This is a genomic window from Streptomyces griseosporeus (genome assembly GCF_014656055.1).
GTDB classification, from domain to species: Bacteria; Actinomycetota; Actinomycetes; order Streptomycetales; family Streptomycetaceae; genus Streptomyces; species Streptomyces griseosporeus.
Window position 1 is genome coordinate 509,835 of sequence record NZ_BNBR01000006.1, and the last position, 53,678, is coordinate 563,512.

The 53,678-nt window shown below is 72.0% G+C and carries 48 protein-coding genes (1 of these 48 only partly in view); 32 read left to right on the plus strand and 16 right to left on the minus strand.

All coding sequences use genetic code 11. From position 1 onward, the window contains the following. Positions 1–402, plus strand: partial view of a HAMP domain-containing sensor histidine kinase gene (locus IE308_RS28955; RefSeq protein ID WP_110628969.1) — the 3' portion only. The gene continues 1,056 nt to the left of window position 1, outside the view; 402 of the gene's 1,458 nt are visible here — the last part of the coding sequence; its start codon lies off the left edge, out of view; it ends in the stop codon at positions 400–402. A gap of 127 nt (positions 403–529) precedes the next feature. Beyond that, entirely contained in the window at positions 530–2,593 is a 2,064-nt protein-coding gene (locus IE308_RS28960) for a pectinesterase family protein (RefSeq protein ID WP_190220162.1), read from the plus strand. A gap of 173 nt (positions 2,594–2,766) precedes the next feature. Here IE308_RS28960 and IE308_RS28965 read toward each other — a convergent pair whose 3' ends face one another. Both IE308_RS28965 and IE308_RS28970 read right to left on the minus strand, forming a co-directional pair. Then, positions 2,767–3,543 carry a CpaE/TadZ family protein gene (locus tag IE308_RS28965; protein ID WP_229909216.1) on the minus strand — a complete coding sequence of 259 codons (777 nt, stop codon included), beginning with the start codon at positions 3,541–3,543 and terminating at the stop codon, positions 2,767–2,769. A gap of 495 nt (positions 3,544–4,038) precedes the next feature. Next, complete coding sequence (locus IE308_RS28970; RefSeq protein WP_190220163.1) at positions 4,039–5,853, minus strand: bifunctional metallophosphatase/5'-nucleotidase; 1,815 nt, start codon at positions 5,851–5,853, stop codon at positions 4,039–4,041. A 190-nt stretch (positions 5,854–6,043) separates the two neighbouring features. On the opposite strand from IE308_RS28970, the gene mshD reads away from it, so the two are divergent. Next, positions 6,044–6,982: a mycothiol synthase gene (mshD, locus tag IE308_RS28975; protein ID WP_190220164.1), complete on the plus strand. Its 939-nt coding sequence runs from the start codon at positions 6,044–6,046 to the stop codon at positions 6,980–6,982. Between the two features lie 153 nt (positions 6,983–7,135). Here mshD and IE308_RS28980 read toward each other — a convergent pair whose 3' ends face one another. The 5 genes from IE308_RS28980 to IE308_RS29000 are packed head-to-tail and all read right to left on the minus strand — an operon-like array spanning position 7,136 to position 11,603. Further along, the gene (locus tag IE308_RS28980; protein WP_229909218.1) at positions 7,136–7,831 is read right to left on the minus strand and encodes an ABC transporter; all 696 of its coding nucleotides are present in this window, start codon (positions 7,829–7,831) and stop codon (positions 7,136–7,138) included. Beyond that, positions 7,809–9,362, minus strand: a complete 1,554-nt coding sequence (locus tag IE308_RS28985) for an ABC transporter permease (protein WP_190220165.1) — start codon at positions 9,360–9,362, stop codon at positions 7,809–7,811. Before IE308_RS28985 ends, IE308_RS28980 begins: the two co-directional genes overlap by 23 nt. Next, complete coding sequence (locus IE308_RS28990) at positions 9,359–10,219, minus strand: ABC transporter ATP-binding protein (RefSeq protein WP_190220166.1); 861 nt, start codon at positions 10,217–10,219, stop codon at positions 9,359–9,361. Before IE308_RS28990 ends, IE308_RS28985 begins: the two co-directional genes overlap by 4 nt. Beyond that, a complete protein-coding gene (locus IE308_RS28995; RefSeq protein WP_190220167.1) occupies positions 10,216–11,064 on the minus strand; it encodes an anti-sigma factor in 849 nt (282 codons plus the stop codon). Before IE308_RS28995 ends, IE308_RS28990 begins: the two co-directional genes overlap by 4 nt. After that, complete coding sequence (locus IE308_RS29000) at positions 11,061–11,603, minus strand: RNA polymerase sigma factor (protein ID WP_190220168.1); 543 nt, start codon at positions 11,601–11,603, stop codon at positions 11,061–11,063. Before IE308_RS29000 ends, IE308_RS28995 begins: the two co-directional genes overlap by 4 nt. 142 nt (positions 11,604–11,745) lie before the next feature. Here IE308_RS29000 and IE308_RS29005 point away from each other — a divergent pair, with 142 nt between their 5' ends. The 11 genes from IE308_RS29005 (at position 11,746) to pstB (ending at position 23,983) form a co-directional block, all read left to right on the plus strand. Beyond that, positions 11,746–12,132: a GntR family transcriptional regulator gene (locus IE308_RS29005; protein ID WP_110628977.1), complete on the plus strand. Its 387-nt coding sequence runs from the start codon at positions 11,746–11,748 to the stop codon at positions 12,130–12,132. Further along, a complete protein-coding gene (locus tag IE308_RS29010) occupies positions 12,129–13,013 on the plus strand; it encodes an ABC transporter ATP-binding protein (RefSeq protein ID WP_190220169.1) in 885 nt (294 codons plus the stop codon). Before IE308_RS29005 ends, IE308_RS29010 begins: the two co-directional genes overlap by 4 nt. Further along, positions 13,010–14,014, plus strand: coding sequence for an ABC-2 membrane transporter-related protein (locus tag IE308_RS29015; protein WP_190220170.1), 1,005 nt, complete (start codon positions 13,010–13,012; stop codon positions 14,012–14,014). The genes IE308_RS29010 and IE308_RS29015 overlap by 4 nt, the downstream gene beginning before the upstream one ends. Continuing rightward, a complete protein-coding gene (locus tag IE308_RS29020) occupies positions 14,011–14,835 on the plus strand; it encodes an ABC-2 membrane transporter-related protein (protein ID WP_190220171.1) in 825 nt (274 codons plus the stop codon). The genes IE308_RS29015 and IE308_RS29020 overlap by 4 nt, the downstream gene beginning before the upstream one ends. A gap of 656 nt (positions 14,836–15,491) precedes the next feature. Continuing rightward, the gene (locus IE308_RS29025) at positions 15,492–17,825 is read left to right on the plus strand and encodes an RNA degradosome polyphosphate kinase (RefSeq protein ID WP_110628981.1); all 2,334 of its coding nucleotides are present in this window, start codon (positions 15,492–15,494) and stop codon (positions 17,823–17,825) included. Continuing rightward, positions 17,806–19,005, plus strand: a complete 1,200-nt coding sequence (locus tag IE308_RS29030; RefSeq protein ID WP_190220172.1) for a CHAD domain-containing protein — start codon at positions 17,806–17,808, stop codon at positions 19,003–19,005. Before IE308_RS29025 ends, IE308_RS29030 begins: the two co-directional genes overlap by 20 nt. Before the next feature lie 117 nt (positions 19,006–19,122). Beyond that, complete coding sequence (locus tag IE308_RS29035) at positions 19,123–19,542, plus strand: NUDIX hydrolase (protein WP_190220173.1); 420 nt, start codon at positions 19,123–19,125, stop codon at positions 19,540–19,542. 278 nt (positions 19,543–19,820) lie between these two features. Further along, complete coding sequence (gene pstS / locus IE308_RS29040) at positions 19,821–20,951, plus strand: phosphate ABC transporter substrate-binding protein PstS (protein WP_110628983.1); 1,131 nt, start codon at positions 19,821–19,823, stop codon at positions 20,949–20,951. Positions 20,952–21,090: 139 nt separating this feature from the next. Continuing rightward, entirely contained in the window at positions 21,091–22,104 is a 1,014-nt protein-coding gene (pstC, locus tag IE308_RS29045) for a phosphate ABC transporter permease subunit PstC (protein ID WP_110628984.1), read from the plus strand. Next, the gene (gene pstA / locus IE308_RS29050) at positions 22,101–23,162 is read left to right on the plus strand and encodes a phosphate ABC transporter permease PstA (protein ID WP_190220174.1); all 1,062 of its coding nucleotides are present in this window, start codon (positions 22,101–22,103) and stop codon (positions 23,160–23,162) included. The genes pstC and pstA overlap by 4 nt, the downstream gene beginning before the upstream one ends. Before the next feature lie 44 nt (positions 23,163–23,206). After that, positions 23,207–23,983, plus strand: a complete 777-nt coding sequence (gene pstB, locus IE308_RS29055; protein WP_110628986.1) for a phosphate ABC transporter ATP-binding protein PstB — start codon at positions 23,207–23,209, stop codon at positions 23,981–23,983. Positions 23,984–24,166: 183 nt separating this feature from the next. On the opposite strand, the gene IE308_RS29060 is transcribed toward pstB, so the two are convergent. Together IE308_RS29060 and IE308_RS29065 are read right to left on the minus strand one after the other, a co-directional pair. Further along, complete coding sequence (locus IE308_RS29060) at positions 24,167–25,165, minus strand: inorganic phosphate transporter (protein ID WP_110628987.1); 999 nt, start codon at positions 25,163–25,165, stop codon at positions 24,167–24,169. Positions 25,166–25,174: 9 nt separating this feature from the next. Continuing rightward, the gene (locus IE308_RS29065) at positions 25,175–25,795 is read right to left on the minus strand and encodes a DUF47 domain-containing protein (protein WP_110628988.1); all 621 of its coding nucleotides are present in this window, start codon (positions 25,793–25,795) and stop codon (positions 25,175–25,177) included. 200 nt (positions 25,796–25,995) lie between these two features. Between IE308_RS29065 and IE308_RS29070 the strand changes: the two genes are divergently transcribed. Further along, a complete protein-coding gene (locus IE308_RS29070) occupies positions 25,996–26,403 on the plus strand; it encodes a metal-sensitive transcriptional regulator (RefSeq protein ID WP_190220175.1) in 408 nt (135 codons plus the stop codon). A gap of 10 nt (positions 26,404–26,413) precedes the next feature. On the opposite strand, the gene IE308_RS29075 is transcribed toward IE308_RS29070, so the two are convergent. Further along, positions 26,414–26,596: a hypothetical protein gene (locus tag IE308_RS29075; RefSeq protein ID WP_110628990.1), complete on the minus strand. Its 183-nt coding sequence runs from the start codon at positions 26,594–26,596 to the stop codon at positions 26,414–26,416. A 124-nt stretch (positions 26,597–26,720) separates the two neighbouring features. Continuing rightward, entirely contained in the window at positions 26,721–27,590 is an 870-nt protein-coding gene (locus tag IE308_RS29080; RefSeq protein WP_229909220.1) for an SCO4651 family lipoprotein, read from the minus strand. Positions 27,591–27,694: 104 nt separating this feature from the next. On the opposite strand from IE308_RS29080, the gene IE308_RS29085 reads away from it, so the two are divergent. Next, positions 27,695–27,850 (plus strand): hypothetical protein, encoded by a 156-nt coding sequence (locus tag IE308_RS29085; RefSeq protein ID WP_190220176.1) that lies wholly within the window; start codon positions 27,695–27,697, stop codon positions 27,848–27,850. A 642-nt stretch (positions 27,851–28,492) separates the two neighbouring features. Beyond that, on the plus strand, positions 28,493–30,043 hold the full coding sequence (locus tag IE308_RS29090) for an FAD-binding oxidoreductase (RefSeq protein ID WP_190220177.1): 1,551 nt from the start codon (positions 28,493–28,495) through the stop codon (positions 30,041–30,043). Positions 30,044–30,061: 18 nt separating this feature from the next. On the opposite strand, the gene IE308_RS29095 is transcribed toward IE308_RS29090, so the two are convergent. Both IE308_RS29095 and IE308_RS29100 read right to left on the minus strand, forming a co-directional pair. Next, the gene (locus IE308_RS29095; RefSeq protein ID WP_110628993.1) at positions 30,062–30,769 is read right to left on the minus strand and encodes a phosphatase PAP2 family protein; all 708 of its coding nucleotides are present in this window, start codon (positions 30,767–30,769) and stop codon (positions 30,062–30,064) included. Between the two features lie 205 nt (positions 30,770–30,974). Continuing rightward, a complete protein-coding gene (locus IE308_RS29100) occupies positions 30,975–31,982 on the minus strand; it encodes a C40 family peptidase (RefSeq protein WP_190220178.1) in 1,008 nt (335 codons plus the stop codon). A gap of 101 nt (positions 31,983–32,083) precedes the next feature. Here IE308_RS29100 and IE308_RS29105 point away from each other — a divergent pair, with 101 nt between their 5' ends. Next, complete coding sequence (locus IE308_RS29105; protein WP_190220179.1) at positions 32,084–32,656, plus strand: hypothetical protein; 573 nt, start codon at positions 32,084–32,086, stop codon at positions 32,654–32,656. On the opposite strand, the gene IE308_RS29110 is transcribed toward IE308_RS29105, so the two are convergent. After that, positions 32,653–33,429, minus strand: coding sequence for a trypsin-like peptidase domain-containing protein (locus IE308_RS29110; protein WP_190220180.1), 777 nt, complete (start codon positions 33,427–33,429; stop codon positions 32,653–32,655). The genes IE308_RS29105 and IE308_RS29110 overlap by 4 nt on opposite strands. Before the next feature lie 214 nt (positions 33,430–33,643). On the opposite strand from IE308_RS29110, the gene IE308_RS29115 reads away from it, so the two are divergent. The 3 genes from IE308_RS29115 to IE308_RS29125 all read left to right on the plus strand — a co-directional run bounded on the left by IE308_RS29115 (position 33,644) and on the right by IE308_RS29125 (position 40,018). Further along, positions 33,644–38,401 (plus strand): DUF6531 domain-containing protein, encoded by a 4,758-nt coding sequence (locus IE308_RS29115; protein ID WP_190220181.1) that lies wholly within the window; start codon positions 33,644–33,646, stop codon positions 38,399–38,401. A gap of 77 nt (positions 38,402–38,478) precedes the next feature. Beyond that, positions 38,479–39,522 (plus strand): hypothetical protein, encoded by a 1,044-nt coding sequence (locus IE308_RS29120; protein WP_190220182.1) that lies wholly within the window; start codon positions 38,479–38,481, stop codon positions 39,520–39,522. Positions 39,523–39,562: 40 nt separating this feature from the next. After that, positions 39,563–40,018 (plus strand): hypothetical protein, encoded by a 456-nt coding sequence (locus IE308_RS29125; RefSeq protein ID WP_190220183.1) that lies wholly within the window; start codon positions 39,563–39,565, stop codon positions 40,016–40,018. Positions 40,019–40,108: 90 nt separating this feature from the next. Here IE308_RS29125 and IE308_RS29130 read toward each other — a convergent pair whose 3' ends face one another. Then, positions 40,109–41,056 (minus strand): oxidoreductase, encoded by a 948-nt coding sequence (locus IE308_RS29130; protein WP_190220184.1) that lies wholly within the window; start codon positions 41,054–41,056, stop codon positions 40,109–40,111. Between the two features lie 71 nt (positions 41,057–41,127). Here IE308_RS29130 and IE308_RS29135 point away from each other — a divergent pair, with 71 nt between their 5' ends. From IE308_RS29135 to IE308_RS29165, 7 genes are all read left to right on the plus strand, one after another. Beyond that, positions 41,128–41,730, plus strand: coding sequence for a TetR/AcrR family transcriptional regulator (locus tag IE308_RS29135; RefSeq protein ID WP_190220185.1), 603 nt, complete (start codon positions 41,128–41,130; stop codon positions 41,728–41,730). Between the two features lie 328 nt (positions 41,731–42,058). Then, positions 42,059–42,367 carry a DUF8827 family protein gene (locus tag IE308_RS29140; protein ID WP_014673544.1) on the plus strand — a complete coding sequence of 103 codons (309 nt, stop codon included), beginning with the start codon at positions 42,059–42,061 and terminating at the stop codon, positions 42,365–42,367. A 212-nt stretch (positions 42,368–42,579) separates the two neighbouring features. Continuing rightward, on the plus strand, positions 42,580–43,404 hold the full coding sequence (locus IE308_RS29145; RefSeq protein ID WP_190220186.1) for a hypothetical protein: 825 nt from the start codon (positions 42,580–42,582) through the stop codon (positions 43,402–43,404). Then, the gene (locus IE308_RS29150; RefSeq protein WP_190220187.1) at positions 43,394–44,731 is read left to right on the plus strand and encodes a hypothetical protein; all 1,338 of its coding nucleotides are present in this window, start codon (positions 43,394–43,396) and stop codon (positions 44,729–44,731) included. Before IE308_RS29145 ends, IE308_RS29150 begins: the two co-directional genes overlap by 11 nt. After that, the gene (locus tag IE308_RS29155; protein ID WP_110629006.1) at positions 44,728–46,290 is read left to right on the plus strand and encodes an SCO6880 family protein; all 1,563 of its coding nucleotides are present in this window, start codon (positions 44,728–44,730) and stop codon (positions 46,288–46,290) included. The genes IE308_RS29150 and IE308_RS29155 overlap by 4 nt, the downstream gene beginning before the upstream one ends. 14 nt (positions 46,291–46,304) lie before the next feature. After that, positions 46,305–47,714: an ATP-binding protein gene (locus tag IE308_RS29160; RefSeq protein WP_110629007.1), complete on the plus strand. Its 1,410-nt coding sequence runs from the start codon at positions 46,305–46,307 to the stop codon at positions 47,712–47,714. A 15-nt stretch (positions 47,715–47,729) separates the two neighbouring features. Next, entirely contained in the window at positions 47,730–49,232 is a 1,503-nt protein-coding gene (locus tag IE308_RS29165) for a type IV secretory system conjugative DNA transfer family protein (protein WP_190220188.1), read from the plus strand. A gap of 11 nt (positions 49,233–49,243) precedes the next feature. On the opposite strand, the gene IE308_RS29170 is transcribed toward IE308_RS29165, so the two are convergent. Continuing rightward, the gene (locus tag IE308_RS29170; RefSeq protein ID WP_190220189.1) at positions 49,244–49,807 is read right to left on the minus strand and encodes a GNAT family N-acetyltransferase; all 564 of its coding nucleotides are present in this window, start codon (positions 49,805–49,807) and stop codon (positions 49,244–49,246) included. Between the two features lie 93 nt (positions 49,808–49,900). Between IE308_RS29170 and IE308_RS29175 the strand changes: the two genes are divergently transcribed. From IE308_RS29175 to IE308_RS29190, 4 genes are read left to right on the plus strand one after another with little or no spacing between them, the layout of a single operon-like run. Continuing rightward, positions 49,901–50,818: an ABC transporter ATP-binding protein gene (locus IE308_RS29175; protein WP_110629010.1), complete on the plus strand. Its 918-nt coding sequence runs from the start codon at positions 49,901–49,903 to the stop codon at positions 50,816–50,818. Continuing rightward, positions 50,815–51,585 (plus strand): ABC transporter permease, encoded by a 771-nt coding sequence (locus tag IE308_RS29180; protein ID WP_190220190.1) that lies wholly within the window; start codon positions 50,815–50,817, stop codon positions 51,583–51,585. Before IE308_RS29175 ends, IE308_RS29180 begins: the two co-directional genes overlap by 4 nt. Positions 51,586–51,623: 38 nt before the next feature. Then, positions 51,624–52,874 carry a sensor histidine kinase gene (locus IE308_RS29185; RefSeq protein WP_190220191.1) on the plus strand — a complete coding sequence of 417 codons (1,251 nt, stop codon included), beginning with the start codon at positions 51,624–51,626 and terminating at the stop codon, positions 52,872–52,874. After that, the gene (locus IE308_RS29190; protein WP_190220192.1) at positions 52,871–53,536 is read left to right on the plus strand and encodes a response regulator; all 666 of its coding nucleotides are present in this window, start codon (positions 52,871–52,873) and stop codon (positions 53,534–53,536) included. The genes IE308_RS29185 and IE308_RS29190 overlap by 4 nt, the downstream gene beginning before the upstream one ends. The last annotated feature ends 142 nt before the right edge of the window (positions 53,537–53,678 follow it).

A 53,678-nucleotide genomic window follows, 5' to 3' on the forward strand; every position in this document is an offset into this window, starting at 1 on the left:
CTGCGCGGCCCCGAGCTGACCATCACGGCGTCCCTGGAACCGTGGTACGTGCGCGCAGAACCGGCGGCGCTGGAGCGGGCGGTGGTCAACATCCTCGACAACGCGGTCAAGTTCAGCCCCCGGGACGCCACGATCGACGTGCAGCTCACCGGCGGTGTCCTCACGGTCCGCGACCACGGCCCCGGCATCCCCGCCGACGAACTCCCGCACGTCTTCGACCGCTTCTGGCGCTCCCCCAGCGCCCGGGCCCTGCCCGGCTCCGGCCTGGGCCTGTCCATCGTCGCCCGCACGGTCCGGCAGTCGGGCGGCACGGTGGCCCTCGCCCCGGCGGACGGCGGCGGGACGGTGGCGACGGTACGGCTGCCGGGGGCGCCGACTCCGCCGCCGGAGCAGCCGGCGTAGGAGAACCCGGTTTCTTCCGGTCCGGCTTCTTCCGGTCCGCCTTCTTCCGGCCCGGCGGCAACCCCGCGCCCCACCCGCGGCGACTCCCTCTCGACCCGCACGGCACCTACCCGAGAGGGAGCCACGTATGACCACCCCCCGCGCCCGCGTCCCCGCACGCGCCCGGCACCGCAGAAGCCGTACCGCGCTCGCCACCGGCATCCCGCTGGCCGTCGTCGCGGCCGGCGTGCTCGGGTACGGCACGTTCTACGGCGGTCAGCAGCAGGCGTCCGCCGCGACCGCGCCCGCCTGGGCGACGGCCGCCGCCGACGGCTTCGCCTCCGTCAACGCGCTCGGCCAGAACGGCACGTACGGCGGCCGGGACGGACAGACGGTCACCGTCAGGACGCAGGCCGACCTGGAGAAGTACGCGACGGCGAGCGAGCCGTACGTCATCGTCGTCGCCGGGACGATCACCATGAGCCCCGTCGGCAAGGAGATCAAGGTCCGGTCGGACAAGACCATCGTCGGCTCCGGCACCTCCGGCCACATCGTCGGCGGCGGTTTCTTCCTCGGCCAGGGCGTCCACAACGTCATCCTGCGGAACCTGACCATCCGGGACGCGTACCAGGGCGTGTGGAACGACAAGGAGCACGACTACGACGCCGTCCAGATGGACGGCGCCCACCACGTGTGGATCGACCACAACGACCTGCGGCACATGGCCGACGGCCTCATCGACAGCCGCAAGGACACCACGTACCTCACCGTCTCCTGGAACAAGCTCAGCCAGGACAACAAGGCGTTCGGCATCGGCTGGACGGAGAACACCACCGCCGACATCACGATCCACCACAACTGGATCCGCGAGACCGAGCAGCGCAACCCGTCCACGGACAACGTCGCCCACGCCCACCTCTACAACAACTACCTGGAGGACGAGCCGGGGACGACGATCACCTCCTCCTACGGCAACTACGCCCGCGGCGCCACCAGCATGCTGCTGGAGAACAGCTGGTTCCAGGGCATGAACAACCCCGTCATCCGCGACACGACGGCCACCCTGCGCCAGCGCGGCAACGTCTTCTCCGGCACGAGCGGCCGCAACGAGAGCGGCGGCAGCGGCACGGCGTGGGACCCGAGGATGTACTACCCGTACACGGCGGACCCGGCGGCGAACGTGCCCTCGCTGGTCAAGTCGGGGGCCGGGCCCCGCAGTTCGATCGGTGTGACTGCCACCCCGCTGACGGCAGCGGCGACGACCCTCACCGTCGCCAAGGACGGCACCGGCCAGTACAAGACCGTCCAGGCGGCCGTGAACGCGGTCCCCGCGAACAACGCCGCCCGCGTCGTCATCGCCGTGAAGCCGGGCACGTACCGCGAGACGGTCAAGGTGCCCGCCAACAAGCCGCACGTCACCATCCAGGGCACCGGCGCCGGCCGCAAGGACACGGTGATCGTCTACAACAACGCCTCCGGCACCCGGAAGCCCGACGGCTCCGGCACGTACGGCACCGGCGGCAGCGCGACCGTCGCCGTCGAGGCCGACGACTTCCAGGCCCGCAACCTCACCATCGGCAACGACTTCGACGAGGCCGCCCACCAGGACATCGCCCAGCAGGCGGTGGCGCTGCGCACCGCGGCCGACAAGGTGTTCCTGGACTCGGTGATCGTGGAAGGCGACCAGGACACGCTCCTGCTGGACACCGCCTCGAAGGACAAGCTGGGCCGCGTCTACATGACCAACTCCTATGTGATCGGCAACGTCGACTTCATCTTCGGCCGGGCGACGGCCGTCATCGACCGCTCGGTGATCACGCTGAAGAAGCGCTGGAACGGCACCTCCGCCGGCTATGTCACGGCCCCGTCGACGGCGGCGGGCCGCCGCGGCATCCTCATCGCCAACTCCACCGTCACCGGGGACGTCTCCGACCGCAGCTTCTACCTCGGCCGCCCGTGGCACGCGGGCGGCGACGCGACCCTCGACCCGCAGACCACGGTCCGCAACACCAGTCTGAGCGCGGCGATCAGGACGGCGCCGTGGACGGACATGAGCGGCTTCTCCTGGAAGGACGACCGCTTCGCCGAGTACAGGAACACGGGCGCGGGCTCGGGGTCGGCGAGCGGCGACCGTCCGCAGCTGACCGACGCGCAGGCCGCCGACCAGGAGGTCGCGGACTGGCTGGCGGGCTGGACGCCGAGCGCGTCGTAGGGGGTGTCTCGTCGATCAGGCCGGATCAGCGAGCGGCGGCTGGTGCCGTGCATCGCAAGGCGGAGGAGGGCGTCGATGCGGAGCATCGACAACCGACGACAACGCGGCGAGGCGCGGCACCAGGCGCCGGGAGCCCGGCATGAGCGGCGAGACACCCCCTAGGGCCGTAGGGCCTACCGGGTGCTCGCGTGGACCGCCCGCTGCAGGGACTCGGCGGCCAGCCGCACCGCCGCGTCCCGGGTGTTCTGCCCGAGCATCTCGGTGTGGATGGGCCCGCCCTGGGCGAGATGCCGGTCGTACGGGATCGGTACGACCGGCACGCCCGGCTCGCGCAGGTGCGCGGCGGCGGTCTTCGCGTCGAGCGTGGCGTCCGGGGAGCCGGCGATCAGCGCGACGACGGTGGTGGCGAGCGCCGAGTGCGGCAACTGGCCGAGCCAGTCCAGCACTTGCCGCGTGCCGTGAATGCCTTCGGCGGTCATGGGCGCCACGACCACCCGCGCGTGGGCGGTGTCCATGGCCGTCCGAGCCACCTCGCCCGGCAGCGTCTCGCAGTCCACGACAGTGACGGCGAAGTGCCGCTGGAGGTTCAGCGTCACGGTCCGGTACGTCCGCACGTCCAGCGGCGCCCCGACCCGCCCCTGCCCGGCGGGCAGCAGCCAGCCGCCGTCGGTGACGGGCACCAGGTAGCCGATGATGTCGGTGAGCTGCATCCGCGGCTTGAGGATCCGGGCCAGGTCGGCGCAGCTCCAGCGCACGGTCTGGGCCCCCATCCGCACGGGCAGCGTGCCGAGCGCGCCGTCCGCCTCCAGGGTGAGCACCGGGTCGTGCCGGTAGTGGTTGAAGGTACGGCCGAGCAGCGCGGCGACGGTCGACTTCCCGACGCCACCCCGGATGGAGGTCACGGCGACGACCCGCCCGACGCCCACCGGCTGCCGCACCTCGTGCGCCAAGCGCGCCTCTTCGGCGGCCCCTTGCCCCCCGACGGCCGCGAGCCGCCGCAGGGACCGCCCCGCCCGCTGGGGCAACGTGTCCCCGTGCTGGGGCCGCCCGAGAGCGACGGCTAGCCGCGGGTCGATGGTGGGAAGCGACTGGGGAGCCGGAGCGAGAGAGCCGGGCACCGGAACCGAAGCCGGCTTGTGCGCACCGCTGCCGGGGGGTGCCATCGGGACCGGCGGCACCGCGGCGACGGGCGGCGTGGTGGCCACAGGCGGCACAGCCGCGACGGGCGGCGCGTCACCGGAACCAGTCACCTGAGGCAGCGCCTCCGGCTGCCGTTCCGCACCCCCGGTCATGAGCCCGTTCCCATCACGCGCTCGAACTTATCACCGGCGCCAGGCGCCGAAGGAGGGGCGATTCGGGTGCTGATACGGGGGCGGTGTGGAGGTTGGGTGCGCAGCGGGGCCCGGGACAGCGGTTGCCGGCCCGGGCCCCTCGTTGCTCTGCTGTTACTGCACGACCGTGATCCGGTTCGTCGCCGGCGGTGCGATCGGCGCCGTCGGGGAGGAGTTGGCCGTCAGGTACTGCTCCAGGGCCGTCAGGTCGTCCGTGCCGACGAGGTCGTTCGTGCCCTGGCCCAGCGTCGTGAAGCCGTCGCCGCCGCCCGCGAGGAAGCTGTTCGTCGCGACGCGGTAGGTGGCCGCCGGATCGATCGGAGCGCCGTCGAGCCTGATGGTGTCCGTGACCACGCGGTCGGCGCCGGTCTTCGTCAGGTCCAGGGTGTACGTCAGACCCGACGACGGCTGCAGGATCTTCGGGGCCGCCGTGTTGCCGCCGCTGACCTGCTCCTTGAGGGCCTGGATCAGCTGCGCGCCGGTAAAGTCCTGCAGGTTGACGGTGTTGGCGAACGGCTGGACCGTGAAGCCCTCCGCGTACGTCACCACGCCGTCGCCCTCACTGCCCTTGGCCGCGTAGGTGAGGCCCGCACGCACGCCGCCCGGGTTCATCAGGGCCAGGTCGGCCGACGGGTCGAGCGTCCTGGCGTACGCCAGTTGCGCGTCGGCGATGAGGTCGCCCATCGGGGACTCGGTGCCCGTGTTGGGGATGTCGGCGGAGATGTAGCCGATGGGGCGGTTGCCGATCGGGGCGGCGAGAGTGTTCCACCTCGTGATCAGGTCGGTCATGTCCGCCGCCTTGGGGACTGTCCGCGTGACCACGTGGTTCGCCGACTTCACCGCCGTACGGGAGATGTCGCCCGTCCAGCGGTCGTACGTCAGCGTGGTGTCCGTGTAGAGCCGGCCGAAGGACGCGGCCGAGGTGACCATGCGGGGCCTGCCCGCCGGGTCGGGGATCGTGCACACGTACGCCGTGTGGGTGTGGCCGGTGACCAGCGCGTCCACGGCGGGCGTGACGTTCTTGGCGATGTCGACGATCGGGCCGGAGATGCCGTCGCCCGCGCCCGGCGCGTCACAGTTGTAGTTGTACGAGGAGGACGCCGGGAAGCCGCCCTCGTGGATGAGCGCGACGATCGACTGCACGCCCTGCGCCTGGAGCACCTTGGCGTACTTGTTGATGGTCTCGACCTCGTCCTTGAAGACCAGGCCCTTGACGCCGTCCGCGGAGACGATGCCCGGGGTGCCCTCCAGCGTGACGCCGATGAAGCCGATCTTGACGTCGTCCTTCCGCCACACCCAGTACGGCTTGAGGATCGGCTTGCCCGTCTTCTCGTTCTGCACGTTGGCCGCGAGATAGGGGAAGTCGGCGCCCTCGAACTCCTGGTCCGTGTGGCAGCCGGCCGTCGGGTGGCAGCCGCCGTTCTGCAGGCGGGCCAGCTCGGCCGCGCCCTCGTCGAACTCGTGGTTGCCGACCGAGGTGACGTCCAGGTCCAGCTTGTTCAGCGCCTCGATGGTGGGCTCGTCGTGGAACAGGCCCGAGATCAGCGGAGAGGCGCCGACCATGTCACCGCCGGCCGCGGTGATGGAGTACCGCTTGCCCTGGCGGGCCTCGCGCAGATGCGTGGCCAGGTACTCCACGCCGCCCGCGTCGATCGTCTTCGTCGTGCCGTCGGCCTGCAGCTCGGTGACCCGGCCGGAGGAACCGGACGGCGGTTCGAGGTTGCCGTGCAGGTCGTTGAAGGACAGCAGCTGCACGTCCTGGTATCGGCTCGGCCAGTGGCCGCCCGGCTCGCCCTGGCTCTCACCGGCGGCGGCCGTGCCCGGCAGCGCCGCGGCCAGCGCACCGGCGGTGGCGAGCCCGGCGGCGGCCGCGAGCAGCCGGTACGTACGGCGTCTGCGCGGCGGATACGGCTGTGATGTGGCTGGCAATTCGCCCCCCTGTGGGTGTTGTGCGCCCTTCGGGTCCTTCTGTGCCCTGCGGGTCCGGGGTGTGCTCCCGTCCGGCGCAGCCTAGGGTCAACGCGCGTAGCGCGACAGGGGGTTCGTGGTTACATCCTGGTTTCCCTTTGCCGTCCCCCGTACCGCCACTTTGGCGCCCCCTCCCCTTACCCTCGTACGCATGACCAGCGACGACATCGCACGGCTCCCCGGCGCCCGATCCATCGAGACCTACTCCGCGCTCTCCCCGGACCAGATCGAGGCCGTGCTCGGCCTGCTCGCCGAAGCCTCCGCCGCCGACGGCCAGCAGGCGGTGTCCGAGCAGGGGCGGCTCCAGCTGCGGGGCGGCGCCCGCGAGGGCGTCTCCCACCTGCTGCTGACCGTGGGCGACGAACTCGCCGGTTATGCCCAGCTGGAGGACACCGACCCCGTCGAGGCACCCGCCGCCGAACTGGTCGTCCACCCCGCCCACCGCGGCCACGGCCACGGCCGCGCGCTCGGCTCGGCGCTGCTCGCCGCCTCCGGCAAGCGGCTGCGGGTGTGGGCCCACGGCGGGCACGCCGCCGCCCGGCATCTCGCCCAGGTCCTCGGCCTGACGCTGTTCCGCGAACTGCGGCAGATGCGCCGCTCCTTGACCGACCTGGACCTGTCCGAGCCGGTGCTGCCCGAGGGCGTCACCGTCCGCACCTTCGTCCCCGGCCAGGACGACGCGGCCTGGCTCGCCGTCAACGCCGCCGCCTTCGCCCACCATCCCGAGCAGGGCTCCCTGACCCAGCGCGACCTCGACGACCGCAAGGCCGAGCCCTGGTTCGACCCCGCCGGCTTCTTCCTCGCCGAGCGGGAGACGGACACCGGCCGCGACCTGGTCGGATTCCACTGGACCAAGGTCCACGCCGAGGAGCAGCTCGGCGAGGTCTACGTCCTCGGCGTCGCCCCCGGCACCCAGGGCGGCGGCCTCGGCAAGGCCCTCACCACGATCGGCCTGCGGCATCTGGCGGCCCAGGGACTGCCGACGGCGATGCTGTACGTCGACGCCGACAACAAGGCGGCCGTGTCGGTCTACGAGCGGATGGGGTTCACCACGTACGAGGCGGACCTGATGTACCGGACGGAGACCTGACCCTTCGGGGCGGGGCGGGGCGGGGTGCGGGGGCCGGTGGTCTTCTCGGGCACTTCGGCCACCCGTCGTGGTCAGCAGCCCGTGCGGTCAGCCGCCCGTCGCGGTCAGCTGCCGGTGCGGTCAGCCACCCGTCGCGGTCAGCAGCCCGTGCGGTCAGCAGCCCGCGGAGGCCCGTATCCCCCCGGTCCTCGGGCCGCCGCGCCGCAGCGGCTCCGGCACACTGACCGCCCATACGATCACCGCCGCCGCCAGCACGGCGGCCCATCTGCCGTGCGCCGCGGCCCACTGAGGGCTGCCCGGGGCGACGAACAGACCCCAGCGGTCCGGCAGCAGCATCCCCGCGACCACCAGGGCCAGCAGTCCCACCGCCGCGGCGCGGCCCGGCTCGGGCTCGGCGGAGGTGCGGACGGTCGCTGCCGCGAGGGCGAGGGCGGTCGCCGTCAGCGTCACGGCCTCCAGGGTCACGTCGGCCAGCGGGGGCCGCGCGTCCCGCGGGATCAGCAGCAGCGCGCCAGACCAGGCGAGGGCCGCGAGCGGGGCGAGGAGGGCGGCGCGGAGATGGACCCTGAGCGGCCGCCCGGCCGGCGTGGTCTCCGTCATGACGCGGGACGGGTCGTCCAGGAGGAACGCCAGGCCCAGCGCCATGGCCAGCGCGCTCACCCTGAGCAGGACGGCACCGGTCTCGGGGGTCCCCAGGTCCGGCAGCACTCTCGGCAGGGCCGCCACCAGCAGACCCGTGACGGCACCCGCGAGGAGGGGGCCCCGGGGCAGGGCCCGGACGGTGGGGCGGATCAGGGCGCCGAACACCGGGAGGCCCGGCCGCCGCTCACGCCGCGCACGGATCGTCACGGTTCTCCTCCTTCTCGGGTGCCCGCACGCCCAGCAGGTGGGCGACGCGGGTCAGCGATGTCTCGGGTGAGGTGAGTTCCGTCCAGCCGGCGCGCACCGCCGACGTGACGTCCTCGCTCGGCCGGTGCAGCAACTCCCGCACCATCCGCGTCTGTTCGGCACTCATGGCCAGCGGCTCCGTGGGGGCCAGCACGGCGCCCGGGCCCTCGGTGCCGTCGTCGAGGCGGACATGGGCGAACGCGCTCATCGGGTCCGGCTGGGCGGCCAGCGCCAGCCACATGACGGTCACCGCGCGGGCGTCGCAGATCCCGCTCGCCTCCTTCTCACTGCCGGCCACCAGGACGGAGGCCACGCCGACGGCGAACTCGGGGACGCGGTTGCCGCCCCACTCGGTGCCGACGGTGATCTGGCCGGGGCCGGCCAGCGGGACGAGCGCGGCGTCGCCGGTGAGGCCGTACCGCGCCTCCACCCGCTGACGCACCGTCAGCCGGTCGTGGTGGCCGCCCGCCAGCCGCTCGACGCGTTCGACCACCGCCGCCCAGTCGGCCGTACGGCCGGTCCACTCCGGGAAGGCGCAGTACCGCACCCCGGCACGAAGCGCGCAGGACTGGTCCTTCTCCGGGCTGACCGAGGCCACGGTTCTCGCCTCCGTCAGCTGCCGTGAGTCGCCCGGGGACTGTCCGGCGACGCCGGCGGCCGTGGCGGCGAGCGCGACGGCGGTCACCACCGCGACCGGGCGGGTCCGCCGGCCGCTCACCAGGAGCGCGGCGCCCAGCAGCGTCACCGTCAGGCCCGCCAGATACAGCGCGTGCCAGGCGGCGGGGCGGCCCAGCAGAGCGGAGGGGAGCGGGGCGCCGCCCGTCTCGGGGACGACCGGGGAGAGCCAGGTCAGCCAGTGCGGGCTCGTGCCGTCCGAAGCGACCGAGATCACCACGAGCAGCACGTACAGGCCGACGACGAAGAGCGGGGCCGCGAACGCGGAGTGGATCAGGCGGGCCAGCAGGACGCCGACGACGCCGGCCAGCAGTACCGTCAGCGGGGCCACCGCCAGCTCGGCGACCGAGCCGTGCCCGACCGCGCCCGGCTTGAGGGCCGCCCAGGCGAACTCGGCGGTCACGACGACGGCGACGACCGCCGCGAACGGCACCACCGACAGCACGTGCGCGAGGGTGCGCCGCCACGGCCGCACCGGCAGCACGCCGAAGTGCCGTTCGGTGCCGTGGCGCCGGGAGCGCAGCACGGCGTGGTTGACGCACAGCAGCACCGCGAGCGCCACGAGCTGGGGCGCGGACTGGGGGGCGCGGTCGGCGTCCTGGAGCACCGGGTAGTCCGCCATGCCGTCCCGCTCGGCCGCCACCAGGGAGTAGACGGAGTAGCCGAGGTAGAGCAGGAGGAAGACGAAGACCGGGACGTGCAGCAGCAGTTCGCGCGCCTCGAAGCGGGCGAGGGCGAGCACGGCGGCCCAGGGCCGGTCCTTCGCGGCCGGCGGCCGGGTGACCTCGACGGCGGGCGGCGTCACCGTGGTGCTCATGCGACCGCCTCCCGCTCCCCGTCGCCCAGGGTGAGCAGATAGCCGTCCTCCAGGGTGGGCTCCAGCAGGTCGGCGCCCTCCGGCGGGTCGCCGACATTGCGGAAAGTGCCGGTGCCGGTGCGCCAGCCTGCGCGGGCGCCCGGGGCGCGCTCGGCGCTGCTCCAGACCCGGCCGGCCGCCCGCGCGGTCAGCTCGGCCGGGGTGCCCTCGAAGCGGACTTGGCCACCGGCCAGGACGACGACGCGGTGGCACAGCATCGCCACGTCCTCGGTCTGGTGGGTGGACAGCAGGACCGTGCGGCCCTCGCCGGCCTGGGCGATCAGCTCCCGGAACCGCACCCGCTGCTCGGGGTCGAGACCGACGGTGGGCTCGTCCAGGACGAGGAAGCCGGGGTCGCCGACGAGCGCGGCGGCCAGGGCGACGCGCTGCCGCATCCCGCCGGACAGCCGCTTCATCCGGCGGCCCCGCACCTCGGACAGGTCCACGGCGTCCAGGACCCGCCGCACCTCCCGGTGGCGGGCGGTGCGGTCGGTCAGCTCCTTGAGGATCGCGACGTAGTCGACGAACTCGAAGGCGGAGAAGTCCGGGTGGAAGCCGGGGTTCTGCGGCAGGTAGCCCAGGGTGCGCCGCAGGTCCTGGCGGCCGGCCGCGCTGCCCGGGTCGTGCCCGAGGACGGTGAAGGAGCCCTGGTCGGCGGGGACTGCGGTGGCGAGGACCCGCAGCAGGGTGGTCTTCCCGGCGCCGTTGGGCCCGAGCAGTCCGGTGACGCCCGCGCCGAGGCGCAGGGAGACGTCGTCGAGGGCACGGGTGCCGCCGTAGCGGAGGGTCAGCCCGGAGGCGGAGACGGTGACGGTCATACGGCGCTCCCGTGGGTGAAGCCGGTGAAGGGTGCGTGGGCGGGGGTGGCGTCGAAGCGGTCCCTGAGCCGGACCAGCAGCCAGCCGGCCACGGCGGCGACGACGGCGGCGGCGACCTGGCCGGGCGCGGTGAACGGCGCGGGCGTGCCCGCCGTCGTGGTCTGGGCGATCACCAGCAGCGCGGTCCAGGCCGCGCCCACCAGGGCCGGGGCGAGGACCGGACCGAGCCGGGGGGTCAGGGCGAGGCCCGTCGCGGTGAGGGCCAGCGCGGGCAGCAGCCAGGCCAGCGCCCGCAGCCCGTACCCGGGCAGGGCGAGCGTGGCCAGGCCGTTGAGGACGAGGCCGGCGGTGAGCACCGCGCAGGTGCGCAGCATCAGCAGCCGGAAGCCGTGCATCGGGGCGACGACCGCCATCTCGTACGTCGGGTCCAGGACCGGGCCGTACGACAGGGCCACCCCGGCCAGCGGCAGCAGCGGGGCGAGGCCGAGGAACAGCCCCGGGCTGTCGGCGACGCGGACCATGAGCACGGTCATCGTCAGCACGAACGCCACCGCCAGCAGCCACGACCGGCGCAGCACCGGGGTGGCCGCGAGCAGTCGCGCGGAGTGGTCGGCGACCCCGCACCGCACCAGCAGCCCCTCGAACACCCCGCGCCGCGGCGCGTCCAGCTCGGCGTCCAGCCGCTCCCAGCCGTCCGTCAGGACGACCGGGTCGCTCACCTCGGCGAGCCGGGCGCGGCAGTCCGCGCAGGCCGTCAGGTGGGTGTCCGCCGACCACAGCAGTGGCGGCGCGAGGTCACCCCGCACATAGGCGCGCAGGTCCTCTTCTGCCACGTGCCACGTCATGCCAGCGCCTCCCGCAGTTGCTTGCGGGCTCTGAGCGCCCGCGTCTTGACCGTGCCGGGCGGAATGCCGAGGACGACCGCGGCCTCCCGGGTGGTGAGCCCGTCGATGACGGTCGCCTGGAGGACGGCGCGCAGTTCGGGCGAGAGCCTTATCAGCGCGCCGGCGAGGTCCCCGTGCTCCACCCCCGCGAGCACGCGCTCCTCCGCCGACGCCTCGTCCCGGTGCCGCAGCCGCGCGAGCGCCTGCCGCAGCCGGCCCCGCGCGCCGTCGCCGCGCAGCGCGTCGACCAGCCGGCGTGACCCGATGCGCCACAGCCAGCCGGCGACGTCGCCCTCCTCGCGATAGCGGGCGCTGCCCCGCCACACCTGGAGGAACGTCTCCTGCACGACGTCGTCGACTATCCCGGCGTCGGCGCAGCGGCTGCGCATGCGCGCGGTCAGCCACGGCGCGTACCGCCGGTACAGCTCCTCGAAGGCGTGACGGTCCCCGTCTGCCGCGATGGCCCGCAGCAGCTCCCCGTCGCTTCTCGTTTCGCTCACATCTCCTCATCGGACCAGCCCCGCCGATCGGTTCACGGATCGACGGACGACTTTCTCACCCCGCTCCGGCCGGGAGTTGACGAACCGAGCCCCCTTCCACCACCCTTTCACTACTTAATTAGTGAAAGGGTGGTGGAAGCGAGTGGTCGAGTACCGGATCGACCGGCACAGCGGCGTGGCCACCTACGTCCAGCTCGTCCAGCAGACCAAACAGGCCCTCCGCCTCGGCCTGCTGCGGCCCGGCGACAAGCTGCCCACGGCCCGCGAGGTCGTCGAGGCGACCGCCATCAACCCCAACACCGTCCTGAAGGCCTACCGCGAGCTGGAGCGCGAGGGCCTGGTCGAGGCGCGCCGCGGTCTCGGCACGTTCGTCCGGCGCGGCCTCGGCTCCGCCCCCGCCGACTCCCCCCTCCGCACCGAGCTGGAGCAGTGGGCGGCAAGGGCCCGCGAGGCCGGCCTCGACCGGGACGACGTGGCCGCCCTCTTCACCGACGTACTCGACAAGCACTTCCAGGGAGATCCCTCATGACCGACACGGCCTTCGAGGCCGCCGGCCTCGGCAAACGCTTCGGCCGCCGCGGCGGCTGGGCCCTGCGCGACTGCGCCCTGCGGCTGCCGGCCGGCCGGGTCTGCGCCCTCGTCGGCCCGAACGGCGCCGGCAAGTCCACCCTGCTCGCCCTCGCCGCGGGCCTCCTCGCCCCCACCGAGGGCCGGGTCACCGTCCTCGGCACCGCCCCGGCGGCGGCACGCGCGCGTGTCGGGTACGTCGCCCAGGACAAGCCGCTGCACCCCCAGCTCACCATCGCGGACACCCTGCGCATGGGCGCCGGCCTCAACCCCGGCCACTGGGACGCGGACACCGCCGAACGCGTCGTCGCCGCCGGCGACCTCGACCCCAAGGCGAAGGTCCGCTCCCTCTCCGGCGGCCAGCGCACCCGCGTCGCCCTCGCGCTCGCGCTCGGCAAACGGCCCGGACTGCTGCTGCTCGACGAGCCCATGGCCGACCTCGACCCGCTCGCCCGGCACGACCTGATGGGCACGCTGATGGCCCAGGCCGCGCAGTACGGCACCACGATCGTGATGTCCTCGCACGTCGTCGCCGAACTGGAGGACTCCTGCGACCACCTGCTGCTGCTCGGCGGCGGCCGGGTCCGCCTCGCCGGCGAGATCGACGACCTGCTCGCCGCGCACGCGCGCGTGGCCGTGCCCGCCGGAACGGATCTCGCCCCGCACACGGTCGTCGAGTCCCGCACCACGGGCCGCCAGCTCACCGCGCTGCTCCGACCGGCGTCCCCGCTCCCCTCCGACTGGCGCGCCACGACCCCGTCCCTTGAGGAGCTGGTCCTCTCCCACCTGCGCAACCCCGACGCCCTGGCCCTCACACCCGCGCACGAGGAGGCCGCCGCGTGAGCGCCGTACCCCTCCCCGCGCCCGCCGCGGCCCGCCCCCGCCTGGCCCCCTGGCTGCTGCGCCTGCACCGCCCCGCGCTGTACGTCTGGACAGCACTCGTCCTCCTCACCGCGGCGGCACTCCTCTGGCTGGGCGGCCCGCTCACGGACGCCGCGGCGTCCGCCTGGGACCAGTACGGCGCCTGTGATTGGAGCGCCCACTGCTCCTACGACCAGCCGGCGATCCTGCGCTACAAGGACGTCGCGAACTACACCACGCTCGCCGTGACGGCGGTGCCGTTCCTCGTCGCCGCGTGGGCCGGAGCGGCCCTGTTCGGCCGCGAAATGGAGTCCGGCACCGCACAACTCACCTGGACCCAGGGCGTCACCCCGACCCGCTGGCTCACCACCCGCCTCGCGCTCCCGGCGGCCCTGATCACCACGGGAACAAGCCTCCTGGTCCTGCTCCACCACCTGGCCTGGACAGCAGGCGAGGGCCGGATCGACACGGCGAAGCCCTGGTACGACACCCTCACCCTGCACGCCAACGGCCCCACCACCGTCGCCCTCGCCCTGACCGGCCTGGCCGCCGGCGCCCTCGCGGGCCTCACCCTGCGCCGTACGCTGCCCGCGCTCTGCGTCTCCCTGCTCGCCGTCGCCTGCACGCGCGGCCTCGCCGACCTGGCCATGCCGCACCTGTGGCCGGCGGTCACCCGCGTCACCGACCTGCGCCAGGACCCCGCCGGCACGGGCCTCACCGTCGACCAGGGCCTGGTCACCGCCACCGGCCGGCACATCGCCGACCCGGGCTGCGGGTCGACGCTCGCACCGGAGTGCCGCGCCCTCTACGAGAGGCTGGACGCGACGGCCTTCTACACGGACTACCACCCCGCCTCCCACTACTGGCCCCTGCAACTGACCACCACGCTCGCCCTGCTGACCCTGACGGCACTGCTCACGACGATCGGCTACGTCACCCTGCGCCGCACCACCGGGGGCCGCCGCCGGGGAGCCGCCGTATGACCACCGCCGTACTGCGCCTGCACCGCACCGCGCTGCTCGTCTGGACGGCCTTCGTCGCCGCCCTCCTGCTCTGGCAGGTCTGGCTCACCACGGCGGGCGCGGACGAGACCCGCCGCCTGGCGGCGCGCTGCCGCGGGATGCTGGACTACTGCGACGCCTTCTCCTACGGCGAGCAGATGGCCTGGCCCGGCATCCTGCTGAGCCACACCTGCCTCGCCGTCGCCGCGTACGCCGGCGGCGCGCTGATCGGCCGCGAGCTGGAGTCCGGCACGGCCCACCTGGCCTGGACCCAGGGCGTCACCCCCGCCCGCTGGCTGGCCGCCAAGCTGGCCGTGCCCGCGGTGGCGGTCACGCTCGGAGGTACGGCGCTGATGCTCGCCTTCCGGGCGGGGTGGGCGGCCAACCGGGACCTGATGTGGGACGACTGGTGGACGTCGTACGTCTTCGTGGACCGCGGCCCCGCCCTCGTCGCCTACGGCCTGTGCGCCCTCGCCGTCGGCACACTGCTTGCCCTCCTGCTACGACGGACGCTGGCGGCGCTGGGGGCGGGTCTCGCGGTGATGCTCCTGCTGACGGTGACGCTGGACCGTTTCCGCAGCGAGCTGTGGCCCACGGTGACGCGGCGCTCGGCCCGGGCGTTCGATCCACCGGAGGGGGCGTGGCAGCTGGACGGGGGCCACCGGGGCGGGCGGTACGTCCTGACGTACCACCCGGAGTCCCACTTCTGGGCCCTGCACCTGATGGAGACGGGGGTGCTGCTGGCCGTGGCGGCCCTGGCCACGGTGGCCGCGTTCCTGCTGCTACGACGACGCACCGGGTGAAAACAGGTCCCCGGCGTCGATGCTGGCGGGGGGTGGGTCGCGCAGCCCGGCGCTACGGGGTGCCGCTGCGCCCACCCGTGCCGCCCCAGCGGCACGACTGCCCGCAGCTACGTCGGCGGGGCGGCCCGCTGCTGGGTGGGCGCCGGCTCAGCGGTGCGGCTGCCCGCAGCTAAGTCGCGCGGCGGCGCCGGCTGTCCGCTACCCCAGCGGGCGGGCCTGCCGCAGTCACGGCGGCCGGTGGACGCGTACGGCGAGAAGGGGACGTGTCGGGGGGTGTCCGCCCGCAGCGGGCGCCGTAAAGAAGCGGCACGAATTTGACCGTACCCAGCGGCGCACCGAGGACGGATACCCCCCGGCGCGGCCCCGACCCACCCACCAGCACAACGCGCTACACCAGCCACCCACACACCCGCACGGGCCGCCGCAGGCATTCAGGGGCGCGGGGAACTGCGCGAGCAACCACCCACCCACCCGCACCAGCCGCCGCAGGCACACCGCGGGGAACTGCGCGAGCAACCACCCACGCACCCGCACCGGCCGCCGCAGGCACACCGCGAGCAACCACCACCCACCCGCACAAGCCGCCGCAGGCACCCCGCACCCGCACGTCATGTCACCGTAACCATCGATTCAGACAGGCTTGCGACGCTCGGCCAATGACGCCCGCCGTGCCAGAGCCCTCGCCACCCCCAAAGAGGTGGTCGCTTTCCGACGCGCCTGTATCGCCGCAGGCGCGGAAGAATGGGTTCATGAGCCAGCCAGAAGCCAAGGCACAGGTCCAGCACGCGCAGCCTTCCGTGGGCTCCATAGCCGCGCACCGCCCCCACACCGTCGCCGCGACCGTCTCCGACCTGGAACCCGACATCGACGCCGACCTCGACGGGTACGAGGAGTCACCGGAGTCGCAGGGCGACGGCATCGCGCTGCCGCAGGGTCGTTTCCTCGACCGCGAACGCAGCTGGCTCGCGTTCAACGAGCGCGTCCTCGAACTGGCCGAGGACCCGAACACCCCGCTCCTGGAACGCGCCAACTTCCTCGCGATCTTCGCGAGCAACCTGGACGAGTTCTTCATGGTCCGCGTCGCCGGCCTGAAGCGCCGTATCGCCACCGGCGTCGCCACCCGCTCCGCCTCCGGCCTCCAGCCGCGCGAGGTGCTGGAGATGATCTGGGCGCGCTCGCGCGAGCTCATGGCCCGGCACGCCGCCTGCTTCCACGAGGACGTGGCCCCGGCGCTCGCCGAGGAGGGCATCCACCTGGTCCGCTGGAGCGAGCTGGCGGAGAAGGAACAGGCCCGCCTGTTCACCCTGTTCCGGCACCAGATCTTCCCGGTCCTCACCCCCCTCGCGGTCGACCCGGCGCACCCCTTCCCGTACATCTCGGGCCTGAGCCTCAACCTGGCGGTCGTCGTCCGCAACCCGGTCAGCGGCCACCGCCACTTCGCCCGCGTCAAGGTCCCCCCGCTGCTCTCCCGCTTCCTGGAGGCCTCCCCCGGCCGCTACGTCCCCATCGAGGACGTCATCGCGGCCCACCTGGAGGAGCTGTTCCCGGGCATGGAGGTGCTGGAGCACCACGCCTTCCGCCTCACCCGCAACGAGGACCTGGAGGTCGAGGAGGACGACGCCGAGAACCTCCTGCAGGCCCTGGAGAAGGAACTCATGCGGCGCCGCTTCGGCCCGCCCGTCCGCCTGGAGGTCGAGGAGTCCATCGACCGCGAGGTGCTGGACCTCCTGGTCCGCGAGCTGAAGATCTCCGAGGCGGAGGTCTACCCCCTGCCCGGCCCCCTCGACCTCACCGGCCTCTTCCGCATCCACAGCCTGGACCGCCCGGAGCTGAAGTACCCGAAGTTCATCGCGGGCACCCACCGCGACCTGGCCGAGGTGGAGTCGGCGTCGGCCCCCGACATCTTCGCGGCGCTGCGCCAGCGGGACGTCCTGCTGCACCACCCGTACGACAGCTTCTCCACCTCCGTGCAGGCCTTCCTGGAGCAGGCGGCGGCCGACCCGGACGTCCTGGCGATCAAGCAGACGCTGTACCGCACCTCGGGCGACTCCCCGATAGTGGACGCGCTGATCGACGCGGCGGAGGCCGGCAAGCAGGTCCTGGTGCTGGTGGAGATCAAAGCCCGTTTCGACGAGCACGCCAACATCAAGTGGGCGCGCAAGCTGGAGGAGGCCGGCTGCCATGTCGTCTACGGCCTGGTCGGTCTGAAGACGCACTGCAAGCTGTCGCTCGTCGTCCGCCAGGAAGGCGAGATGCTCCGCCGCTACAGCCACGTCGGCACGGGCAACTACCACCCCAAGACCGCACGCCTGTACGAAGACCTCGGCCTGCTCACCGCGGACCCGCAGGTCGGCGCGGACCTCTCCGACCTGTTCAACCGCCTCTCCGGCTACTCGCGCCGGGAAACCTACCGCCGCCTGCTCGTCGCCCCCAAGTCCCTGCGCGACGGCCTGATCTCGCGGATCAACAAGGAGGTCCAGCACCACCGTGCCGGACGCCCCGCGTACGTCCGCATCAAGGTCAACTCGATGGTCGACGAGGCGATCGTCGACGCCCTGTACCGCGCGTCGCAGGCGGGCGTGCCGGTCGACGTGTGGGTGCGCGGCATCTGCGCGCTGCGCCCGGGCGTGGCGGGCCTGTCGGAGAACATCCGCGTCCGTTCCATCCTCGGCCGCTTCCTGGAGCACTCCCGGATCTTCGCCTTCGGCAACGGCGGCGAGCCCGAGGTGTGGATCGGCAGCGCCGACATGATGCACCGCAACCTCGACCGCCGTATCGAGGCGCTGGTGAGGGTCGTCGACCCCGCCCACCGGGCGGCCCTGAACCGGCTGCTGGAGACCGGCATGTCCGGCTCCACGGCCTCCTGGCACCTGGGCGCGGACGGCGAGTGGACCCGGCACGCGACCGACCAGGACGGCCAGCCCCTGCGCAACGTCCAGGAGATGCTCATAGACGCCCGGAGGCGCCGGCGTGGCAACGCGACACCATGACCTGACGGACCCCGCGGCCGCGGAGACCGCGGGCCCGGTGACGGGGGAGGCCCTGGCGGGCTACCTCCGCGCCCAGGCCACGGAGTTCCTCCGCGCGCTGCGCCTGCACCGGGAGACCGGCGGGCCGGGCAACGGCGCCGGGGGATCGGTCGACGCGGCGCGCGCCCTGCGCCGTTCGGCCCGCCGTATCACCGGCAGCCTGCACACCTACCGTCCCCTGCTCGACGCCGACTGGTCGGAGGAGATCCGCCCGGAACTGGCGTGGCTGTCGGGCACGCTGGCGCTGGAGCACGCGTACGAGGCCCGGCTGGAGCGCCTGCTGACGGCGCTTCAGCGCCTGTCGGGCGCGGCGGTGCCGACCCTGCCCGAGCCCCTGACCGGGGCGACAGCCGCCCGCGCGGGTACGACGCTCAAGTCCCGCCCCGCTCATACAACGCGGACGACACTGGCTCCCCCCGAAGCCCCGGCCCCCGCCGCAGCACCGACGCCCACCGCCGCCCCGGCACCCCCCGGCACCGGCCCCCACCCCACCGCACCCCCCGACCGCGGCAACCTCACCGTCGGCGCGGCGAAGGCGGGCGCGCTGCTGGAGCGCCAGCTGACCCTCGCCCGGACCCGCGCCCACTCCACGGCCCTGCAGGCGCTCGGCAGCAGCCGTTTCCACGCCGTCGCCGACAAGGTGGCCTTACTGGCCAGCGAGGTGCCCCTGACCGCCGGCGCGGCAACCACCGACCTGCGTCCGCTCGCCACGGCGGCCGAGGAGCGGCTCGCGGACGCCGTGGCGGCGCTGCCGCTGGTCACCGCCGGGCACCCGTACAACGCGGAGGCGCTGGTCCACGGCCTGTCCCCGGACCCGGCCCCGCACCCCCAGGACGCGCCCTGGCACCAGGTACGGCTGCTGCTGCGCCTGCACCGCTACGCCCGCGAGGTCCTGCACGCCGGGACCGAGCCGGCGGACGTCCGGCTGCTCCCGGCGGGCCAGGCCCTCGACCGGCACCGGGACGCCGCGGAGGCGGCAGCGGCGGCGGCCCAGGCGGCCCGTACGCCGCGGATCGCCCCGGCGACGGCGTACGCGCTCGGCGTGCTCCACGCCGACCAGCGGCACGAGGTGGAGGCGGCGCGGTACGCGTTCCAGCGCTGCTGGCAGAAGGACCGGCAGGAAAGGGTCCCGACGAGCTGAGCCCGGAAGGCCGAGCCAGGAAAGGCGGGCCCCGGAAAGCCGAGTCCAGGAAAGCGGAGGCCAGGAAGGCCGGACCCGGAAAGGCCGGGCCCCGGAAAAGAAGGCGGCGAGCGACAGGTGACCGACGACGACCGCACCGTGGAAGCAGCCGGCTGCGTCCTGTGGCGCCGCGCCCCCGACGGCGGCGGGCTGGAGATCTGCCTGGTGCACCGGCCGAAGTACGACGACTGGTCGCACCCGAAGGGCAAGCTCAAGCGGGGCGAGGACGCGCTGGCGGGCGCCCTGCGCGAGGTCGAGGAGGAGACGGGCCGGCGCGCGGTGCCGGGGGCGCAGTTGCCGACCGTGCGGTATCTGGCCGACGGACGCCCGAAGCGGGTGCGCTACTGGGCGGCCGAAGCGGCGGAGGGCACCTTCACGCCGGGCACGGAGGTGGACCGCGTCCTCTGGCTGCCCCCGGCGGCCGCCCGCGACCGCCTCACACAGCCGCGGGACCGCGCCCTGGTGGACGCGCTGCTCGCGACCCTGCGCCTGACCTAGGGGCCGGCCTGATCGACGAGACACGCCCTGGGCGCGTCGCTTCGCCTCACATCGTCCGGAATCGCTCCGTGTCCTCACCGTGAGCATTCCGTGACCTCACCGCACCGTCCACAGGGGTTCACCCCTCGTTCATTCATGCCCTTCGGCGGCTTCACCTGATCTGCCTAATTTCGGCCTTACCCGGTGCGGCGCACGCCCGACGAGGACGCGTCCGCATGACCAAGAACTTCGCACGCCGCCGGATTCAGGACGGCGGCTCCTGGAAGGACATTCCTCAAGTGAAGCTTCAGCGCATGAACCGGCGGGCCCTCGCCCTCGGCGCGTTCGCCGTCTCCGGCGCCCTGGCCCTCACGGCGTGCGGCTCGGACGACACGGGCAACAACAGCGGCAGCGGCAAGTCCGGCGCCGCGAGCGCCCCCGCCAGCAACATCAAGTGCGACGACGCCAAGGGCCAGCTGCTCGCCGACGGCTCCTCCGCGCAGAAGAACGCCATCGACGCCTGGGTCAAGGCGTTCAGCCAGGCCTGTGGCGTGCAGATCAACTACAAGGGCCAGGGTTCCGGCGCCGGCGTGACCGCGTTCACCCAGGGCCAGGTCGCCTTCGCCGGTTCCGACTCCGCGCTGAAGCCCGAGGATGTCGCCGCTTCCAAGAAGGTCTGCTCCGGCGGCCAGGGCATCGACCTGCCGATGGTCGGCGGCCCGATCGCCGTCGCGTACAACCTGGACGGCGTCGACAACCTGGTGCTGGACGCCGGCACGATCGCCAAGATCTTCGACGGCAAGATCACCAAGTGGAACGACAAGGCGATCCAGGACCTCAATAAGGACGCCAAGCTCCCCGACCTGAAGATCCAGGCCTTCCACCGCTCCGACGAGTCCGGCACCACGGACAACTTCACCAAGTACCTCAAGGCCGCCACCCCGGAGAACTGGACCTACTCCGGCGGCAAGGCCTGGCAGGCCAAGGGCGGCCAGTCGGCCTCCGGCTCCTCCGGTGTCGCCCAGGGCGTGAAGTCCACCAACGGCGCGATCGGCTACATGGAGCTGTCGTACGCCAAGGACGGCCTGAAGACGGTCGCCCTCAACACCGGCGCCGCCGCTCCGGTCCAGGCCTCCTCCGAAGGCGCCAGCAAGGCGATCGCGGACGCCAAGGTCGTCGGCACCGGCCAGGACCTGGCGCTGAAGCTGAACTACACCACCAAGGCCGAGGGCGCCTACCCGATCACCCTCGTCACCTACGAGATCGTCTGCGACAAGGGCAACAAGGCCGACACCCTGCCCGCGACCAAGGCGTTCCTGCGCTACATCGCGAGCACCGACGGCCAGTCGGTCCTCTCGCAGAACAACTACGCGCCGATCCCCGACGCCATCATCACCAAGGTCCGCAGCACCATCGAGGGCCTGAGCTGATCCAGGGGTGCGGTCCGGATCCGGCAGACCACCGGGGCCGGACCGCACCGTCCGGTGCACCGCCGCCAGGGGCCGCCCACGCACAGCCGCCCCGCCCGAGCCGCCCGTCGCCGTGCGGCTCCGCAGACCGGAGAACCCGATGGACATATCCACGAAGACACACGACGCACCTCCGCCCCCACCCCAGCCCCGGCCCGCCCCCGCCGAGCAGAAGCGCGCGGCCCGCGGCGCGACCCGCCCCGGTGACCGCATCTTCCTCGGCCTGACGCGCGGCTCGGGCATCCTGCTGCTGGTGATCATGGCCGCCATCGCGGTCTTCCTCAGCTACCGCGCGTCCCTCGCCATCAGCAAGGACAACGGCAACTTCCTGACCACCTTCGAGTGGGTCACCGCGGGCCTGGAGCCGAGGTTCGGCATCGCCGTCCTCGCCGTCGGCACGGTCGTCTCCTCGATCATCGCCATGGCCATCGCCGTTCCGATCGCGGTCGCCATCGCCCTGTTCCTCACCCACTACGCCCCGCGCCGCCTGCGCGGCCCCATCGCGTACGTCATCGACCTGCTCGCCGCGGTGCCGTCCATCGTGTACGGCCTGTGGGGCGCGCTGATCCTCGTACCGCACATGAACGGCCTGTTCGGCTGGCTCGACGACTACCTCGGCTGGACCGGGATCTTCGCCTGGGACGAGGGCGCCCCGCGCGCGATGCTCACCGTGGGCATCCTGCTCGCGATCATGATCCTGCCGATCATCACCAACGTCAGCCGTGAGGTCTTCCGGCAGGTCCCGCAGATGCACGAGGAGGCGGCCCTGGCGCTCGGCGCCACCCGCTGGGAGGTCGTCCGCATGGCGGTGCTGCCCTTCGGCCGCTCCGGCGTGATCTCCGCCTCGATGCTCGGCCTCGGCCGCGCCCTCGGCGAGACGATGGCCGTCGCCACCGTCCTCTCCCCCGACTTCGACCTGCACGCCAGCCTGCTCAACCCCGGCGGCGGCACCTTCGCGCAGAACATCGCCGCCAAGTTCAGCGAGGCGGACGAGTTCGGCCGGGACGCGCTCATCGCCTCCGGTCTGGTCCTGTTCGTCATCACCCTGCTGGTCAACGGCGCGGCCCGGCTGATCATCGCCCGCCGCAAGGAGTACTCGGGGGCCAACGCATGAGCCACGCCGCCATCGCCGACAAGCGCCCCGGTTCCCTGCGCGGCGCCCGCCTGCCCCAGTGGGGCCCGTACGCCATCGCGGCCGGCTCGGTCGCCGCCGGCCTCGGCATCAGCGCCGGCGCGGGACTGCACAGCAGCATCCAGTGGGCCCTGATCGCCGCCGTCCTGTACGTCCTCGGCACCTACGGCATCGCCGCCCGCGTCGAGGGCCGCCGCCAGGCCAAGGACCGCGTCGCCACCAGCTTCGTCTGGGTGGCCTTCCTCCTCGCCGTGATCCCGCTCGCCTCCCTGGTGTGGGCGACGGTCAAGCGCGGCGTGAAGGTCCTCGACGGCTACTTCCTCACCCACTCCATGGGCGTCGTCGCCGACTCCGAGCCGGGCGGCGGCATCTACCACGCCATCCTCGGCAGCCTGGAGCAGGTCGGCCTCGCCACCCTGATCGGCGCCCCGATCGGCGTCCTCACCGCGATCTACCTGGTCGAGTACGGCCGCGGCAGGCTCGCCAAGGCCGTCACCTTCTTCGTCGACGTCATGACCGGCATCCCGTCGATCGTCGCGGGCCTGTTCATCCTCTCCATCATGCTGATGCTGAAGATGCAGCCCTTCGGCTTCGCCGGCTCCCTCGCGCTCGCGATCCTGATGATGCCGGTGGTCGTCCGCTCCACGGAGGAGATGCTCAAGCTCGTCCCGAACGAGCTGCGCGAGGCCTCCCTCGCGCTCGGCGTCCCGAAGTGGCGGACCATCCTGAAGGTGGTCCTGCCCACCTCCATCGGCGGCATCACCACGGGCGTCATGCTCGCCATCGCCCGCATCGCGGGCGAGACCGCCCCGGTCCTGCTGCTGGTCTTCGGCAACCCGTTCATCAACTCGAACCCGTTCGAGGGCGCGCAGGCGTCGCTGCCGCTGTACATCTACCAGCAGTACTCGCAGAGCGCCGGGTCGACGTACGCCTACGACCGCGCCTGGGCGGCCTCGCTCACGCTGATCGCCTTCGTGATGATCCTCAACCTGCTGGCCCGCGGCATCGCCCGCTGGAAGGCCCCGAAGACCGGTCGCTGACGGCGGCCATACAGCGACCGACTGTTTGGAAGTGAAGTAGAGACATGGCCAAGCGAATCGACGTAAGCGGTCTGACCGCCTACTACGGCTCCCACAAGGCGATCGACGACATCTCGATGACCGTCGAGCCCCGCTCGGTGACGGCGTTCATCGGCCCGTCCGGCTGCGGCAAGTCCACGTTCCTGCGCACCCTCAACCGCATGCACGAGGTCACCCCCGGCGGCCGCGTCGAGGGCAAGGTGCTGCTGGACGACGAGGACCTGTACGGCGCCGGCGTGGACCCGGTCTCCGTGCGCCGCGAGGTCGGCATGGTCTTCCAGCGCCCGAACCCCTTCCCCACCATGTCGATCTTCGACAACGTGGCGGCGGGCCTGCGACTGAACGGCAACTACCGCAAGTCCGAGCTGAACGACATCGTCGAGAAGTCGCTGCGCGGCGCCAACCTCTGGAACGAGGTCAAGGACCGCCTGAACAAGCCGGGCTCCGGCCTCTCCGGCGGCCAGCAGCAGCGTCTGTGCATCGCGCGGGCCATCGCGGTCGAGCCGGACGTGCTGCTGATGGACGAGCCCTGCTCGGCCCTCGACCCGATCTCCACGCTCGCCATCGAGGACCTGATCGGCGAGCTGAAGGAGCGGTTCACGATCGTCATCGTGACGCACAACATGCAGCAGGCGGCCCGGGTCTCGGACCGCACCGCCTTCTTCAACCTGGCCGCGGTCGGCCAGCCCGGCAAGCTCGTCGAGATCGACGACACCGAGCGGATCTTCTCCAACCCGTCGGTCCAGGCCACCGAGGACTACATCTCGGGCCGCTTCGGCTGAGCCGACCCCCGACTCCTCGCGGTGCTGCATGGCGGTGCCACCGCGAGGACACCAAAGGGCCCGCCCCCTGGCTCCCGGGGGGCGGGCCCGTGTGTGTTGTCGCTGGACTTGTTGCCGACCGAGTCGGGTGGTGGGTGGGCACAGGCCCGGGGGTCCAGGGGGCGAAGCCCCCTGGCACGGCGCCTAGAGGACGGCCAAGTTCACGATCCCGAAAGCCAGCGCGGCGACGAGCGCGGCCGCCGGCATCGTGATGAACCAGCCCAGCACGATGTTCTTGGCGACGCCCCACCGCACGGCGTTGACCCGCTTGGTCGCGCCGACACCCATGATCGCCGAGGTGATCACATGCGTGGTCGAGATCGGCGCCTTGAACAGGAACGCCGTCGTGAACATGATCGACGCACCGGTCGTCTCCGCCGCGAACCCCTGCGGCGGGTCCAGCTCGATGATCTTCCGGCCGAGCGTCCGCATGATCCGCCAGCCACCGGCGTACGTGCCCAGCGACAGCATCACGGCACAGGCGATCTTCACCCACACCGGGATCGGGTCGCCGTAGTCCTCGACATCGGCGATGACCAGCGCCATCACCACGATGCCCATGGTCTTCTGCGCGTCCTGCAGACCGTGGCCGAGGGCCATACCGGCCGCCGACACCGTCTGCGCGATGCGGAAGCCGCGCTTGGCCTTGTGCGGGTTGGCCCGGCGGAAGAGCCACAGGATGACCGTCATCACCAGGTAACCGGCGACGAGACCGACCACCGGCGACACGAACATCGGGATGACGACCTTTTCCAGCACGCCGTGCCAGTACACGGTCGTACCGCCCGCGAGGGCCGCGCCGACCATGCCGCCGAACAGCGCGTGGGACGAGGACGAGGGCAGCCCGAAGTACCAGGTGATCAGGTTCCAGACGATCGCGCCGACCAGCGCCGCGAAGAGGATCCCCATGCCCTTGGAGCCCTCGGGTGTCTGGATCAGGCCCTCGCTGACGGTCTTGGCGACCCCGGAGCCGAGGAAGGCACCGGCGAGGTTCATCACGGCCGCCATGGCCAGCGCCGCCCGCGGGGTCAGCGCCCGCGTGGAGACGGACGTGGCGATGGCGTTGGCCGAATCGTGGAAGCCGTTGGTGTACGTGAAGAAGAGCGCGACCGCGATGGTCACGACCAGGGCGAAGGTGTCCATGGCGGGGCCTCAGGACTCCTTGACCGCGATGGTCTCCACCGTGTTCGCCACGTGCTCGAAGGCGTCCGCGGCCTCCTCCAGCACATCCACGATCTGCTTGAGCTTGAGCACCTCGATGGCGTCGTACTTGCCGTTGAAGAGGTGGGCGAGCAGCTTGCGGTGGATCTGGTCGGCCTGGTTCTCCAGACGGTTGACCTCGATCCAGTACTCGGTGAGGTTGTCCATGGTCCGCAGGTTCGGCATGGCCTCGGCCGTCAGCTCGGCCGCCCGCGCCAGCACCTCGATCTGCTGCTCGACGCCCTTGGGCAGTTCCTCGACGTTGTAGAGGACGACCAGGTCGACGGCCTCCTCCATGAAGTCCATGATGTCGTCGAGGGACGAGGCGAGGGAGTAGATGTCCTCGCGGTCGAACGGCGTGATGAACGAGGAGTTCAGCTGGTGGAAGATCGCATGCGTCGCGTCGTCACCTGCGTGTTCCGCGGCCCGCATACGCTCTGCGATCTCGGCCCGGGCGGAGGGGTCCGCCCCGAGCAGTTCCATCAGGAGCTTCGAGCCGGTGACGATGTTGTCCGCGGAGGCGGCGAACATGTCGTAGAAGCTCGTCTCCCTGGGGGTCAGACGAAAGCGCACGTGGGGTCCTCGGGATGCATCGGTTTCGGTCAGGCTGATGCTAGGCGCATCATCCGGCCACGGCTATCGGGCCGGACCCCAGTGTCGCCCATCGGGCACAGTGGTCGGCACGGGGGCCGCACCCCCTTCTACCCGGCGAACTTCGCTACTATATACCTACCAGGGGTATATGCCCGTTTCCGTGCACCGGGGAGGACGCGATGACGACCACAGAGGCCGGCGCAGGTGCGCCCTCCGCGGAGGCGGCCGGGACGGCCGAGAGGGCCGAGACCGCCGGGACGGCCGAGACCGTCGGCGCGGAGGTGGTCACCGACCACGACCGCGGCGTGCACGGGTACCACAAGCAGAAGGACGAGCACCTCAAGCGGCTGCGCCGGATCGAGGGCCAGATCCGCGGCCTGCAGCGGATGGTCGACGAGGACGTCTACTGCATCGACATACTCACGCAGGTCTCCGCCTCCACCAAGGCCCTGCAGTCCTTCGCGCTGCAGCTGCTGGAGGAGCACCTGCGGCACTGCGTCGCCGACGCGGCCCTCAAGGGCGGGTCCGAGATCGACGCGAAGGTCGAGGAGGCGACGAAGGCGATCGCGCGGCTGCTGCGGACGTGAGGCGTGAGGCTCAGCGGCGCTCGCGCGGGCGGGCCCGCTCCTCGGCGACCCGGAGCACCTCGTCGATGCTCTCCAGGCTGAGCCGGTCCTCGTCCGCGGCCGAGGCCGCGATCATCAGCTCTCCGCACAGTTCGATCTCGGCGAGGGCCACGTGGTCCTGAACCGCCGTACCGCCGACCGGAGCCACGCGCATCACCTCGTCTCTGCCGTCACCGGCTTCCTAGAGTAGGGAGCGGCCTACACACCGCGCATGGCACGGACGGGCTAGTCCTGGCCAACTCCGGACGCGGGCGGCGGCGAGCCGGAGACGGACCTTTCTACTCCGCGATCTTGCCGGCGTAGATGTCCTCGCTCCTCGGCAGACGTACGTCGGCGGGGGCGCCGAAGTCGTACAGCAGGGTCGTCGAGGCGACGGCCACGGCGTCCTTGCGCTGCCCGTTGACGAAGCTGAAGCGGTGCCGGACCTTGCGGATACGGCCCTCGTCGTCGAGGTACACGTCGAATGGCACGACCGCCGTGGCGAACCCTTTCGCCGCGGCCAGCAGGGGTGCCCTTCCGGCCACCGAGGCCCGCTTCGCCGCCTCCCTGAGGTCGGCGGTGCCGCGGTAGTGCCGCACCTCGGTCCCGGCGATCTCGGTACGCCCCAGATACGTCGCCGACCGCGTCCCGCGCAGCAGCTCCGCGGCGGCGTACGGATCGGTGGCGCCGCCGGTGACGAGGTTCCCGTCGGACATGCCCGCGGTCTCCACCCGCACCCACTTGTCGGCGGGCACGCCCGCGCCGCGGTTCTTCATGAACAGCGCGCCCGGGGCGAGGAGTTCGGTGATGGGCCGGTGCTCGCTGCTGCCCGCGGGGTCCGGCGGCAGCATGACGGTGAGCCGGCCGAGGCGGTGCCGGTAGTCGTAGACGCCGGCGCCGCGGATGGTGACGCGGGTGCCGCCGGTGGCCATCTCCACCGACGTCCGCGCCTTGGAACTGCCCGCGGCGAGGAGGCGGTCGGGGGCGCCGCGGACCACCTGCACGGCGTCACCGGCGGCACGGGCGTCCTCGACGGCGACGCCGTTGCCGGAACATGCGGAGGCGCACAGGCAGACCAGGAGCCCGCAGGCGAAGCCCGTCGCTTGCCTGCGCAGTCGCCGCACCTGCCGCCGCTGCCGCTGCTGCTGCCGCTGCCGCCGCTCAGCCATCGCCCGCCTACCCCCGGTACGTCCGTCAAGGGCCGCCTGTCGTTCGGTTAACGACGGGTAAGTGCCGCCGTCACGCGGCGGCGCCGGGCGCTAACGTTGTCGACGTGACCGAGCAGGACCACCACAGGACCACGACGGTCGAGCAGGGCCGCTTCTGCCTGGCCCACTGCACGTGCGGCTGGCGGGGGCCGGCCCGCAGGGCCCGAAGCATGGCCCGAGCGGACGCGGAGGCCCACGTCTCGGCACCGGGCCGGACCTGAACGGGTTCGTCTGCGGGTGGGGGGGGGTGGTTGCTCGCGCAGTTCCCCGCGGTGTGCCTTCGGCGGCCCTGTGCGGGTGGGTGGGTGGTTGCTCGCGCAGTTCCCCGCGCCCCTGAATGCCTGCGGTGGCCCGCGCGGGTGTGTGGGGGCTGGTGTAGCGCGTTGTGCTGGTGGGTGGGTCGGGGCCGCGCCGGGGGGTATCCGTCCTCGGTGCGCCGCTGCGTACGGTCAAATCCGCACCGCTTCTTTTCGCCGCCCGCTGCGGGCGGACACCCCCCGACACGTCCCCTGCTCGCCGTACGCGTCTACCGGCCGCCGTGGCTGCGGCAGGGCCGCCCCGCTGGGGTAGCGGGCAGCCGCACCGCTGGGCCGCCCCGCCGCCTCAGCTGCGAGCAGCCGCACCGCCGGGCCGTATCCCTGCGTAGCTGCGGGCAGTCGTGCCGCTGGGGCGGCACGGGTGGGCGCAGCGGCACCCCGCAAGCGCCGGGCTGCGCCACCCACCCCCGGCCCGCACCCACGCCGGGTGCCCAGCCCGCCAAGCTGCAGCAGCCGCGTCCGGGGCGGCGAGGGCACCATGGAACCCCACGCCCCCGCACCCCGTCCCCTTCCACAGGACCCCCGGGGCAGGAAGAGGGCAAGCACATGGACCGGCGCACCTTCATAGGCGGTACCGCGGCGACGCTCGCCGCGGTCGGCACCGCCACCGCCTGCACAAACAGCGGCACCGCCACGAAGGACACCGCCGCCTCCACCCACCCCCCGCTCAAGACCACCGCCGCCTCCGCCCCCGCCACCTGGACCGCCCTCGCACGCGACCTCGACGGCACCCTCGTGCGGCCGGGGGACGCGGACTGGCGGTCGGCCCGGCTGCTGTACAACACCCGGTTCGACACGCTGAGGCCCGCCGCCGTGGCGTACGTACGGCACGCCGACGACATCCGCACCACCCTCGCCTACGCCCGCGCCCACCACATCAACGTCGCCATCCGCAACGGCGGCCACTCGTACGCCGGCTGGTCCTCCGGCGACAACCGCCTGATCATCGACGTGTCGAGGCTCGGCACGATCCGCGCCTCCGGCACCACGGCAGTGGTCGGCGCCGGCGCCAAGCTGATCGACGTCTACCGGGCGCTCGCCGCGAAGGGCACGACGATCCCCGCCGGCTCCTGCCCCACCGTCGGCGTCTCCGGCCTCACCCTCGGCGGCGGCCACGGGGTCGTGTCCCGGGCGTACGGCCTGACCTGCGACAGCCTCACCGCCGCGACCCTCGTCACCGCCGACGGCAAGCAGCTCACCGCCGACGCGAGGAACCACCAGGACCTCTTCTGGGCGCTGCGCGGCGCCGGCAACGGCAACTTCGGCGTCGTCACCGAGCTGCACTTCCGTACCCACCCGGCCCCGCAGGCCGTCACCGCGTACCTGTCCTGGCCGTGGGCGAAGGCGGCGGCCGTGCTGAAGGCCTGGCAGGAGTGGGGGCCCTCGCAGCCGGACGAGATCTGGTCGTCGCTGCACCTGGCGAACTACACCGGCGGCACCCCCACCGTCACCGTCTCCGCGTTCTCCCTCGGCACCTACGGTGAGCTGCAGAACGCCGTCGACCGCCTCGCCGCCCGCGTCGGCGCGGACGCGACCAGCGTCTCGCTGCGCCGCCGCTCGTACGAGCAGGCGATGGAGATCTACGCCGGGTGCTCGGCCTTCACCGAGGACGCCCAGTGCCACCTGCCGGGCTCCACGCCGGGCCGGTCCCCCCGGGGCGCTCTGCACCGGGAGACGTACGCGGCCCGCTCCGACTTCTTCGACCGATCGATTTCGGCCAACGGCGTGCAGACCCTGCTGGCGCAGATCAGAAATGTCCGCGGCGGTTCCGGCACGGTCCAGCTGACCGCCCTCGGCGGCGCGGTGAACCGCGTCGCGCCGACCGCGACGGCGTTCGTGCACCGCCGGTCGAGGATGCTCGCCCAGTACATCGCGGCCTGGCGCGCGGGCACGTCCGGTACGGCGGCCCAGGCCTGGCTGACGGCGGCGCACGGCGCGATGAGGCCGTACGCCTCGGGTGCGGCGTACCAGAACTACACGGATCCGACGCTGAGGGACTGGCGTACGGCCTACTACGGGCAGGCGGCGTCCCGGCTGGCGCAGCTGAAGCGGCAGTACGACCCGCACCGCGTCTTCACCTTCCCGCAGGCCCTGTAGGGCCCGCCGAGGGCGCTGCTAGGCGGCCAGGTCGCGTTCCTCCGAGTCGACGGACCGCTTGCTGCGCGCACCGGACACCACGGACTCCTGCCCCTGTCCGGCGCCCCGGGCTCGGATGACCCAGCCCAGCCGGCGTGAGCCCTCGACGGCCTTCATCAGGGGCGTGAGCAGCGCCATGGCGACGGGCGACAGCAGCAGCGCGACGGCCGTACCGAGGGCGAAGCCGCCGACGACGTCGGTCGGGTAGTGCACGCCCATGTAGACCCGGCAGAAGCCCTCCAGCAGCGCGAGCCCTATCCCGACGAGCCCGAACTTCCGGTTGGTGACGAAGAGTCCGACGCCGAGGGCCATCGTGATGGTGGCGTGGTCGCTGACGAAGGAGTAGTCGGTCTTGCCGGAGACGAGGACGTCGAGCCCCTGGTGGTCGAGGAAGGGCCGGGGCCGTTCCACGAAGCCTCGGATGGGGACGTTGACCAGCACGGCGACGCCCGCGGCGAGCGGCGCCCACACCAGCGCGGCGACGGACGACGCGGCGTCCTCGGCGCCGCGCCGCCGCACGGACCACCAGCACCACAGCACGAGCAGCACCATGGCGAGCAGCAGGCCGTACTCGCCGACGTACTCCATGACCCGGTCGAACCAGTGGGGTGCGTCCTTGGCGAGGCCGTTGATGTCGTAGAGCAGGTCGACGTCGGGGTTCGACCCGGATTCGGCGAGTCCAGCCATGGTGCTGCGGCCCCTTACGTCGTTCTCCGCGGCGCACCGGACATGCGCCGCTTGCCCACCCCCGTGGATTCACTGGTCGTCAACAGGAACGCACGGTCCCCCTCATTACGTTCCACGCTCCACCGAATGATCACGCAGACGTTATCGAAGAGAGATCCATCGTCGCAGCTCAGGGGAGGGGCCCCCACCCGTTTTCGCCCTTGTTTCACACTGTGGTGGGGAGCGCTTTCGCGCCATCTTCGGTGACCCGGGTGGCCCCGAAGTAGTCGGGGGTGTCGATCGGGTCGAAGCGGATCACGGCACCCGTGCGCGGCGCGTCGATCATGTAGCCGCCGCCGACGTAGATGCCCACGTGCCGGATGGCCCGCGAGTTGGTGAGGTCGTCGGAGAAGAAGACCAGGTCCCCCGGGAGCAGCTCTTCCCTCTTCGGGTGCGGTCCGGCGTTGTACTGGTCGTTGGCGACGCGCGGCAGCACGATCCCCACGCTCTCGTAGGCGGCCTTGGTCAGCCCGGAGCAGTCGAAGCGTCCTCCCTGGTCGGCGGTGCCGTTGCCGCCCCAGAGGTAGGGCGTGCCGAGCTTCTTCTGCGCGAAGTAGATGGCACCGGCGGCCTGCCGGGAGGGGTCGACACGGTTGACGGGCGCGGCGAAGGAGTCCTCGAGAGTGGTGATCGTCCTGACGTAGTTCTGCGTCTCCTTGTACGGCGGGACGCCCTTGTACTTGATGACGGCGTACGCGCCCGCGTTGTACGCGGCGAGCATGTTGTGCGTGGCGTTCCCCGGCACGTCCTTCACATAGCCGGCGAGGGTGCAGTCGTACGAAGCGGCCGACGGGATCGCGTCGTTCGGGTCCCACACGTCGCGGTCCCCGTCCCCGTCCCCGTCGATGCCGTGCGTGGCCCAGGTCCCCGGGATGAACTGCGCTATCCCCTCGGCCTTGGCCGGGCTCTTCGCGTTCGGGTTGAACCCGCTCTCCTGGTACAGCTGGGCGGCGAGCAGCGCCGGATTGAGGGCCGGGCACAGGTTGCCCCACTTCTGCACGAGCGTCTGGTAGGCGGCGGGCACGGCCCCTTTGGCCAGCGCCTTCCCGGCCCCGCCGACCCCGTTCATCAGGTTCCCGGCGATGACGAACACCCCGACGACGAGCAGCAGCACGAACCCGACGGCACCGGCCAGGGCGGCGGTGCCTACGATCCATACCTTCCGCACCGTCAACCACCCCTCGCCGCCCGGGAGTCTGCCGAGCGTCAGTGTAGAGGCGGGCGCTGTGTGACGGGGTGATCACACGCAAGTCGGGAAGAAGGAGAAACCAGCACGTGGGAACGCCGCCGTATCCGCCGCCGCACCAGCAGCAGCCGTTGCCGGACAACCCGTACGCCGCGCAGGCGGGTTACGCCCCGTCGGCACCACAGCCGCCGTACGCCCAGCCGCACCCCCCGCAGTACGCCCAGCCGCACTCCCCGCCATACGCCCAGCCGTACGGCGCCTACGCCCAGGGTCCCGCGTGCCGCATCTGCGGCGCGACTCCGGCGGCGCCGATGACCGTGCGTCAGCACACGGGCCTGCTGGTGGGGATGCGTTTCAGCAAGGTCGAAGGGCCGCTGTGCCGGTCGTGCGGTACGGCGATCCACCGGGACCTGACGACGAAGACGCTGGCCGGGGGCTGGTGGAGCCCCCTGTCCATGTTCCTGTTCTGCCCGGTCACCCTGCTGGCCAACCTGGCGCTGCACTTCCGCCTGAAGAAACTGCCGTACCCGGTGACCCCACCCCCTACGGGTGTCGTGATGAACCCGGGCAAGCCCATCCACCGCCGGCCGGCGGCGTACGTGATGGCGTGCGTGGCGGCGTTCTACCTGTCGGTGGCCCTGATCGGCGTACTGGGCGGCTAGCGGCAGTCAGGGCAGACGGCCTCCCGGTACAGTCGGCCGGCCTCCGCCCCGAGGACCACGCTGTACGACACGTCGTCGGTGGCCCCGCCCTGCTCGTGCCCGCCGAGCACGCCGACGACCTGGCCGTTCCCGTTCACCCAGGGGCTCCCGCTGGTCCCGGCGCTGAACCCGGGGCACTCGATGCGCTGCTGGGTACGGCTGTGCGGCCGGGGCTTGTCGGTGCAGGTGACCGGCGCGTCCCGGTCGTCCGGGTACCCGGTGACGGTGACGGCGGTGGCCCCGGTGGCGACCCCGGCGGCGAACCGCTCGCCACCGACGACGTCCTCGACCTCCCGCCCGCTCCCATCGGGCTCCAGCGCGGCAAAGGCAAAGTCACTGTCCTCGTCCTGACCGTCGGCCCACCCCTCGGGCAGATACCGGCGGGCCACCTTCCACAGACCGTGGGGCGCCTGCCCGTCCCGGTACCCGGGGGCGAAGAACAGCTCCCCGTCGTCCTCGCCGAGGCAGTGGGCGGCGGTGAGGACGAGGTCGTGCCGGGGGCTGTGGACGACGGAGGCGGTGCAGTAGTGCTCCCCCGGCTTCCCCTCGTGGAACAGCGCCCCCACCCGGTCGCTGCGCACCCCGGCCGCCGCCACGACGGTCACCCCGAGCGGCCCGGTCCCGGCGTCGGCGGTGGCCAGCGACGCGGACATGACGACCGACAGCACCAGCACGATCACGCCGAAGAGCGCGAGACGGCGGGGGCCGCGGGAGGCGGGTCTGGTGCGCTTCATCAAAGACCACTGTTACCCAGAAAGGTGAGAAGCGCTTCAGAAGAGTTTCCACGGCACTCGCCCGCGAGCCGACGGTGACACACAGTGACAACGATCAACAGCGCGAGCCACGGGCGAACACGCAGAGAGCCGGAGCGCCTCCTCCCTCACCCCTTTAGGATGCGAACGCGAATACGATCATCGACCATTTGATCGACAACGGGGAGCACGGGGGATGGGATACACGATCCCGGGTTGGCTTGACGAGATACTCGACTTCATCGGGATCAACTTCCCGAACGTGGACGAGGACGACTTCCGCGAAATGGGCACGGCGATGCGGGAGTTCGCGGACAACTTCGAGGGCAAGGGCGGCGACGCCCACCAAGCGGTGACCCGGATCCTGTCCTCCTCGCAGGGCTGGGCCGTGGACGCGATGGAGAAGCACTGGTCGCACGTCAAGGCCGGGCATCTCGACAAAATCCCTGAGCTGGCGCGGCTGTTCGCGGACGCGTGCGACGTCGTCGCCGACATCGTCTACGGGATGAAGATCAAGGCCGAGATCGAACTCGGCGCGATGGCCGCCTCGGTGGGTATCTCGCTCGGCCTCGCGGCCTTCACCGGCGGCCTGTCCGCGCTGCTCGGCGCGGCCGAGATCACGGCGATGCGGCAGGCGGTGAAGCGGATCGTCGACGAGGCAGCCGACCGGATCGTGGACGAGCTGGTCGCGCGGGTGACCGAGCCGGTCAACGCCAAGCTGGAGAAGATGGTCGAGGACGCGGTCCTGGACCTGGCCGAGGGTGCCTTCTCACTGCCGCCGGAGCCCAACGCGGGCGGCGGTGGCGGTGGCACCGGCAAGCACGGCCACGGCGGCGGCATGCAGCTCGCCTCGGCCGGCGGCGGGGCGATGATGCTCGCCTCCGCCGGTGGCGGCCCGGGCGGCGGCGTGGACCTGTTCATCGACCACGTCGAGTTCGAGGACGGCGCCGACAAGGTCTCCCGGCACGGCGGCGACCTGCACACCGCCGTCACCGCCCCGCTGGAGCGAGCCAAGGGCCACTTCGGCCGCACCAAGGGCAAGGACGCCTTCACCGCGCCCTTCGAGTCGGTCCTTGAGGGCGCCCTCAAGGGCTCAGAGAAGGCCGTCAAGAAGGTCGTCAAGCACCTCGCCGAGACCGTCCCGGACCGCGTGAAGGCCACCTCCCGCCTCCACAAGGGCAAGGACATCGACGCCGGCCGCCGCGCCAACAACGTCCACGTCAACTCCAGCAAGTCAGGAGACGGTTCGGGCAGCCACCACGGCGCCCCCGCCTCCGGCCGCAAGCCGGACCCCGGTCTGAAGATCGACTCCTCGAAGCTCTCCCAGCAGGCCCGCGAGCTGGAGGCGAAGGAGACCTGCGGCGACCCCATCGACATGGCCAGCGGTCAGATGATCCTGGCGGAGACAGATGTCGAACTGCCCGGCATCCTGCCACTGGTGCTGCGCCGCACCCACCTGTCGGGATGCACGACCGGACGGTCCTTCGGGCCGTCCTGGGCCTCCACCCTCGACGAACGCCTCGAGAGGGACGACGCGCTGGGCGGCTTCTGGTGGTACCGCGAGGACGGCTCGGCCCTCGCCTACCCCCGTCTTCCCGATCTGCCCGGCGATCGTGTCGGCCCGGCCGAGGGCGTGCAGTTGCCCCTCACCTACGTCACGCGCGGCAGCAGTTATGTCCTGACCGTGGAGAACCCGCGGACCGGCCTCACACGGCACTTCGAGCCCGCGGCATCCCGCGACGGTGTGTGGTGGCTCGTCGGTGTCCAGGACCGCAACGGCAACACGGTGACCCTGGAACGCGACGAGCACGACATGCCGCTCACCGTCACCCACAGCGGTGGCTACCAGGTCCTCGTCGACGTCGCGGAGCACCATGTCGTCGGCCTGGCGATCGCCGCGGAGAGCGGACCGGTGCCAGTCCGTTCCTTCCGTTACGACGAGTCCGGCAACCTCATCGAGGTGCACAACGCGGTCGGCGCCGCGACCCGCTTCACGTACGACGAAGCCCAGCGGATCACCGGCTGGCAGGACTCCAACGGCACGGAGTTCACGTACGTCTACGACGCCGCGGGCCGGGTGGTCGAGACGCGCGGTACCGACGGCATCCTCAACTCCCGGCTTTTGTACGGCGATGCCCGGGACGACGGCAGCAGCACCGTCACCTACACCGACTCCCTCGGTCACGCCACGGTCTACCGCGCCAACCGCCACGGCCAGATCGTCGCCATCACCGACCCGCTCGGGCACACCACCACTCAACAGTGGGACCGCCATGACCATCTTCTGGCCCGCACCGACCCGCTCGGACGCACCACTCACTGGGACTGGGACGAGCAGGGCGACCTGACCTGCGTGACCGCTCCCGACGGGAGCAGGACCCGCATCACGTACAACGCGCTTCACCTGCCGGTCAGCATGACCGGCCCGGACGGGGCGGAGACCCGTCAGGAGTACGACGCGCGGGGGAACCGTACGGCGGTCATCGGCCCCGACGGCGCCACGCACCGTTTCACCCATCATCCCACCGGCGCCCTGGAGAGCATCACCGACCCGCTCGGGGGTGTGCTGCGCCTGGAGGCCGATGCGGCCGGGCTCCCCGTGGGCGTGGTGGATGCCCGCGGCGCCCGCACCGTGTGCCGCCGGGACGCCTTTGGCCGGCCCGTCGAGCTGACCGACGCGCTCGGCGGGACGAGCCGCTTCGTCTGGGACGCCGAGGGCAGGCTCCTCACCCGTGTCTCCCCCGACGGCGGACAGGAGTCCTGGGAGTGGGACGGCGAGGGCAACTGCGTCCGCCACACCGACCCCCTCGGCGGCGTCACCACCAGCACCTTCGGCCCGTTCGACCTGCTCGCCTCGCGGACCGGCCCGGACGGTCACACGCACACCTTCGTCCACGACACGGAGCAACGCCTGGTCAAGGTCGTCAACCCGGCGGGGCTGACATGGACCTACGAGTTCGACGCCGTCGGCCGTGTCCTGGCCGAGACCGACTTCGACGGTCGTACGACCCGCTGCTCCTACGACGCCGCCGGCAACCTCGCCGGCCGGACCAACGCGGCCGGCCAGGAGGTCACGTACGAGTTCGACCTCAACGGCCGGCTCACCGCGAAGACCGCCGACGGCGCGCGCACCTCGTTCTCCTACGACGCCGCCTCCCGTCTGACAGCGGCGGAGAACACCGCGTGCGCCCTGGAGTTCACCTACGACCCCGCCGGGCGCCTGCTGACCCAGAGCGTGGACGGAGCCACCCTCCGCCTCGGCTACGACCGGGCCGGCCGGCGGACATCCCGCACCACCCCCACCGGGGCGCGGACCAAGCTGAGCTGGGACGAGACCGGCAACCGCTCGGCCCTCACCGTCGACGGCCGGCACGCGCTCACCTTCAGCCACGACCTTCTCGGCCGTGAGACCGAGCGGGCCGTCGGCACGGACCTCCGCCTGGTCTCGGACTGGGACGTGCGGGGCAGACTCACCCGCCAGACCCTCACCGCGCGGGCGGGCCACCGGATCCGTGAGCGCCGGTACACCTACCGGGCCGACGACCATCTCACCGCCGTCCACGAAGACGTCACCGGACGCGCCACGGGCTACACCCTCGATCCGGTGGGCCGACCGCTGCGCGCCACGGGTCCCGCCGGCCCGGAGGCCTACGCGTACGACGCGTCCGGCAACCAGCTCACCGCCGACTGGCCGGACCGCGCGGCCGACCCCGCCGCGCGCGGCGAACGCGAGTACACCGGCACCCGCGTCCTGCGCGCGGGACGCACGCACTACCGCTACGACGCGGCCGGGCGTCTCGTCGAACGGGTCAAGAGGCGTCTGTCCCGCAGGCCCGAGGTGTGGCGCTACTCCTGGGACGCGGAGAACCGTCTCACCTCCTGCACCACACCGGACGGCGTCACCTGGCTCTACCGCTACGACCCTCTGGGACGACGTACGGCCAAGGTCCGGCTGGACGAGTCGGGTGCCCCCGTCGAGGAGATCCGCTTCACCTGGGACGGCCCGCGGCTGGCCGAGCAGACGACGGTGTCCAGCGGCACCACGCTCACCTGGGACCACGACGGCTTCCGTCCGCTGGTGCAGTACGAACGCAAGCCGATGGGCGAGGAGGAGATCGACTCCCGCTTCTTCGCCATCGTCTCGGACCTGATCGGCACCCCGACCGAGCTCGTCGACGAGACCGGCGAGATCGCCTGGCGCACCCGTGCCACGGTCTGGGGCACCACAGCCGTCAATCCGGACGCCACCGCCTACACCCCGCTGCGCCACCCCGGCCAGTACGCCGACCCCGAGACCGGCCTCCACTACAACTACTTCCGCCACTACGACCCGGAGACCGCCCGCTACGTCAGCCCGGATCCGCTGGGCCTGATGCCGGCGCCCAACCCCGTCGCCTACGTCCACAACCCGCTGGACCTGTACGACCCGATCGGGCTGGCGCCCTGCCGGAGGGACCACTACACGTGGACCGACGGCGCCAACGGACAGGGCGGCAGCATCCGCTACAGGGCCCACGATCACCTCGGCCGTCCGACCGGCGTCTCCGCTTGCATCCGGCCCGAGATGCTGGACACGGGCACGGAAGCGGGGGGCGCCTGGCCGCCGGGCTGGCGCGGCAACGGAAACGCCTTCAACGAGGCCCGCGGCCACCTCCTTGCCAATCGTCTCGGCGGGGCGGGCAAGCACCACAACGCCAAGCACAACCTGGTGACCCAGACGAACAACCCCACCAACTCGCCGTACCAGCGGGACCTGGTCGAGGGCCCGATCTACGAAGCGGTGAAGAAGGGCGAGGTCGTCCAGTACGACATCAAGCCGATCTACGAGGGAACCAATCCCATACCCATCCGCCTCGAGTACTCCGCCTACGGGAACAGGGGCTTCGAGCTCACCGGCTGGCTGGACAACCCGGCCGCCGGCGTGCGCACCGCCGTCCCCGGGTGGAGTCCCTGACCGGCCGGGACACCCTGACTGGGTAGAGTCCCGGTCCGGCGAACGTACCCGCCCCCGACCTTCGGAAGCGTTGGCTTATGCCCCGTACCACCCCACCCCGCCCCATCGACGTGGAGACGCTCTTCCCCGAGCTGGCGGCGGTGCGCCGGACCGCCACCCGGCTGCACCCGCGTCGTGGCACCCCGACCGCGGCGGACAGTTCGGTCGGCGGCCCGATGCTGTGGCCCGCCGACGAACCGTGGCCGGTCTGCACGATCCCCCACAAGCGCGGCAGCGGCTTCCGCTATGCGGACGTGCTGCGCGAGCGGGAGATCCTGGAGCGAGCCTGGCGGCGTGACCCGCGCCGGGGCCCCAACGCCGAGGAAGGCGAGGAACTGTCGCGCTTCAAGCGGGGGCGGCATGCCCCGCACCTCGCCGATACCGACCCCATTCCGATGCTCGCGGTGGCCCAGCTGTACCGGCGTGACGTGCCCGGTCTGCCCGACACCGGCGAAGGGGATCTGCTGCAGGTCTTCTGGTGCCCCTTCGAACGGCACGGCGAAAGCCGGCACGAGATGCACGTCGAGCTGCGCTGGCGCCGGTCCGGAGAGGTCGGCACGCCCCTGATCGAACAGCCGGCCCCGGAAGTCGTCGGCCGGCAGGAACTCGTCCCGAACCCTTGCGTCCTGCACCCGGAAGAGGTGGTGGAACACCCCTACCTGGAAGTCCTCGAACCCGCCCTCCGCGCGCGCCTCGAGGCATGGGAAGGACCCGAGGACGAGGACGCCGAAGACGAGGAAACCGAGGACGGGAGCGGTGACGAGAGCGCCGAGCGGCCGAGCTACGTCTACGACCTGTCCACGGCCCCCGGCTGGAAGGTCGGCGGTTACATCGCCTGGAACCTCACGGGCCCGGCACCGTTGAACTGCTCGGCCTGCGGCACGGAACTCGTCCCGCTTCTGACCGCCGACCGCCGCGAGTGGGATCCCGGTACCACGAGCTGGATCCCGTACGAGGACCGGCAGGAGGCGACCACCCGCTGGGCCAATGTCCCGACGGAGGTCTCCCCCGGCCAGGGCCGCCTAATCATCACCGTGTGCCCCCGCGACTCCCACCACCCTTTCCGCCTGGTCACCCAGTGAGAACAGGGCAGGGCTGTCCTGGAGTAACGTAGAGGACGCCATGCAGAGCCGGTCACAGCAGAAACTCCGTGAGTACCGGGAGCGGGCCGCGCTGAAGGCCGTCGAGGCGGAGCTCGGCGACCTGCGGAGCGCCGACGGCACCCCGCTGCGGCCCGGTGAGGAGCCGGAGTGGGTGGCCGAGGCGATCGAGTGGGCGTTCAGCGTCCACACGGACCCGACCGACCGCCTCCCCGACGACGCGTCCCCCCAGCACCTCGACGCATGGCTGGACCGCTTGCTGTCCACGAACGGTCTCACCGGCCGCCTCCACGTCAGGACCCACCTCAGCATCCACCCTTGGCTGGCGCTCGACGCCCCCGTCCTCGGCTGGACGGCCCGGCTGCGTAACGCGATCGAGGAGCCGTGGATGTTCCTGTCGGGCGCGTTCGACACGCTGCTCATCGTGTCCGAGGCCGAGTACTTCTACGAGGCGTACGTGTGCCACCGTCCTGCCTGATCAGGGCTGTCCAGGCCGGGTCATCCCTGACCAGGGCTAGGGCTAGGGCCGAGGCCCCGGGCCGTGAACCCCGCGACCAGGGCTGAGCCGTCACCCCCGACCAGAGCCACCCCCGCCCGAGACCGACCCCGCCCCCACCGAGAACCGCACCCCCGTAAGCTCCTCCGACACATCCCACAGCCGACGCGCCACCCCCGCATCGCTCGCCGCCCGCGTCCGCCCCACCAGCGTCGGCGCGCCCCGCATCTCCGCGAAGCCGTCCGGGCCGACATAGGCCGCCCCCGGTACGTCCTCCACCGCCGCGTACAGCGTCGGCAGGGCGCCCGCGCGGTCGGACTGGGCGAACAGGCGGTTGCCGAGCTGCATCAGGAGCCGTGTCACCGGGTTTCCCGCGTGGCTCTGGAGGTTGGTGGCCGCCCAGCCGGGGTGGGCCGCCACCGCCCGCACCGGCGAGCCCGCCTCCGTCAGCCGGCGCTGCAGTTCCAGCGTGAACAGCAGGTTCGCCAGCTTCGACTGGGCGTAGGCGCGCTGCGGGTTGTAGCCGTTCGCGAAGTCCAGGTCGTCGAAGTGGATCGCCGCGCCGGGCCACCGGTGCGCGCCGGACGCGACCGTGACCACCCGGTCGGTGACGTGCGGCAGCAGCAGGTTCGTCAGCGCGAAGTGGCCCAGATGGTTGGTGCCGAACTGCATCTCGAAGCCGTCGCGCGTCCGCTGCCGCGGCAGCATCATCACGCCCGCGTTGTTGATCAGCAGGTCCAGCGGCCCGTCCCACCCCGCCGCGAACTCCCGCACCGACGCGAGATCCGCCAGATCCAGCCGCCGTACCTCCGTGGCGCCGCTGATCCGGCCCGCGGCGGCCTTCCCCCGCTCCTCGTCCCGCACGGCGAGGACGACACGCGCTCCCGCCCGCGCCAGCGCCTCGGCCGTGACGAAGCCGATGCCACTGTTGGCGCCCGTCACCACCGCCGTACGCCCCGACAGGTCCGGCAGGGAGTCGAGGCTCCACCTGCCGCTCGCGTCCTTCTTCTGATCCGCCATGAGCCCAATGTAGGCACCGCCAACAATGCTGTCAATGACAACAAAGCTGACATCGTCAACATGGCGTTACGATGCTGTCCATGCCCGAGAGCCGCCCCTACCACCACGGAGACCTGCGCGCCGCCCTCCTCAAGAGCGCCGAACGCACCCTCCGCGACAAGGGCGCCGCCGCGCTCTCCCTGCGGGAACTCGCCCGCGACGTCGGCGTCAGCCACGCCGCGCCCGGCCGGCACTTCAAGGACAAGCAGGCCCTCCTCGACGCACTCGCCCTCACCGGCTACGAACGCCTGCTCCGCACCCTCGGCGCCGCCGACGCCCCCGACCGGCCGATCGAGGAGCGCATGACCGGGCTCGCCCGGGCCTACCTCGGGTTCGTCATCGACAACCCGGCACTCCTGGAACTGATGTTCGCGCGCAAGCACGAGCCCGACACCACCGGCCGCCTCGCCGAAGCCGTCGACGAGACCTTCGGCTCCCTCACCCGGATCGTCGCCGACGCCCAGGAACGCGGCGAGATCATCCCCGGCGACCCCGAACGCCTGATGCTGGTCGTCGCCTCCAGCCTGCACGGCCTCGCCGCCCTCGTCGCCGCCTGCGCCCTCTCCCCCGAGGAGGCCCTCGCCGGCCTCGACGAACAGGTCCACCACCTGCTGCACGGCCTCACGCCCCGCTGACACCCCCTCATCGAGGAGGGGAGGACGGGGCAGTGGGTCAGAAGTGGGTCAACGACGGAACCACACCCCAGGTTCCGCATCGTCCTCATTGCCCGGCGTGACCTGCCGTGATACACAGAGTGACGATACGACCCCGTGTACTCCGCCCGCGCCGGAACACACCCGCCGGTGTGGCGCGCTGACACGGCGTCGGCCAGCAGTTTGTACGAAACCCGCCAATCAATGACGCCAAGTCGACATACGACGGCGCGATTGTCGGCGAGAATGAGGCCTGACCTCTGCACACCGCAGGGGACTGCGGAACTACCCAACAGGGGCGGTGACTTACATGCTCTTTGCGGCCGATAAGGGAGACATCAACACCATCATCGGCGGGATCGCTCCGGACTGGGGCCCCTTCGGCAGCCTGGGCAACGAAGCCAAGGTGATGATCGAGGTCGTGATGGCCGTCGCCATCCTGCTCTGCCTCGGCATCGCCGTCTGGGGCGCCGCCAAGCAGCGCATCGGCGCCACGGCCCTGCGCGACACCTTCAGCGCCGAGCAGGGCAAGGGCCTCATCATCGCCGGGCTGACCGGGGTGTTCATCATCGGCTCACTCGGCACGCTGTTCACCATCGTGTACGGCATGGCCGTGTAGCCCCGCCCGGCTGTCCCCCTCGCGTCCCCGTCCTCTCCGGCCACGCCCGGTCCGGTCCCCTCCACCCCACCCGCCCGTCGTGCCCACCGGCTGAGGTTGCGTTTCCCTGATGTCGAGTCACCACACCGCGCCCGTACGGGAGCCGGCCCGGCTACCGTCGTACTTCTACGTGTCTACGTGTCTTTGCACGACGTCGAGGGGGCGTACGCGGCATGAGTCTCGGTGACGAGCACGACGGTTACGGCGGTACGGGCCAGACACGCACCCGCCTGCCCGAGGGCGACCCCTACGGAGGCGCCCGCCGCACGGCCCGCTCCTCCTCCCGGAGCCTGGTCACGGTCGTCGGCGTCGTCGTCCTGCTCATCGCGGCGATCGCCTTCGCGAACCGTGGAGGAGACGATTCCGCAGCCGACAACACGCCGGCCGACGCCACCAAGCCCGAAACCACGGCAACGGCCCCGACCGGGGTGGCCCCGGTACGGACGGGGACCGGCGGCATCCCCACGGGGTTCGCGCACGACCAGCAGGGGGCGCAATCGGCTGCCGCGAACTTCTCGGTTGCCCTGGGGTCGGCCGACATGTTCAACACGGCGAGACGGCATGAGATCGTGAACAGCGTCTACGCCCCCGATGTCGCCGCCGCCCGGCAGGCCGCGCTGGACAGCGCCTACTCGAGCGAGAAGTTTCTGAGCAACATCGGCCTCACCAAGAACGGCACCGCTCCGGCCGGGCAGACCTTCGTGTCCCGGGTCATTCCGGTGGGCACCAAGGTCACCGCGTCCGGCGCCGACAGCGCCACCGTAGAGGTCTGGTACACCTCGCTCTTCGGCCTGTCCGGCCAAGCGTCGACCAACCCCGTCACCGAGAGCTGGTACACCACGACCTACCAGCTGAGGTGGATCAACAACGACTGGAAGGTCACCGACTTCCAGCAGAAGGACGGGCCCGTGCCGGTCGGCCGCGACCAGCAGGCCTCCACCGCCGACGACATGACGAAGGCCGTCGAGGAATTCGGAGGGTTCACGTATGCGCGCTAACCACCGCTTCCTCAAGCTCATGGCCGTCGTCGCCGCCGGACAGGGCGCCGTCATGCTGCAGGCGACCCGTGCTCTGGCGGCTCCCACACCCACGCCGACAGCCGGCAATGACCCGTGCGACCTCATCCGCGGCCCCGCCAAGGACTACTGCGAACGAGGCAACGGCTCCAAGGGCACCGGCGGTGGCACCAACACCCTGGACCCCACCACCACTCTCGACCCCCTCAGCTCCCTAGCCAAGGGCTGCGCCGACGCCGCCTCCTGGACCGTCGACAAGCTCTCCGCCGCCGTAAAAGAGACCGCCTCCGTCGACTTCACCAACCCCAAGTTCCTCCAGCAGTACGCCATCGTCTTCGCGGCCTCGGCCATCCTCACCCTCGTCCTGTGGCTGCTGGCCGTAGCCAAGCGGGCGATCCGCGGCGTGCCGTTCACCACCGCCGTCTCCGAGGCGATCGGGTTCCTCTGGCTCACCGTCCTCGCCTCCGCCTTCACCCCGCTGATCCTCTACACCGTCGTCTCGGCGACCGACGGCGTCAGCGACGTGCTCGCGAAGGCGACCGGCGACCAGACGGACACGTTCTTCGGGACGTTCAGCGAGGCCCTCAAGAAGGGCAACGACATCGGCGGCGGGCCGATCATGCTGATCCTCGTCTCCCTCGTGTCGATCCTCGCCGCCGGCGTGCTCTACCTGGAGCTGTTCCTGCGCGCCGTCCTGCTCTACGTCGGCGCCCTCCTCGGCGTCGTCGTCTACGCCGGCCTCGTCGACAAGAACCTGTGGGGCCACGTCCGCCGCTGGGCCGGGATCATGATCGCGGTGATCCTCGTCAAGCCGGTCATCGTCATCGTGCTCGGCCTCGCCGGAGCCCTCAGCAGCGACAGCGGCCCCGACTCCCTCGCCGCCGTCGTCTCCGGCCTCGCCATCATCCTGCTCGCCATCTTCGCCAGCGGCATGATCTACCGCTTCGTCCCCGGCTTCGGCGACGAGATCGCCAACTCCCGCAACAACCGCATCATGCAGGGCGCGGAGGGCAAGGCCGCCGCCGTCATCAGCTCCCCCGCGACCCTCGTCGCCCAGGGCATCAAGACCCACAGCAGCCGCGCCGACAGCAACGGCGGCGGCCAGTCCGCGACCGCGAGCAGCACCCCCCGCCCGGCCAACCCGGCCTCCGGCGGCGTCGCCGCGCACAGCGGCCGCACCTCGACCGGTGGTGGCGGCGGATCTGTCCCCTCCGCCGCACCCCCGCCCCGCACCAGCGCGGTCAACACTCCCCACGCCAGCAACACCCGCAACAGCAGTACCAACCGCACGGGAGGTGAAGGGCGTTGACGACCGAGTCCCACGTGTCCCATCCGGTCACGCCCCGCCGTACATATCTGATCGGCCGCGCCCGGCCGAACGCGATCGTCGGCCGCAACCGCGAGACCGGCGAGATCGCGCTGATCATCGTGGGCGCGTTCCTCGGCATGATGTGCGGCCTCCTCGTCCCCGTCCTCCCGCTGCGCATCCTGCTGCTCACCGGCTTCCCGCTGGTCGCGCTGGCCGCGGTCTACGTGCCGTACAAGCACCGCACCTTCTACAAGTGGTTCGAGATCAACCGCAGCTACAAGCGCACCGTGCGCCGCGGCGCCACCTACCGCTCCGCCGCGATCGAGGCCGGCACCCGGCTGGACGGGCGTGAGGTCGAGGTCGGGCCCCCGCCCGGCATCGGCCGGATCACCTGGCTGGCCGCGCCCTTCGGGCCCGACGAGATCGCCGTGCTCCTGCACGCCGACCGCAGAACCGTCACCGCGGCCATCGAGATCGAGGGCCCCGGCGTCGGCCTGCGCGACAGCGAGGACCAGGAAGCCCTCGTCGACCGCTTCGGCACCCTGCTCAAGCACGTCGCCAACGGCGACGGCTTCGTCACCCGCCTGCAGATGCTCGCCCGCACCCTGCCCGCCGACCCCGACGCCCACGCCAAGGACGTCGCCGTCCGCGGCGACGAGAAGGCACCGGGCTGGCTGCAGGAGTCGTACGACCAGCTGCTGTCGATGGTGTCCACCTCCAGCGAGCAGCACCGCGCCTACCTCGTCGCCTGCATGCACTACACCCGCGAGCTGGCCGCCGAGGCCAACGCCATGGCCCGCGCCGCCCGCACCCAGGCCGGCGGCCGCAAGGTCGACCGGGACGCCGGGCTCGCCGTCGTCATGGCCCGCGAGCTGACCGACATCTGCTCGCGCCTGCAGGAGGCCGACATCCGCGTCCGGCAGCCCCTCGGGCAGGGCCGGCTCGCCTCCCTCATCCACTCCATGTACGACCCGGACCACCCGATCGACCACATCCAGGCGATGACGAAACGCAACGCCTGGCCGGCCGAGCTGGACGCCACCGAGCCCACCTACCTCCAGGCCAAGACCCGCGAGTCCTCCACCCGCGCCCCCTGGTGCCACGCCACCGCCTGGATCAAGGAGTGGCCCATGACCCCCGTCGGCGTGAACTTCCTCGCGCCGCTCCTCGTCCACACCCCGGACGTCATCCGCACCGTCGCCGTCACCATGGACCTCGAACCCACCGAGGTCGCCATCGAACGCATGCTGACGGAGAAGACCAACGACGAGGCGGAGGCCTCCCGCGCCGCCAAGATGAACCGCACCGTCGACCCGCGCGACATCGCCGCCCACAACCGCCTCGACCAGCGCGGCGAGGACCTCGCCAGCGGCGCCGCCGGCGTCAACCTGGTCGGCTACATCACCGTCTCCTCCCGCTCACCGGAGGCCCTCAACCGCGACAAGCGGACGATAAGGGCCTCGGCCGGAAAGTCGTATCTGAAGCTGGAGTGGTGCGACCGCGAGCACCACCGGGCATTCGTGAACACGCTGCCGTTCGCCACCGGAATCCGAAGGTAGGGGCTGATGCGCTGATGCGGGACCCGCTGTCCGTCCTCACGGACGCCTTCACGTCCTTCCTGTTCGGGAAGGTCGAGACGACCCGCCTGCCGGTCCGCACCTCCACCGGCCAGGCCCAGGCGGTCTACCTGCCGACCGCCGCGCCCGGCCTCGGCGACTCCGGCGTGATCATCGGCCGCGAGGTGTACTCCGGCAAGGGCTACATCTACGACCCGTTCCAGCTGTACGGCCAGCAGCTGCCGGCCCCGCACTGGCTGGTCCTCGGCGAGTCCGGCAACGGCAAGTCGGCGCTGGAGAAGACGTACGTCCTGCGCCAGCTCCGCTTCAAGGACCGCCAGGTCGTCGTCCTGGACGCACAGGGCGAGGACGGCGTCGGCGAGTGGAACCTCATCGCACAGGAGCTGGGGATAACTCCCATCCGCCTCGACCCGATGGCCGCCCTCGACCACGGCATCCGCCTCAACCCGCTCGACCCGTCGATCACCACGACCGGTCAGCTGGCCCTGCTGCGGACCATCATCGAGGTCGCCATGGGCCACGGCCTGGACGAGCGCGCCGGCTTCGCCCTCAAGGTCGCCCACTCCTACGTCAACGAGACCATCGTCGACCGCCAGCCGGTCCTGTCCGACATCGTCGAGCAGCTACGGCACCCGGAGCCGGAGTCGGCCGAGGCGATGAACGTCGCCATAGACGACGTACGGGCATGGGGCCTGGACGTCGCCCTGGTCCTGGACCGCCTGGTCGACGGCGACCTGCGGGGCATGTTCGACGGCCCGACCACGGTCGGCATCGACCTCGACGCCCCGCTGATCGTCTTCGACCTCAGCCACATCGACCGCAACTCCATCGCCATGCCGATCCTGATGGCGATCGTCGGCGTGTGGCTGGAGCACACCTGGATCCGCCCCGACCGCAAGAAGCGCATCTTCCTGGTGGAAGAGGCCTGGCACATCATCAACAGCCCGTTCGTGGCCCAGCTGTTCCAGCGCCTGCTGAAGTTCGGCCGCCGCCTCGGCCTGTCCTTCGTCGCGGTCGTCCACCACCTGTCCGACGTCGTCGACGGCGCGGCGGCGAAGGAAGCGGCGGCGATCCTGAAAATGGCCTCCACCCGCACGATCTACGCCCAGAAAGCCGACGAGGCCCGGGCGACCGGCCGGGTCCTCGGCCTGCCCCGCTGGGCGGTGGAGATCATCCCGACCCTCACCCCGGGCATCGCCGTCTGGGACGTCAACGGCAACGTCCAGGTCGTCAAACACCTGGTCACCGAGACCGAACGCCCCCTCGTCTTCACCGACCGCGCGATGACCGAGTCCTCCGACGACCTCGCCGACGACGCCCTGCGCGCCGCCGAACTAGAGGCGGAGGAGCGGGCGGCGGCCTTCATGGAACAGCACCTGGGCGACACCGAGTCCACGGTGGCGTAGGCAGGGGGGCACGACGTGGCACCGGACAACCAGCGCGGGCAGCGAGACGGCCAGGGCGGCATCCCCGACGGCCTCCTGGTCGGCATACTCGCGTTCCTCCTCGGCATGACCCTGCTGGTGTGGACGGCGACGGGCCTCGCCGGCTGGTTCGCCCACGGCGCCTGGCCCGACGGGGTGACCTTCACCCGCACCCCCCTGGCCATGCGCCACCTCATCGGCCGGCCGCACGACGTCCCCGGCGCCTGGCCCGACACCCCCGCACCCCAGCTCTCCGGGTACGGCCTCTTCTGGGGCCTGTTCATCGGCCAGCTGATGATCCTGTTCGTCCTGACCGTCTTCACGCTGGGCACGGTGGCCCGGTGGAGAGCGGGACGGGCGAGACGCCGGGCACAGGGCACGCCGGTGGTGGAAGCGGCTCCCGAGGTACGGCGGGACGATGTGCGCCGCGAGGAGGTACGGCCGGAGGAGGTACGGCCGGACGAGGTGCCCGCGCCGCGCACCGCGCCGGAGCTGTCGGAGAGCCGGGAGGAGACCGCGACGGCCGGCTCCCCGTCAGACGGCAGACAGACGAGCGGGTGGGAAACGGCCCGCCCCGAAGGCCCGGTGCACTACGGCCCCGCCGCGACCCGCCACACCACCGCCATCCAGGCCGTCCAGGACGCCGACGGCCCGGTCCTGGTCCTCACCTCCTCCCCCGCCCTCTGGCACGACACCAAGGACGCCCGCGCCAAACTCGGCCCCGTCCACCTCTACGACCCCACGCACACCTGCGACACCCCGGCCCGCCTCCACTGGTCCCCCACCGCGGCCTGCGAGGACAAGGACACCGCCGCGGACCGGGCCACCGCCCTCCTCGCCCCCGTCCGCCCCACCTCCCGCCTGGACCAGGCGGTCGCCGACACCGCCGCGACCCTGCTGCGCAGCTACCTGCACGCCGCCGCCGTCGACGGCCGCACCGTCCGCCACGTCCACCGCTGGGCCCAGGGCACCCAGATCCAGGACGCCGTCCGCGTCCTCCGTACCAGCCCGAAGGCCGCCCCCGGCGCCGCGGGCGAACTGGAGGCCGCGCTCACCGCCCACCCCGACCGCCGCGACATGGCCCAGGAACTCCTCACCCGCGCCCTGTCCGCCCTGTTCACGGTCAACGTCCGCGAGGCCTGCACTCCCAACCGAACTGATGCGCTCGCCTTGGATTCCTTCGTCCACGAAGGGGGCACGCTTTATGTGGTCGGTGAATCCATCGAGGACCCCAGGACGAACCCCGGCGCGATGCCGCTCCTGACGGCCCTCGTCTCCAGCGTGGTCGAGCGCGGCCGGCGCATGGCCGAACGGTCATCCTCCGGTCGGCTCGACCCACCACTGACGCTCGTCCTCGACGACGTCGCCGCGGTGGCTCCGCTTCCCCAGCTGCCGGAGCTGCTGGCCACCGGGGCGGACCGGGGCCTGCCGACGCTGGCCCTGCTCCGCTCCCGGGAACAGGCCCGCGCCCGCTGGCCGCACGCCGAACTCCCCGTCTGACACCCGGCCGTTCACTGCTTCTCCAGCACGAACTCCAGCTCCACCTGCCCCGGCGCCTGCGGCAACGGCACGGTCACCCCGCTGGGCTCGAACCCGGCCTTGCGGTAGAAGGCCTGCGCCCGCGTGTTCTCCTCGTGCACGATCAGCCGCACCCGCTCGGCCCCGGACCCCCACGCCCACTCCAGCGCGGCCTCGAACAACGCCCCCGTGACGCCGGTCCCCCGGTACTCCGGCCGTACGAACACACCGACGACATGCCCCTGCCGCCGCTCCACGGGAAACCCGGCCCAGTCCGTCGTACCGGACTCCTCCACGAGCACGGTCGCGGTCCCGGCCCACTGCCCGCCGGCCGCCTCGGCGACGAACTGCCGCACCCCGCTGCCCTCGCGCGCGCCCCGCGACGCCCGCCCCTGCCAGAACGCGTCTGGCTGCCCGGCCGCCTCCTCGTACGTCTCCAGGAACGCGAGGTGAGCGACGGGGTCCCGCAGCGCGTCCAGCCGCAGCTCCTTCACGGCCCGCCACTCATCGGCCCGAACCGGACGTACGACGACGCCGTCCCCGCTGCTCACAGTCATACCGGCCACCGTAGTACCCCGGTACTACGCCCTCACCCGATATACCGCCGCCGTCCGACGCCCCGCCCGCCCCCGCGGCGGAGCATCGACACCATGATTACGGCCCACCACCTCACCAAACGCTACGGCGACAAGACCGCCGTCGCCGACCTGTCCTTCACCGTCCCCGCCGGCACCGTCACCGGCTTCCTCGGCCCGAACGGCGCCGGCAAGTCCACCACCCTGCGCATGATCCTCGGACTGGACGCGCCCACCCACGGCCACGCCACCGTCGCCGGCCGCGCCTACGCCACCCACCCGGCGCCCCTCACCGAGGTCGGCGCCCTCCTTGAGGCCCGCTCGGTCCACCCCGGCCGCACCGCCCACCACCACCTGACGGCCCTCGCCCTCACCCACGGCATCCCCCGCGCCCGCGTCACCCGCGTCCTGGAGCTGACCGGCCTCACCGACGTCGCCCACCGCCGCGTCAAGGGCTTCTCCCTCGGCATGGGCCAGCGCCTCGGCATCGCGGCCGCCCTGCTCGGCGACCCGGCCACGCTGATCCTCGACGAACCCGTCAACGGCCTCGACCCCGAGGGCGTCCTGTGGATCCGCACCCTGCTGAAACGGCTCGCCGCCGAGGGCCGTACCGTCCTCGTCTCCTCGCACCTGATGAGCGAGATGGCCCTGACCGCGGAACGCCTCGTCATCATCGGCCGCGGCCGGCTCCTGGCCGACACGACGGTCACCGAGTTCGTCCGCCGCTCCGGCACCACCACCGTCAAGGTCGTCACCCCCGACGCCCCCGCCCTCGTCCGGCACCTGACCGCACCCGGCGTCACCGTCACCGGCGACACGCCCGGCACGCTCCACGTCCACGGCACCGACGCCGAGCACATCGGCCGCACGGCCGCGGCCCACGGCATCCCCTTGTTCGAACTCACCCCCACAGGTGCCTCCCTGGAGGAGGCGTTCATGGCCCTCACCCACGACTCCGTCGAGTACGCCCCCGCGGAAGGAACCCACGCATGAGCACCCTCGCCGTCACCCCGGCCCGCGTCCTGCGCTCCGAATGGCACAAGCTGTGGACGGTCCGCTCCACCTGGATCAACCTGGCCCTCACCCCGGTCCTGACCGTCGCCACCGCCGTCGCCGTCGCGTCCGCCTACACACCCGGCGAAGGCGCCGACGACATCGACCCCGTCCTCCTCACCCTGATCGGCATGCAGTTCACCCAGATCACGGTGGGCGTCCTCGGCGTGCTGATGACGGCGGGCGAGCACGCGACCGGCCTGGTCCGCGCCACGATGACCGCCGTACCGCGCCGCCTGCCCGTCCTGTGGTCCAAGGCGGCGGTCCTCGCCGCGGTCTGCTTCACCGTCGTCCTCGCGACGAACCTGCTGGCCTTCCCCGCGGCCCAGATCCACCTCACCGGCACACCCCTGGCCGCCTCCCTCACCGACCCGGGCGTCCCGCGCGCCCTCGTGGGCAACGCCGCCGGCCTCGCCCTCCTCGGCGTCCTGGCCCTCGCCATCGGCTCCCTGGTCCGCTCGGTCCCCGCGGCCATGGGCATCTTCATCGGCGGGGTGATGATCCTCCCGGAGATCCTCCGGATGCTCCCGTACGACGTGGTCGACCGGGCCGTGCGCTACTTCCCCGGCAAGGCCCTGGAGTCCCTCACCCACGCCGGCCCGGGCCCGGGGCTCGCCTCACCCGGCACGGCCCTGCTCGCCCTCACCCTGTGGGCGGCGGCGACCCTCACCGCGGCGGCCGTCCTGCTCCAGCGACGGGACGTATGACGGACCAGGTGTTCCCCGGCAGCCGGACACCCCCCACCATGGACACCGTGCAGGAGGAGCAGCCGGGGGAACCCCTCACGCAGTACGTCCAACGCGTCATCGCACGGGTGCGCGCCTTCGACAGGCGCCACCCCGTCCTGTGGGACCTGCACCTGACCGCCTTCTGGCTGACGGCCGCCGTGATCGACTACGCGGGCGACGGCTGGCGCAACGTCACCCGCAACCCCGCCACACCGGAATGGCTGGTCCTCACCCTCAACCTGGGCTTCGCCGTTCCCCTCCTCTGGCGCCGCACCCACCCCCGCACGATCCTCCTGGCGACCACCCCCCTGGCCCTGACGAACGCCTGGACAGGCGCCACCCTCCAAGCAGCCCTCCTCCAACTCCTGGTCATCCACCACATCGCCCTGCGCCGCCCCCTGCGCACGCTCCTCTGGGCGATCCCCCTCTGCCTCACCCCGGTGATCGTGACCGCGACCCGCCACTCCCGAGGCGGCGCGGACGACGACATCGTCCCCCAGCTGCTCTCCCTCCTCCTCGCGGCCGTCCTCGGCATCGCCCTGCGCACCCGCCGCGACTACACGGCCGCCCTGGAGGACCGCGCCCGCCGCCTGGAGACGGAACGCGACCAGCAGGCTCGCCTGGCCACCGCCGCCGAACGCGCCCGGATCGCCCGCGAGATGCACGACATCATCGGCCACAACCTGTCGGTCATCACGGGCCTGGCCGACGGCGGCCGCTACGCCGCCGCCAAGTCCCCCGCCCGCGCCGGCCAGGCCCTGGACGCGATCGCCACGACGAGCCGGCAGGCCCTGACGGAACTACGCCGCCTCCTCGACGTCCTGCGCGACGAGGACCCGCCCCCACCGGAACCCACCCGCACCCCCCAACCCACGCTCACCGACCTGGACCACCTGATCGAGGGCGTACGCCGAGCAGGCCTCCCCGTCCACACGGTCACCCACGGCACCCCACCCGCCCTCCCCCCGGGCCGCCAGCTCACGGTCTACCGGGTGATCCAGGAGGCCCTCACCAACACCCTCAAACACGCGGGCCCGAACGCCACCGCCGACATCACGCTCTCCTACGACCAGAAGGGCGCCGTCACGGTCACGGTGACCGACACCGGCCGCGGCGGCACCCCCTCGGACGCCGGCTCCGGCCGGGGCCTGCCCGGCATGCGCGAGCGCACGGCCCTGTACGGCGGCACCCTCGAAGCCGGCCCCCGCCCGCACCCCGACCGGGGCTGGCGGGTCCGACTGCACCTACCGGAGGACGTCCCCCAGTGACCACCGTCCTGATCGCCGACGACCAGCCCCTGCAGCGTTTCGGCTTCCGCATGCTGCTGGAGAGCCAGGACGACATGGCCGTCCTCGGCGAGGCCGCCAACGGCTCCGAGGCGATCCGCATGACGGCGGAACTCCGCCCCGACGTCGTCCTGATGGACATCCGCATGCCGGGCCTGGACGGCATCGAGGCGACCCGCCGCATCACCCTGGCCGGCGACCGCACCCGCGTCCTGATCCTGACGACGTTCGACCTGGACGAGTACGCCTACGCGGGCCTGCGCGCCGGCGCCTCGGGCTTCCTGATCAAAGACGCGCTGCCGGAGGAACTCCTCTCGGGAATCCGCGCGGTGGCCTCCGGCGACGCGGTGGTCGCCCCGGCCCTGACCCGCCGCCTCCTGGACGCGTACGCCCAGCTCCTCCCCACGCCCTCGGCCGACCCGGACGCCACGGACCCCCGCCTGGCGGCCCTCACCGACCGCGAACGCGAAATACTCACGGCGATGGGGCGCGGCTGGACGAACACGGAAATCGCGGACCGCTTCCACCTGGCCGAATCGACGGTCAAAACCCACGTGGGCCGCATCCTGGCGAAGACAGGCTCCAGGGACCGCATCCAGGCGGTGATCCTGGCGTACGACACCCGCCTGGTACACCCGTCCTGAAAGGCCTGGAAAGGGCCTGAAACGGGCCGAAAACGCAGAAAACCCCGCACCAGAAGGTGCGGGGTTTCCCGGAAAAATTGTTCGGCGGCGTCCTACTCTCCCACAGGGTCCCCCCTGCAGTACCATCGGCGCTGTGAGGCTT

Bases quoted from the DNA above. Each gene is read 5' to 3' on its own strand.
- IE308_RS29090 (WP_190220177.1), top strand. From the start codon at position 28,493: ATGGACCGGCGCACCTTCATAGGCGGTACCGCGGCGACGCTCGCCGCG.
- IE308_RS28995 (WP_190220167.1), bottom strand. From the start codon at position 11,064: ATGACGTGGCACGTGGCAGAAGAGGACCTGCGCGCCTATGTGCGGGGT.
- IE308_RS28985 (WP_190220165.1), bottom strand. From the start codon at position 9,362: ATGAGCACCACGGTGACGCCGCCCGCCGTCGAGGTCACCCGGCCGCCG.
- mshD (WP_190220164.1), top strand. From the start codon at position 6,044: ATGACCAGCGACGACATCGCACGGCTCCCCGGCGCCCGATCCATCGAG.
- IE308_RS29115 (WP_190220181.1), top strand. From the start codon at position 33,644: ATGGGATACACGATCCCGGGTTGGCTTGACGAGATACTCGACTTCATC.
- IE308_RS29095 (WP_110628993.1), bottom strand. From the start codon at position 30,769: ATGGCTGGACTCGCCGAATCCGGGTCGAACCCCGACGTCGACCTGCTC.
- IE308_RS29060 (WP_110628987.1), bottom strand. From the start codon at position 25,165: ATGGACACCTTCGCCCTGGTCGTGACCATCGCGGTCGCGCTCTTCTTC.
- IE308_RS29025 (WP_110628981.1), top strand. From the start codon at position 15,492: ATGACGCCCGCCGTGCCAGAGCCCTCGCCACCCCCAAAGAGGTGGTCG.
- pstB (WP_110628986.1), top strand. From the start codon at position 23,207: ATGGCCAAGCGAATCGACGTAAGCGGTCTGACCGCCTACTACGGCTCC.
- IE308_RS29180 (WP_190220190.1), top strand. From the start codon at position 50,815: ATGAGCACCCTCGCCGTCACCCCGGCCCGCGTCCTGCGCTCCGAATGG.
- IE308_RS29075 (WP_110628990.1), bottom strand. From the start codon at position 26,596: ATGCGCGTGGCTCCGGTCGGCGGTACGGCGGTTCAGGACCACGTGGCC.
- IE308_RS29160 (WP_110629007.1), top strand. From the start codon at position 46,305: ATGCGGGACCCGCTGTCCGTCCTCACGGACGCCTTCACGTCCTTCCTG.
- IE308_RS29185 (WP_190220191.1), top strand. From the start codon at position 51,624: ATGGACACCGTGCAGGAGGAGCAGCCGGGGGAACCCCTCACGCAGTAC.
- IE308_RS29140 (WP_014673544.1), top strand. From the start codon at position 42,059: ATGCTCTTTGCGGCCGATAAGGGAGACATCAACACCATCATCGGCGGG.
- IE308_RS28990 (WP_190220166.1), bottom strand. From the start codon at position 10,219: ATGACCGTCACCGTCTCCGCCTCCGGGCTGACCCTCCGCTACGGCGGC.
- IE308_RS29130 (WP_190220184.1), bottom strand. From the start codon at position 41,056: ATGGCGGATCAGAAGAAGGACGCGAGCGGCAGGTGGAGCCTCGACTCC.
- IE308_RS29125 (WP_190220183.1), top strand. From the start codon at position 39,563: ATGCAGAGCCGGTCACAGCAGAAACTCCGTGAGTACCGGGAGCGGGCC.
- IE308_RS29150 (WP_190220187.1), top strand. From the start codon at position 43,394: ATGCGCGCTAACCACCGCTTCCTCAAGCTCATGGCCGTCGTCGCCGCC.
- IE308_RS29010 (WP_190220169.1), top strand. From the start codon at position 12,129: ATGACCGACACGGCCTTCGAGGCCGCCGGCCTCGGCAAACGCTTCGGC.
- IE308_RS29120 (WP_190220182.1), top strand. From the start codon at position 38,479: ATGCCCCGTACCACCCCACCCCGCCCCATCGACGTGGAGACGCTCTTC.
- pstA (WP_190220174.1), top strand. From the start codon at position 22,101: ATGAGCCACGCCGCCATCGCCGACAAGCGCCCCGGTTCCCTGCGCGGC.
- IE308_RS29070 (WP_190220175.1), top strand. From the start codon at position 25,996: ATGACGACCACAGAGGCCGGCGCAGGTGCGCCCTCCGCGGAGGCGGCC.
- IE308_RS29080 (WP_229909220.1), bottom strand. From the start codon at position 27,590: ATGGCTGAGCGGCGGCAGCGGCAGCAGCAGCGGCAGCGGCGGCAGGTG.
- IE308_RS29020 (WP_190220171.1), top strand. From the start codon at position 14,011: ATGACCACCGCCGTACTGCGCCTGCACCGCACCGCGCTGCTCGTCTGG.
- IE308_RS29135 (WP_190220185.1), top strand. From the start codon at position 41,128: ATGCTGTCCATGCCCGAGAGCCGCCCCTACCACCACGGAGACCTGCGC.
- IE308_RS29170 (WP_190220189.1), bottom strand. From the start codon at position 49,807: ATGACTGTGAGCAGCGGGGACGGCGTCGTCGTACGTCCGGTTCGGGCC.
- IE308_RS29145 (WP_190220186.1), top strand. From the start codon at position 42,580: ATGAGTCTCGGTGACGAGCACGACGGTTACGGCGGTACGGGCCAGACA.
- pstC (WP_110628984.1), top strand. From the start codon at position 21,091: ATGGACATATCCACGAAGACACACGACGCACCTCCGCCCCCACCCCAG.
- IE308_RS29175 (WP_110629010.1), top strand. From the start codon at position 49,901: ATGATTACGGCCCACCACCTCACCAAACGCTACGGCGACAAGACCGCC.
- IE308_RS29110 (WP_190220180.1), bottom strand. From the start codon at position 33,429: ATGAAGCGCACCAGACCCGCCTCCCGCGGCCCCCGCCGTCTCGCGCTC.
- IE308_RS28960 (WP_190220162.1), top strand. From the start codon at position 530: ATGACCACCCCCCGCGCCCGCGTCCCCGCACGCGCCCGGCACCGCAGA.